The 54,223-nt window shown below is 34.7% G+C and carries 58 protein-coding genes and 3 riboswitches; of the genes, 5 read left to right on the top strand and 53 right to left on the bottom strand.

Features of this window, described 5'->3' with window-relative positions; genetic code table 11:
• Positions 1-76: 76 nt before the first annotated feature.
• The 3 genes from C7958_RS12340 to C7958_RS12330 all read right to left on the bottom strand — a co-directional run bounded on the left by C7958_RS12340 (position 77) and on the right by C7958_RS12330 (position 1,032).
• Positions 77-256: a hypothetical protein gene (locus tag C7958_RS12340; protein WP_243834342.1), complete on the bottom strand. Its 180-nt coding sequence runs from the start codon at positions 254-256 to the stop codon at positions 77-79.
• 106 nt (positions 257-362) lie between these two features.
• Positions 363-551 carry a hypothetical protein gene (locus C7958_RS16140; protein WP_347877296.1) on the bottom strand — a complete coding sequence of 63 codons (189 nt, stop codon included), beginning with the start codon at positions 549-551 and terminating at the stop codon, positions 363-365.
• Positions 552-582: 31 nt separating this feature from the next.
• Positions 583-1,032 carry a GNAT family N-acetyltransferase gene (locus tag C7958_RS12330; RefSeq protein WP_111572981.1) on the bottom strand — a complete coding sequence of 150 codons (450 nt, stop codon included), beginning with the start codon at positions 1,030-1,032 and terminating at the stop codon, positions 583-585.
• Positions 1,033-1,344: 312 nt separating this feature from the next.
• On the opposite strand from C7958_RS12330, the gene C7958_RS12325 reads away from it, so the two are divergent.
• Together C7958_RS12325 and C7958_RS12320 are read left to right on the top strand one after the other, a co-directional pair.
• On the top strand, positions 1,345-1,569 hold the full coding sequence (locus C7958_RS12325) for an AbrB/MazE/SpoVT family DNA-binding domain-containing protein (protein ID WP_111572980.1): 225 nt from the start codon (positions 1,345-1,347) through the stop codon (positions 1,567-1,569).
• Positions 1,566-1,961: a type II toxin-antitoxin system death-on-curing family toxin gene (locus C7958_RS12320; protein WP_111572979.1), complete on the top strand. Its 396-nt coding sequence runs from the start codon at positions 1,566-1,568 to the stop codon at positions 1,959-1,961. The genes C7958_RS12325 and C7958_RS12320 overlap by 4 nt, the downstream gene beginning before the upstream one ends.
• Before the next feature lie 190 nt (positions 1,962-2,151).
• Here C7958_RS12320 and C7958_RS12315 read toward each other — a convergent pair whose 3' ends face one another.
• The 13 genes from C7958_RS12315 to C7958_RS12255 all read right to left on the bottom strand — a co-directional run bounded on the left by C7958_RS12315 (position 2,152) and on the right by C7958_RS12255 (position 13,865).
• Complete coding sequence (locus tag C7958_RS12315; RefSeq protein WP_111572978.1) at positions 2,152-2,925, bottom strand: class I SAM-dependent methyltransferase; 774 nt, start codon at positions 2,923-2,925, stop codon at positions 2,152-2,154.
• 576 nt (positions 2,926-3,501) lie between these two features.
• On the bottom strand, positions 3,502-4,218 hold the full coding sequence (locus C7958_RS15685; RefSeq protein ID WP_181453826.1) for a hypothetical protein: 717 nt from the start codon (positions 4,216-4,218) through the stop codon (positions 3,502-3,504).
• A 183-nt stretch (positions 4,219-4,401) separates the two neighbouring features.
• Positions 4,402-4,908 (bottom strand): peptide deformylase, encoded by a 507-nt coding sequence (locus tag C7958_RS12305; protein WP_111572977.1) that lies wholly within the window; start codon positions 4,906-4,908, stop codon positions 4,402-4,404.
• A gap of 242 nt (positions 4,909-5,150) precedes the next feature.
• On the bottom strand, positions 5,151-5,612 hold the full coding sequence (locus C7958_RS12300; RefSeq protein ID WP_111572976.1) for a methylated-DNA--[protein]-cysteine S-methyltransferase: 462 nt from the start codon (positions 5,610-5,612) through the stop codon (positions 5,151-5,153).
• A 32-nt stretch (positions 5,613-5,644) separates the two neighbouring features.
• On the bottom strand, positions 5,645-6,364 hold the full coding sequence (locus C7958_RS12295) for an HD family phosphohydrolase (RefSeq protein ID WP_111572975.1): 720 nt from the start codon (positions 6,362-6,364) through the stop codon (positions 5,645-5,647).
• 158 nt (positions 6,365-6,522) lie between these two features.
• The gene (locus tag C7958_RS12290; RefSeq protein ID WP_111572974.1) at positions 6,523-7,623 is read right to left on the bottom strand and encodes an iron-containing alcohol dehydrogenase family protein; all 1,101 of its coding nucleotides are present in this window, start codon (positions 7,621-7,623) and stop codon (positions 6,523-6,525) included.
• 36 nt (positions 7,624-7,659) lie between these two features.
• Positions 7,660-8,832, bottom strand: coding sequence for a pyridoxal phosphate-dependent aminotransferase (locus tag C7958_RS12285; protein ID WP_111572973.1), 1,173 nt, complete (start codon positions 8,830-8,832; stop codon positions 7,660-7,662).
• 72 nt (positions 8,833-8,904) lie between these two features.
• Complete coding sequence (locus C7958_RS12280) at positions 8,905-9,720, bottom strand: MetQ/NlpA family ABC transporter substrate-binding protein (protein ID WP_111572972.1); 816 nt, start codon at positions 9,718-9,720, stop codon at positions 8,905-8,907.
• A 238-nt stretch (positions 9,721-9,958) separates the two neighbouring features.
• Positions 9,959-10,060: riboswitch (SAM riboswitch) on the bottom strand.
• A gap of 107 nt (positions 10,061-10,167) precedes the next feature.
• Complete coding sequence (locus tag C7958_RS12275; RefSeq protein WP_111572971.1) at positions 10,168-10,557, bottom strand: DUF302 domain-containing protein; 390 nt, start codon at positions 10,555-10,557, stop codon at positions 10,168-10,170.
• A 42-nt stretch (positions 10,558-10,599) separates the two neighbouring features.
• A complete protein-coding gene (locus C7958_RS12270) occupies positions 10,600-10,911 on the bottom strand; it encodes an SHOCT domain-containing protein (protein ID WP_111572970.1) in 312 nt (103 codons plus the stop codon).
• Between the two features lie 49 nt (positions 10,912-10,960).
• On the bottom strand, positions 10,961-11,521 hold the full coding sequence (locus C7958_RS12265; protein WP_111572969.1) for a DUF305 domain-containing protein: 561 nt from the start codon (positions 11,519-11,521) through the stop codon (positions 10,961-10,963).
• A 280-nt stretch (positions 11,522-11,801) separates the two neighbouring features.
• The gene (locus C7958_RS12260) at positions 11,802-12,788 is read right to left on the bottom strand and encodes a YhdH/YhfP family quinone oxidoreductase (RefSeq protein WP_111572968.1); all 987 of its coding nucleotides are present in this window, start codon (positions 12,786-12,788) and stop codon (positions 11,802-11,804) included.
• A gap of 57 nt (positions 12,789-12,845) precedes the next feature.
• Positions 12,846-13,865: a YeiH family protein gene (locus tag C7958_RS12255; RefSeq protein WP_111572967.1), complete on the bottom strand. Its 1,020-nt coding sequence runs from the start codon at positions 13,863-13,865 to the stop codon at positions 12,846-12,848.
• A 105-nt stretch (positions 13,866-13,970) separates the two neighbouring features.
• On the opposite strand from C7958_RS12255, the gene C7958_RS12250 reads away from it, so the two are divergent.
• Entirely contained in the window at positions 13,971-14,855 is an 885-nt protein-coding gene (locus C7958_RS12250; RefSeq protein WP_111572966.1) for a LysR family transcriptional regulator, read from the top strand.
• Positions 14,856-14,956: 101 nt separating this feature from the next.
• Here C7958_RS12250 and C7958_RS12245 read toward each other — a convergent pair whose 3' ends face one another.
• The 13 genes from C7958_RS12245 to C7958_RS12185 all read right to left on the bottom strand — a co-directional run bounded on the left by C7958_RS12245 (position 14,957) and on the right by C7958_RS12185 (position 27,943).
• The gene (locus C7958_RS12245; RefSeq protein ID WP_111572965.1) at positions 14,957-16,039 is read right to left on the bottom strand and encodes an ADP-ribosylglycohydrolase family protein; all 1,083 of its coding nucleotides are present in this window, start codon (positions 16,037-16,039) and stop codon (positions 14,957-14,959) included.
• 37 nt (positions 16,040-16,076) lie between these two features.
• On the bottom strand, positions 16,077-17,510 hold the full coding sequence (locus C7958_RS12240) for a nicotinate phosphoribosyltransferase (RefSeq protein ID WP_111572964.1): 1,434 nt from the start codon (positions 17,508-17,510) through the stop codon (positions 16,077-16,079).
• Positions 17,511-17,760: 250 nt separating this feature from the next.
• Entirely contained in the window at positions 17,761-18,294 is a 534-nt protein-coding gene (locus C7958_RS12235) for a hypothetical protein (RefSeq protein WP_111572963.1), read from the bottom strand.
• 201 nt (positions 18,295-18,495) lie between these two features.
• Positions 18,496-19,683 carry a glutaredoxin 3 gene (grxC, locus tag C7958_RS12230; protein WP_111572962.1) on the bottom strand — a complete coding sequence of 396 codons (1,188 nt, stop codon included), beginning with the start codon at positions 19,681-19,683 and terminating at the stop codon, positions 18,496-18,498.
• Between the two features lie 18 nt (positions 19,684-19,701).
• The gene (locus tag C7958_RS12225; protein WP_111572961.1) at positions 19,702-20,109 is read right to left on the bottom strand and encodes an RrF2 family transcriptional regulator; all 408 of its coding nucleotides are present in this window, start codon (positions 20,107-20,109) and stop codon (positions 19,702-19,704) included.
• A 32-nt stretch (positions 20,110-20,141) separates the two neighbouring features.
• On the bottom strand, positions 20,142-21,122 hold the full coding sequence (locus tag C7958_RS12220) for an ABC transporter ATP-binding protein (RefSeq protein ID WP_111572960.1): 981 nt from the start codon (positions 21,120-21,122) through the stop codon (positions 20,142-20,144).
• Between the two features lie 12 nt (positions 21,123-21,134).
• Positions 21,135-22,109 carry an ABC transporter ATP-binding protein gene (locus tag C7958_RS12215; RefSeq protein ID WP_111572959.1) on the bottom strand — a complete coding sequence of 325 codons (975 nt, stop codon included), beginning with the start codon at positions 22,107-22,109 and terminating at the stop codon, positions 21,135-21,137.
• 6 nt (positions 22,110-22,115) lie between these two features.
• Complete coding sequence (locus C7958_RS12210) at positions 22,116-22,991, bottom strand: ABC transporter permease (protein ID WP_111572958.1); 876 nt, start codon at positions 22,989-22,991, stop codon at positions 22,116-22,118.
• 17 nt (positions 22,992-23,008) lie between these two features.
• A complete protein-coding gene (locus tag C7958_RS12205; protein ID WP_111572957.1) occupies positions 23,009-23,947 on the bottom strand; it encodes an ABC transporter permease in 939 nt (312 codons plus the stop codon).
• 145 nt (positions 23,948-24,092) lie between these two features.
• Positions 24,093-25,631, bottom strand: a complete 1,539-nt coding sequence (locus C7958_RS12200) for an ABC transporter substrate-binding protein (RefSeq protein WP_111572956.1) — start codon at positions 25,629-25,631, stop codon at positions 24,093-24,095.
• Positions 25,632-25,824: 193 nt separating this feature from the next.
• Positions 25,825-26,790 (bottom strand): zinc transporter ZntB, encoded by a 966-nt coding sequence (locus C7958_RS12195; RefSeq protein ID WP_111572955.1) that lies wholly within the window; start codon positions 26,788-26,790, stop codon positions 25,825-25,827.
• A 15-nt stretch (positions 26,791-26,805) separates the two neighbouring features.
• Positions 26,806-27,144 (bottom strand): phenylpyruvate tautomerase MIF-related protein, encoded by a 339-nt coding sequence (locus C7958_RS12190; RefSeq protein WP_111572954.1) that lies wholly within the window; start codon positions 27,142-27,144, stop codon positions 26,806-26,808.
• Between the two features lie 46 nt (positions 27,145-27,190).
• On the bottom strand, positions 27,191-27,943 hold the full coding sequence (locus C7958_RS12185; RefSeq protein ID WP_111572953.1) for a hypothetical protein: 753 nt from the start codon (positions 27,941-27,943) through the stop codon (positions 27,191-27,193).
• Between the two features lie 320 nt (positions 27,944-28,263).
• Between C7958_RS12185 and C7958_RS12180 the strand changes: the two genes are divergently transcribed.
• Entirely contained in the window at positions 28,264-29,100 is an 837-nt protein-coding gene (locus C7958_RS12180; RefSeq protein WP_111572952.1) for a zinc metalloprotease HtpX, read from the top strand.
• A 77-nt stretch (positions 29,101-29,177) separates the two neighbouring features.
• Here C7958_RS12180 and C7958_RS12175 read toward each other — a convergent pair whose 3' ends face one another.
• From C7958_RS12175 to C7958_RS12115, 13 genes are all read right to left on the bottom strand, one after another.
• Entirely contained in the window at positions 29,178-30,005 is an 828-nt protein-coding gene (locus C7958_RS12175) for a universal stress protein (protein WP_111572951.1), read from the bottom strand.
• On the bottom strand, positions 30,005-30,574 hold the full coding sequence (gene kdpC / locus C7958_RS12170) for a potassium-transporting ATPase subunit KdpC (RefSeq protein ID WP_111572950.1): 570 nt from the start codon (positions 30,572-30,574) through the stop codon (positions 30,005-30,007). The genes C7958_RS12175 and kdpC overlap by 1 nt, the downstream gene beginning before the upstream one ends.
• Complete coding sequence (kdpB, locus tag C7958_RS12165; protein WP_208320760.1) at positions 30,575-32,611, bottom strand: potassium-transporting ATPase subunit KdpB; 2,037 nt, start codon at positions 32,609-32,611, stop codon at positions 30,575-30,577.
• 1 nt (position 32,612) lies between these two features.
• The gene (gene kdpA, locus C7958_RS12160; protein WP_111572948.1) at positions 32,613-34,349 is read right to left on the bottom strand and encodes a potassium-transporting ATPase subunit KdpA; all 1,737 of its coding nucleotides are present in this window, start codon (positions 34,347-34,349) and stop codon (positions 32,613-32,615) included.
• Between the two features lie 15 nt (positions 34,350-34,364).
• Positions 34,365-34,454 carry a potassium-transporting ATPase subunit F gene (locus tag C7958_RS12155; RefSeq protein ID WP_111572947.1) on the bottom strand — a complete coding sequence of 30 codons (90 nt, stop codon included), beginning with the start codon at positions 34,452-34,454 and terminating at the stop codon, positions 34,365-34,367.
• 124 nt (positions 34,455-34,578) lie between these two features.
• Positions 34,579-34,708: riboswitch (cyclic di-AMP (ydaO/yuaA leader) on the bottom strand.
• 65 nt (positions 34,709-34,773) lie between these two features.
• Positions 34,774-36,258, bottom strand: coding sequence for a TrkH family potassium uptake protein (locus tag C7958_RS12150; protein WP_111572946.1), 1,485 nt, complete (start codon positions 36,256-36,258; stop codon positions 34,774-34,776).
• Position 36,259: 1 nt separating this feature from the next.
• Entirely contained in the window at positions 36,260-36,922 is a 663-nt protein-coding gene (locus tag C7958_RS12145) for a potassium channel family protein (RefSeq protein ID WP_111572945.1), read from the bottom strand.
• 2 nt (positions 36,923-36,924) lie between these two features.
• Positions 36,925-37,338, bottom strand: a complete 414-nt coding sequence (locus tag C7958_RS12140) for a potassium channel family protein (protein ID WP_111572944.1) — start codon at positions 37,336-37,338, stop codon at positions 36,925-36,927.
• Positions 37,339-38,034 carry a response regulator gene (locus C7958_RS12135; protein WP_111572943.1) on the bottom strand — a complete coding sequence of 232 codons (696 nt, stop codon included), beginning with the start codon at positions 38,032-38,034 and terminating at the stop codon, positions 37,339-37,341.
• Positions 38,024-38,446: a response regulator transcription factor gene (locus C7958_RS12130; protein ID WP_111572942.1), complete on the bottom strand. Its 423-nt coding sequence runs from the start codon at positions 38,444-38,446 to the stop codon at positions 38,024-38,026. The genes C7958_RS12135 and C7958_RS12130 overlap by 11 nt, the downstream gene beginning before the upstream one ends.
• On the bottom strand, positions 38,439-40,280 hold the full coding sequence (locus tag C7958_RS12125) for a HAMP domain-containing sensor histidine kinase (RefSeq protein WP_111572941.1): 1,842 nt from the start codon (positions 40,278-40,280) through the stop codon (positions 38,439-38,441). The genes C7958_RS12130 and C7958_RS12125 overlap by 8 nt, the downstream gene beginning before the upstream one ends.
• 50 nt (positions 40,281-40,330) lie before the next feature.
• Positions 40,331-40,984: a potassium channel family protein gene (locus tag C7958_RS12120; RefSeq protein WP_111572940.1), complete on the bottom strand. Its 654-nt coding sequence runs from the start codon at positions 40,982-40,984 to the stop codon at positions 40,331-40,333.
• A gap of 21 nt (positions 40,985-41,005) precedes the next feature.
• Positions 41,006-42,328 (bottom strand): TrkH family potassium uptake protein, encoded by a 1,323-nt coding sequence (locus C7958_RS12115; protein WP_111572983.1) that lies wholly within the window; start codon positions 42,326-42,328, stop codon positions 41,006-41,008.
• Between the two features lie 130 nt (positions 42,329-42,458).
• Positions 42,459-42,582: riboswitch (cyclic di-AMP (ydaO/yuaA leader) on the bottom strand.
• A 244-nt stretch (positions 42,583-42,826) separates the two neighbouring features.
• Between C7958_RS12115 and C7958_RS12110 the strand changes: the two genes are divergently transcribed.
• Entirely contained in the window at positions 42,827-43,264 is a 438-nt protein-coding gene (locus C7958_RS12110) for a Dps family protein (RefSeq protein ID WP_111572939.1), read from the top strand.
• Between the two features lie 104 nt (positions 43,265-43,368).
• Here the strand turns inward: C7958_RS12110 and C7958_RS12105 are convergent, their stop codons facing one another.
• The 11 genes from C7958_RS12105 to C7958_RS12060 all read right to left on the bottom strand — a co-directional run bounded on the left by C7958_RS12105 (position 43,369) and on the right by C7958_RS12060 (position 53,673).
• The gene (locus tag C7958_RS12105; protein ID WP_111572938.1) at positions 43,369-43,644 is read right to left on the bottom strand and encodes a metal-sensitive transcriptional regulator; all 276 of its coding nucleotides are present in this window, start codon (positions 43,642-43,644) and stop codon (positions 43,369-43,371) included.
• Positions 43,645-43,720: 76 nt separating this feature from the next.
• Positions 43,721-46,207 carry a heavy metal translocating P-type ATPase gene (locus tag C7958_RS12100; protein ID WP_111572937.1) on the bottom strand — a complete coding sequence of 829 codons (2,487 nt, stop codon included), beginning with the start codon at positions 46,205-46,207 and terminating at the stop codon, positions 43,721-43,723.
• Positions 46,208-46,281: 74 nt separating this feature from the next.
• Positions 46,282-46,413, bottom strand: coding sequence for an LDCC motif putative metal-binding protein (locus tag C7958_RS15970; protein WP_258394143.1), 132 nt, complete (start codon positions 46,411-46,413; stop codon positions 46,282-46,284).
• A 107-nt stretch (positions 46,414-46,520) separates the two neighbouring features.
• Complete coding sequence (locus C7958_RS12095) at positions 46,521-46,961, bottom strand: SoxR reducing system RseC family protein (RefSeq protein WP_111572936.1); 441 nt, start codon at positions 46,959-46,961, stop codon at positions 46,521-46,523.
• A gap of 71 nt (positions 46,962-47,032) precedes the next feature.
• Positions 47,033-47,242: a heavy-metal-associated domain-containing protein gene (locus C7958_RS12090; protein ID WP_111572935.1), complete on the bottom strand. Its 210-nt coding sequence runs from the start codon at positions 47,240-47,242 to the stop codon at positions 47,033-47,035.
• Positions 47,243-47,325: 83 nt separating this feature from the next.
• Entirely contained in the window at positions 47,326-47,958 is a 633-nt protein-coding gene (locus C7958_RS12085) for a class I SAM-dependent methyltransferase (RefSeq protein ID WP_111572934.1), read from the bottom strand.
• A gap of 133 nt (positions 47,959-48,091) precedes the next feature.
• Entirely contained in the window at positions 48,092-48,760 is a 669-nt protein-coding gene (locus tag C7958_RS12080; protein WP_111572933.1) for a Crp/Fnr family transcriptional regulator, read from the bottom strand.
• 102 nt (positions 48,761-48,862) lie between these two features.
• Positions 48,863-49,078, bottom strand: a complete 216-nt coding sequence (locus tag C7958_RS12075; RefSeq protein ID WP_111572932.1) for a heavy-metal-associated domain-containing protein — start codon at positions 49,076-49,078, stop codon at positions 48,863-48,865.
• Between the two features lie 70 nt (positions 49,079-49,148).
• Positions 49,149-50,990 carry a heavy metal translocating P-type ATPase gene (locus tag C7958_RS12070; protein ID WP_111572931.1) on the bottom strand — a complete coding sequence of 614 codons (1,842 nt, stop codon included), beginning with the start codon at positions 50,988-50,990 and terminating at the stop codon, positions 49,149-49,151.
• A 214-nt stretch (positions 50,991-51,204) separates the two neighbouring features.
• Positions 51,205-53,139 carry a copper-translocating P-type ATPase gene (locus tag C7958_RS12065; protein WP_111572930.1) on the bottom strand — a complete coding sequence of 645 codons (1,935 nt, stop codon included), beginning with the start codon at positions 53,137-53,139 and terminating at the stop codon, positions 51,205-51,207.
• An 84-nt stretch (positions 53,140-53,223) separates the two neighbouring features.
• Positions 53,224-53,673: a hypothetical protein gene (locus C7958_RS12060; RefSeq protein WP_111572929.1), complete on the bottom strand. Its 450-nt coding sequence runs from the start codon at positions 53,671-53,673 to the stop codon at positions 53,224-53,226.
• Positions 53,674-54,223: the final 550 nt, after the last annotated feature.

Raw genomic sequence — 54,223 nt, 5'->3', positions numbered from 1 at the left:
TGAAAGGAGCCCAAAATTCACTTTAATTTTTCCCTATTGGGTGGCTGTGAAAAAAACTTTGCAAAAACCGGGAATTTTAACTTGCAAAAAACACTGCTCCACAACCGACATCTAACATTGATTTATTTTTATCAAAATATTTATTGATTACATATTTCTCGGATTCCCACAACCCAATATTTTCAATCGCATTACTATAGTTTTCTGTAGCTTTTTCAAAAGATTTTTTTACAAAGTTTTTAGTTATTTTCTGCATATTATCCCCCAAATTTAGTTAATGTTAATGTAAAAGAAGCTCTTGCTGTGCTATTCTTTAGCCGTCACGGAGATGCTATGTTATAAAAAGTAGCACGGTCTCCAACTTAAATATACCGTCTAACTTTTTTCTTGTACTTTTTGTATTCCTCTCCAAACTCTTTAATACACCATCTTTCTTCTGATAATATAAGATAATGAACTAAAATTTGAAATATAAGTAATATTATAAAATAAAAAAGTGAATTTATTAAAAAACTACAACCTAAAAAATATAAAAAGAAAGCTAGGTACATAGGATTACGCGAATATTTATAAAGTCCATTATTATTTACATGACTTTTCCATTCTTTGATGGGGTATTTTTGTTTTAAAAGAAGGAAAGACTTCGCCTACTGTTTTAAAATCAAATTTTCTATAAAAATCAATAGCATTTAATCTAGCATTTAAATAAATCTTTTCGCTGTTCTTTTGTATTGCTTTATCAATAATTTTTTTCATAATTTCAGTTCCTATCCCATTACCTCTTACAGAAGAATTAACAACCATCTGAGATATTTGACTAATTTCTTGACTTATTGTTAGTCTCCCATAACCAAGCAACCTCTTTCCATTAACACAAACTAAATGAATACTATTCTCTTCATTTTGATCAAACATAATATCCATAGGTAATTCTAAAGGTTTAAAAAAACTTTCATATCTAAGTTTCACTACTTGGCTATACCATTTAGAATCTGATGAAATAAATTCAAACTGATTATTCTCAAAGTTCATTAATAAGATTCCTCCTAAACATATAAGACTACCTATCAATATTATATATATATATTTAATTTGATAAATGTCATATAACGTTCCTGGGATTTGCGCTCGCACCTGGTTAAGTAGGAACTGGCGTAAAGCTTGCCTTAATATTTCTTGCTGCTTAATATTTCAAGTTTTATGACAGAAGGCATGACACCAATCCCATGTTATCTGATTGTTTGCTTCTTTTGACCTTCTCTTTATATAATTACTTATTTTTTTTCTTTTACCTGCTTTCTTTTCAGTAATACAAATGTTATAATATATTTGAGGTGATAAACTATGAAAACTATAAAATTAAGAAAAGTTGGTAACAGCTATGGCTTTACTATTCCTAAAGAGCTTAAAGAAAAATATAATCTTAAAGAAGGGGAAGAACTTCATATCATTGAAAATGAAGATGGTTTTACAGTAACCCCTTTTAATCCAGAATTTGAAGATTGGGCTAAAGCTTTTGATAAGACTAACCAAAAATACAAAAATACTCTTAAGGAATTAGCTAAATGAATGATATTAAATTTATACCTAAAGACATAATTCTTTTTTTCCATGAACAACTTGTTAAAATTTATGGTGGTAGTTTTGGTATTAGAGATAAAAATTTATTAGATTCAGCTCTTGAACAGCCTAAAGCAACTTACCAGGGGGAATATTTACACGATTCATTGTTAAAAATGGCAGCAGCTTATGGCTATCATCTCTGTAATAACCATCCATTTATTGATGGAAATAAAAGAATAGCTTTTGTAGCTATGGATACTTTTTTACAAAAAAATGGTCTAGAAATTACAGCTTCTGAGAAAGATGCCTATAAAATGATGATTAAGGTAGCTTCTGGCCAGTTATCGAAAAAAGAACTAACGTTATGTCTTAAAAATAATACAAATTCAATAGAATGATAAACCTTTTGAGTTCATTAATCAGAAGGTTTTTTGTTTCGCAATCTACTAATCGGCAAATGTCACCCAACGTAACCGTATTTCCGAAGTCCAGCAACCCTTAGTCTTGGTTTGATGGATTTGGACGAAATGACGCCAGGAATAGAGTCGGCAATATATTGTTATCCGAAGTGGCGGCGTACTTCATTTTTTATATTTTTTTACCAATATAAAAAACATATCCATAATACTTTTTGTATTTTGAATATAACTTCGCTTCATACTTCATATATTCAACAAAAGCCTCTGCGGCTTTATTTCCAGCATTTTTTTCCAAAAATGTTTCTTGTATTGATTTTTGTGGAATAAAATAATTATCCGTCCAACATTTTTCAGGCAATGTAAATGCGGCAACAAGACTATAACCGGCTTTTTGCATTATTGAAATATTATGCCCTATTGTACCTATTTCAGGAACAGCATCAACCCAAAAATTTTCAATTTCAGTAGGTCGTTCATCGGTAAACCATGACTCATATGTTACAGCAATATAGCCGTCTTTTTTTAGAAAGCCTTTCCAATAATTCAAGCCTTTTTTAAAACCTATATTGGCAATAGCACCTTCAGACCATATAACATCAAATTCTTCATTTTGAAACGGTAAATTATCCATTGAACCGACAATGCCTTTTACCTTATTCTGCAAATCGATCTTTTCAGCGTTTGTATTAAATTTTCCAATAAAATCGGGAAAAATATCAAGCCCAGTAATGGTTCCTTTTGTATTTTGTGCAAGAGTCATTGTTTGACCGCCTGTTCCACAACCAAAATCCGCAATTTTTAGTTCATTTGAAAAATTGTCAATAAAACTTAATGCCCTAATGGTAGATTCAGTGCTACCAGGTCCCTGCCGTTCCAATCTTCCAAAATAATCACAAATCAAGTTTGAATCAAAATCGTGAATTAATGTTTCTTCGTTTTCCATATGTAAACACTCCTTAATCCAATGTAGTATCAATTATTCTTTTTCAATACATTTTTCCACCAATTTAGCTTCCATTTCGTAGTCACGGTAGGATTAGCAGTTACCTGCTCACCCCCGCACAGATCTTAGCATGCAGAATTACCGCACTGAGCTCTTCAGTAATATTCACATCCGTTATCTGGCAAAGTTAAACCTTAACTGTCTATTTATCCTCTCAACTATTCTCGGTCTACAGATATTATACCATCCTATAACTTCTTCAAATTTATCCCAGTTCATACTTTTTCGCTGGCTTCTTCTATTTAACCATTTATATAATATTTTGAGTGATATATTAAAGAATTCTTCCAAACTTTCATAATTACCTATCAATCCATAATAATTATAATAACCATTGTTTTGATTTAAATCACCTTCTTAGCCTTTCGCATAACGTTACTGGGATTTGCGCTCGTGCCTGATTCCATAGGAACTGGCGTAAAGCTTGCTTTTTCATACCCGTGATTGGTTAGATTGCAAGCTTTATGACAGAAGGCATGACGCCAATTCCATGTTATGCGATCGTAGCACAGATTTTTATTTTAATAAATTAATTTTTTTATTTAAAATTTCAGTTGCTTTTTTAATGAGTTTTTCATCTAGATTTCTTCCCTTAAATTCTTTTAAAATACCCATAATATAAATTTCACTAGTGAAATAATTTTTCTCTTTTATTGATAGAAATCCAAAAGGTATGTTTCCAATATAAGAAGCAATAAAATATTTATCTTTAATTTCATTAATATATTTTTTTATTTTTCCTGATTTATCAGAGCATTTAAACATATCTTTTAATATTAACTTAGAAATACTTATCTTTTCTTGAATATCTGATATGTGTTTTATCATAATAAATTGATCTAAATTGGTCTTAAGATTTTTATTCATTTGTTTACATTTCTCTAACCATAATTTTTGATAGTTTGAATCAGATATGATTCTATTATTAAGATCTTGAATTTGTTTAATATCTTCTTTATCACACCAGTTTAAACAAATAAAATATTCTATCCAGTCAAGATCATCTTCATCCCAATAAACTTTAATTTTCTTTTTTCTTCTTTTAGATAACACAAAAGCCCTAGTGTGACCATCAGTAAAAAAGATTCTTTTACCAATTTTTTTAATGGGTAAAGGTTCAAGATCATTTAAAGATATTGAATTTAAGTATTTTTCAACTGCAAATAATTTTTCTCTGTTTATATAAAGTTGACTTGGCTGTATATCATTAATATTTTTGATGAATGAGTTCATTATTTCCTCCTCATCATGAACATTTTGTGCTATGTCGCATAACTCGTTTTTCAATAAATGTTCATAGCTTTTTGAAGAAACTTAAATCATAATGCAATTAACCTTATCGAATATTTTTCATTAAGTAAATCTAAACTTTTTTCCAATATTAACTGATTTATAATATCAGGCAGATTTTCATATTTATTTATATCTTTTTTCCCATTCGCTTCTCATTATAATATTTTCACTATCAATTAAATAATCAGTTGCTAGTTTACCATAAAGATGATCGATTTCGTGTTGAAATAGTTCTGACAAATCATCATCAAATTGCTGAACTACTTCTTTTCCATCTTCATTTTGATATCTTACTTTTATTTTCTTATACCTCTTAATTTTAACAAAAAAGGCAACCTCAAAACTAAAGCAGCTATCCCAGACATCAAACATTTCTTCACTCTTCCAGATAATTTTTGGATTAACCATAACTATCTCTTCCCCATTTGAATTATAGTAAATTGCTTTTTTTAGATAACTTATTTGGGGAGCAGCTAGAGCTCTGCCAATATTTTTTTCTTTTTGAAGATAAGATAATGTATCCTTCAAATCTTGCACAACTTCTTTTAACAGGTTATCAAAATTAGTTATATTAGCTGATTCTTCCCGTAATTTAGGATTACCAATCATTAACACTTCTCTTCTGGCCATTATTAATCTCTCCTAACATAAATAACTTAATTTATATATTCAACAAACATTAGTCTTATCCTTCAAATTTTACCAATATTAATAAATTGCTGGATTCTTTTTACTTTCACAACAATAATTAAAATAATTTTCTGAATTCAATTCTCAAATTAAAATCTCAGCTTCACAATTAATACATAAGTTTAACTGCCCCGGCTGAGATTTTTAGTAAATTATTAAACCGATTAAACTCTACTTAAAATTTATAAATTATCTTTTTCATGCTGCAGCAGCCATTTTTTACGCCAGATTCCTCCACCATAGCCGCCAAGTTTTCCATTACTTGCTGTCACCCTGTGGCAGGGAATAATTATTGGGATTCTATTTTTATTATTCGCATTTCCAACTGCTCTATAGGCTTTATTATTGCCAATTGCTTCTGCAACTTCTTTATAAGAAAAGGTATTACCATAAGGAATTTCTAATAATTGCTGCCAGACACTTTCCTGAAACTCTGTGCCTTCAATTTCCAGTGGCAGCTCAAATATTTTTCGCTCTCCTTTAAAGTATTCATCCAGTTGTTTTTTTGCGGTCAATAGAACTGGATTAGCAACCTCCTGGTAGCGCTTCTCTTCTTTAAAATCTAAGCTAACTATTTTTTCCTTATCAGCCTGAATCTCAACTAAACCAATCGGGGAATCATAATATGCAAAATTATTCTTCATCTGTTTTAGCTCCTTAGTTCGTCTACTAAAAACTAATCATTATTTAAAGACTCTTCAATATCTTCTTTTTTAGTGGCTATAGAATCAGCCAGATGCAGCAGTCTTACATCAGGGTATAGTTCTTCTGCTTTAGAGCGTTTACGTTCATCAAAAGGGCCATAAGGTCCCATATGATAGGTAATCGCAAGTATATCTCTCTCTTCCAGTTCAATAAACCTGGTTGCCTCCAGAATTGAACGCATCGAATGATTTAAAGGCAAATTATTTTCATTATAGTTCCAATCACTATTCACATCCGGAGGAGCTATATTTCTGCCATCTTTAAACCACTTGATTAAGTCGCTGGCATACTCTTTAGAAATAATAAATTCCTTATCTTCTACATATTTATCCAGTCCATAAGTATTGTAAAGATCCATATTATCTCTGACCAGGCTTCTCAAAAAGTTGTTCTGACCTGGAGTTATGGTATGCTGCATCTCTGAGGTATAGGCAAAACATTTTTCCAGATCATGGAGTGAGGCCTGTAGAATAATATTATGCCGGGGAATACCTGCATTAATTTCCTGATTAAGTTTTAAATACTCTCTTTTAACATTTTCTGTGTGTTCTAACAGACCACCGGTAACATTTAAATGGTGCCTGATGCTGGCCGGCTTTTTATAAAAATCAATTTCTTCTAAATATATTAACAGTTCTTCTATTCCTTTTTTACCTGTCTTTTTTAAATCACTAATAAACTTATCCTTCATTTTTGCACCTTCCTGTATCTAAAAATTTAATTATTTATTTCTTTTTCTCATCTATCAAATTTTAACATTTTAGCTGTAATAAAACAAGCAATTCAATAAAGAATATTAATTAAACCATCAATTTAGAGCAGGAAGGTTATCATTTTTAACAAAAAGTTTTATCCTAATTGACTGAGATATTCTTTAGCCTTAGAATCAACATTTTTAATAGCTTCTAAAACAGCCGCTTCTGTTATTTTAAAAGGTAGATTATGAATAGATTCTTCCGAGCTACAGCTTTTAGCAGCCACTCTGGCTAAGTCACTATCTGTTACCCTATCTAAACCAAGTTGAGCCAGGGTTACTGGTTGGTCCAATTTATTCAGCAAAGACAATAGTTCATCAAACTCAGCCTCATTTTTTTCCAGTTCCAGCTGAACCAGATTCCCGAAGGCTACTTTTTCTCCGTGTAAAAGATCATGTGTTTCTGGAAGAACTGTTAAACCATTGTGCACAGCATGAGCTCCAGCAATCCGGCAGTTATCACCACCAATTCCACCTACCATTCCTCCCAGAGCAATTATACTATCAACAGTTTTTTCGACTGCTTTAGTAGCTTTTTTGTTTTCCAGATCAGCTGCTGCCTGAACTCCAAATTCAAACAAAACATCCTTACATTCTTCAGCAACTTTTAAAGCGGCTCTGGTAGGAGCATTTTTCTCTTTATTGGCAGCAGAAGCTCGCGCTTCATAAAACTTAACCACTGTATCTGCAATTCCGGCTTTAAAATAATTTAAGGGGGAATCAGCAATAATTTCAGTATCTACCAGTACTAAAACAGGACTATATTGAAAAATAATATATTCCTCAAAAGTTCCCTGCTGGTCATAAAAAACAGACAGCGGAGTCCAGGCAGCACAGTTTGAGGCAATGGTTGGAATAGTTATTAGTTTGCGATCAGAATAAGCTGCCGCTGCTTTTGCCGTATCAATTGCTTTCCCACCACCGATACCTATAATTAAATCAAAATTATCCTTTTCAAGTAAAGCAGCTATTCTGTGAGCTTCCTTTTTTGTCACCTCACCTCCAAAAATTTCTTCTCTAAATTCAATCTCACTTTCCTTTAAACTCTTATTCATCTTTTCTCTAACCACCTCTAATGTGGTCTCATCTCCTACAAGTAAAGCTTTTTTACCCAGAGGCGCAATATGTTGACCTGCTTCTGCTAAAATATTTTTTTCCTGCATGTATCTATTTGGAGAACCCATTACTAAATGCATATCTCTCAAACACTTCCTTTTCTTTTTAATTTTAAATTAAATTTTTCTCATTTTTGCCTTTTCCGGCAGTTTTTCCAGCCGCTTTAAAGCTTCTTTTAAAGTTTCTTCTTTTTTGGCAAAATGAAAACGTATTAAATGATTAATATCTTTTTTAAAAAAACTGGAGCCCGGTACTGCTGCAACTCCGATTTCTTTGATCATCCACTCACAGAATTCAAGATCATCTTCAAAATTGAATTCACTGATATCTACCATGATATAATATGCTCCCTGAGGCTTAGTATATTTAAGACCTATCTCATCCAAACCTGCCAGGAAAAGATCTCTTTTTTCTTCATATCTCTTTTCCAATTTCTGATAATACTGATCCTCAAAATTAAGTGCCGTGACAGCTGCTTCTTGGAGTGGGGCTGCAGCGCCAACGGTTAAAAAGTCATGAATCTGTCTGGCACCATTAATTATTTCTGCTGGAGCTATTAAATAACCAAGTCTCCAGCCGGTTATGGAATAAGTCTTAGATAGTGAGCTGCAGGAAATTGTTCTTTTAAACATTCCCGGCAGTGAAGCAAAATATGTGTGCTGATGGGGTGAATAGACAATATGTTCATACACCTCATCAGTGATCACAAAAGCATCATATTTTTCTACCAATTTAGCAATTGTTTCTAACTCGGAGCGGCTGAAGACCTTTCCACTTGGATTAGAAGGATTACAGAGAATTAGAGCTTTAACTCCCTCTTTTAAAGCCTGCTCTAATTCTGCTGGATCAAAATTAAACTCAGGTGGCTGTAAATTGACATAAATAGGTTCAGCGCCTGAAAGGATAGCATCTGCAGCATAATTTTCATAAAAAGGAGAAAAAACAACTACTTTATCTCCAGGGCTGCAGACTGTCATCATTGCTACCATCATCGCTTCTGTACTGCCACAGGTTACAACTACTTCTTGTTCGGGATCAATCTCTAAGCCCATAAATTTAGACTGCTTTCTGGCCAGGGCTTCTCTAAAATTTGCTGCGCCCCAGGTAACCGCATACTGATGAATACTTCCTGCTGCGACTTCTTTTAATGACTCTTTTAATTCAGCTGGCGGGTCAAAATCAGGAAAGCCCTGGGACAAGTTTATTGCATTATATTTATTGGCTATTCGGGTCATTCTTCTAATAACTGAATCACTAAAGCTATTTATCTTTGAATTTAATTCTGGCATAATTGCAGCTCCTTAATTATAGTTCATTTTGATTTGAGTTGTTCACTTAATTTGTTGTTTATAATTTCAAGCCTAAAAGGCAGGTATCACAGAACCATTAAATTTTTCGTTAATGAAATTCCTTACTGTTTCAGACTGATAGGCAGCTATGAATTTTTCAATTAAGGGATCATTTTTATCCTCAGGTCTTACTGCCACTATGCAGACATAAGGTGAATCTTCATCTTCAATATAGATCGAATCTTCTCTGGGGTTCATGCCTAATTCCAGTGCATAATTGGAGTTAACTGCCGCTGCTGCTACATCTGGGATGACTCTCGCTGTTTGTGCAGCCTCAACCTCATGGAATTCCAGATTTTTAGGATTAGAAGTAATATCCATAATAGTAGCTGATATTCCTGCTGACTCATCTAATTCGATTAGTCCTGCTTTTTCAAATAATAGTAAGGCTCTGCCGCCATTTGTTGGATCATTGGGAATTGCTATTGTAGAACCAGCCGGTAACTCACTCAATGATTCGTATTTATCAGAATAAATTGCAATTGGGATAATAATAGTTTTGGCGACTGAAACTAAATCTAAATCACGATCTGATGTAAAGCGTTCAAAATAAGGAATATGCTGAAATGTATTTGCATCTAAACTACCATCTTCAAGTGCTAAATTGGGAGTTACATAATCACTAAATTCAATAATTTCCAGTTCGACACCATCTTCTGCTAAAACGGGTTTTACAGCCTCCAGAATCTGAGCAAACGGGCCAGCAGTTGCCCCAACTTTTAAAACTGGATCTGCCGCCACTGCTGTATTTGCTGCTAAAAACAAGTATAAAGTCACTGCTAAAACTACTCCACTGCTAATAAAAATTGATTTTATTGTTTTTTTCATAATTAAATTCTCCTCTACTTTTTTAAAATATTTTAAATTTATTTTTTAATTCTCAATCAATAATCTTCAGTCTGATCCACCGCTTAAACTTATCACCTCCCCTTATAGAATTAGTTTGCGCAAATATTAGTGCCAACAAAAATCAATTATAATCTACTTGAAAACAAAAAACCACTTCTACATTAATAACTGCAAAAGTGGTAAAAAAATAAACCCTCGTGAGAGGGCTTTTAAATTCCTCTCATCTATCATTTCTTTGAAATGCAGGATTTAGCACCTTACCTTATAGGTAGGTTGCCGGGTTTCAAAGGGCCAGTCCCTCCACCACTCTTGATGAATTATTAAATTTTAATTGAATTTCAATTTTACTATTATTTGATTATATAGATTATCACTTAATTTTCACTTTGTCAAATTTTTGAAGCATAATTATTGAATTTATAATATTTAAACATTCTCTATAACTCGTTCTAACCGTGCTTTAATTTCCTGTGCAATTTCATTTACTCTTTTGTTTGCTGACATTCCAAGTGCTTTTTCGGGGTCAACCGCTGCTACTTTAACTTCCTGATTCTCAGTTTCATAAACTATCACATTACAGGGAAGTAAAAGACCGAGCCCAGGCTCTTCTGCTATTCCTTCAAAGGCAAAAGCAGGATTACAGGCTTCAAGTATTATATAATTATTCATCTCTTTATCCAGCTTTTCTTTAAATATTTTTTTCATGTCAAGCTCAGTTAGAACCCCAAAACCTTCCTTTTTTAGTTCTTCTTTTGCCTTATCAATGGTTTCCTGATAAGAAAGTTTAACTGTTCTTTGGATTCCATATTCACTCATGATTTTCCCCCTTTAAATTTTTTAATATCATTTATCTTAGAGTTAGTTGTTTAAATTATCCAGAATTTCTCTTAATTCTTCTTTTGAAATTTCACCTTTTGCATAGCGCTGTCTTGCTATTTCCTCAGCACTTTTTCCATTCTGTTGATGTTCAATTATTTTCCCATTATCAAATCGGCTTCGATCTTTATAACCCGGGCCACCCGATCTGTGATCACCGTGTCTACGATTGTCCTTTCTGTGGTGGTTATTTCTATTATATTCTTTAAAAAAGTAGTAAACAACTCCAATAATTACTATCCAGAAAATAAACGAAAATCCTCCACCCATCATTCCAGGGCCAAAACCCATCATAATAATTCCCCCTCTTTTAAAAAATTTTATTTAGTAATATCAATATTTACTAATACCAGTTATTTAACCAGTCTCTCATCATAAAGATTTCTTCGCGCTGACTATCTCTAATACTTTGAGCAAGTAAATATACTTCGCGATGTTCATCCAGTCCCTGAACAATTAACTGCTGTGACATCATTACTGCTCCCATGTGATGAAAAATCATATCTTCTAAAAAAGCGCGATCAAGTTCTTCTCCAGCTAAACCTTCGTAATTCCCCATCATTGGTTGATACTGATAATTATTGCTTCTATCTGGATACCATTCAGCCAGATATTTTTCCATCTCTTCAATTTCCTGAGTCTGGACTTCTATAATATCTTCAGCAAATTTCCTCATTCTATCTCTATTAGTATTTTCTCTTAAAATTTCTGCATTAGCAACTGCTTCCTCATGGTGAGGTATCATTTTAACTAAAAATTCATATTCACTGTCAACTGATTCCATCATTCCAGGACCCATCATCCCGGGTCCCATCATTCCTGGACCGGGTTGAGCAAAAGTTAAATTAGCTCCTGCAGCAATAATTGTTAAAATAATTAAAGTAATAATTAAATATTTTTTCATTAAATTGGCCTCCTTTGAAACTCAAATTCATCCCCAAATATACCCCTATTAGGTATCTTAAACATAGTATAACACTCAGGATTGTTCCTGTCAATAACAATATCGTAATTGTTAGATATTAAACAATTGCTGTCTTCTCAATTCTAATCTAAGTTTATTATAGAATATAAATATGAAGAGAATATGAATTTTTTAAAATGATTATATAATTATTTCAATAAAAAAGAGCAGCTGTTGATGCAGCCACTCTTTTAAAATTGATTATTAAGTTTATCTTAATTTATAATTTAACAAGAATTCTTCCTTTAGAATTTCCTGCCAGCATTGTTTCAATCTGTTCATCTAAGCCGTCTAAACCAATTTCTTTTGAAAATTCATCAATTTGATCAAGCTTCCAGTCAGAAGCAATTTTTTGCCAGACTTCTTCCCTTAAATTTCTCTTACACTGAACTGAATCTATACCGATCAGGCTGACACCTCTCAAGATAAAGGGATAAACATTTAGATTCAATTTTGCAGAGGCTATATTTCCACAGCAGGTTACAGCTCCATCATAGCTGGTTGATTTAATAGCAGTAGACAGCATATTTCCACCTACAGTATCAATTACTCCATCCCATTTTTCTTTTAAGAGCATTTTTCCAGAATCATCATCAACTTCTTTCCTGTCAATAATATTATGAACTCCCAAATTATTAAAATAAGCCTTTGCTTCAGTTTTACCAGTAGCAGCTGTAACATTATAATCTAACTTTGCTAAAATAGCAGAGGCAAAGCTGCCAACCCCTCCCGAAGCACCAGTAACTAAAATATTACCTTGATCAATATCTGCCTCTCTGAGTTTATAAACTGAAAGAGCAGCTGTAAAACCAGCTGTACCATAAATCATACTTTCTCTTAAAGATAAATTCTCCGGTAATTTCACAGCCCATTCTGCCGGTATTCGAATATATTCTTCTAATCCACCATCAGTATTCATTCCTAAATCATAACCAGTAACTATGACCTCATCACCTTTGCTATAAGTCCCACTCTGATCTTCCACAACTATGCCTGCCGCATCAACACCTGGAGTATGGGGATATTCTCTGGTAACCCCTTTATTACCATTTGAAGAAAGAGCATCCTTGTAATTTAAAGAAGAGTATTTAACGTTGATTATCAGATCACCTTCGGGTAAATCACTAATTTCTTTTTCTATAATTTTTCTTTTAAATTCGCCTTCAACTTCGCTGACTTCGAGTGCTTTAAATTTTATGTTTTCCATATTAATAATCACTTCCTTTAGCTTAAGCTTAACATATAAACTGCTAAAATTAAATGCTTAAAACTGACCGATAAAAAGCTGGACCGTAAAGGAAACTATTACTACCAGTGTTGAAATTATAAGACCGTGTAATAATGGTTTGATACCAGAATCAGAAATTTCCTTAAAATTTGTTTTTAAGCCAATTGCACCTAGAGCCATTACCATCATAAATTTTGAAACAGCAGCAATATTACTGCTTAAATCAGATGAAACAATACCTGTGCTTTTAACCGCAACCATCATTAAAAAAAGCAGAATAAAATAGGGAAAAATGTTTTTAATCTTAATCACTTTAGCTGATTTGTTAGATTTTTTACCCAGCCTCTTATTTTCTCTAGCATTTATATAAGAAAAAATCATTACTATCGGAACAATTGATAAAGTTCTTGTCAGTTTTACAATTACTGCAAAGGCACCTGCTGCATCAGAAAATGTATAAGCTGCAGCAACTACAGAGGATGTATCGTTAACTGCTGTACCTGCCCAGAGTCCGAAACCTAGATCACTCATCCCAAAATATCTACCAGCTATCGGAAAAAGAATAACCATTAATATATCAAAAATAAAAGTCGCAGAAATCGCATATGCAATATCACTATTATGAGCTTCAATTGTTGGTGCCACTGCAGCTATTGCTGAACCTCCACAGACACCAGTACCTGCAGAAATCAAACTGGAAAGTTTCCAGTTCATCTTAAACAGACGCCCAAATATATAACCTCCCCCAAAGGCAGTCAGTAAGGTAAAAGTCATCACAATTAAAGAATAACCTCCAACTGATAAAACCTGAGAAAAACTTAATGTAAGCCCCATCAGTACAATTGCTGTTTTTAGAATTTTTTTAGAAACAAATTTAATTCCGCTGTTGAAAAAAGTTAGTTCTTTAATAATCGGATTTAATAACATCCCCAGTAACAGCGCAAAAACACTGGCACTAATCAAATGCATTGGTATATACGTACTTACTGCTTTAGCAGTTAAAGCTAATAAAATTGTAAGGATAATTCCAGCTATATAATTTTTAGACTCTGTCATTTTATCTCCTCCTTATTGATTTCATTCTTGATTTTATAATAAATTAACGATAAAATGAAATTATAATATTTTATAAATCAATAAATTAAAATTATAGGTGATAAAATGATAGATTTCAGACATCAGACTTTTCTGCAGCTCTGCAGAATTAAAAATTATACTAAGACTGCATCTAAGCTTCATATTACTCAACCCACTGTAACTCAACACATTCAACATCTAGAAAAACATTATGGTGTTAAGTTATTTAATTACAGCGGCAAAAGTTTAGAGATCACTGAAGCTGGAAAGAAATTATATAAATATACCGAAAGAATGACCGCAGACAGTAAGGAAATAGAAAAAACTATCAAAAAAAAATCAAATACTCAAACCATTAAATTTGGAGCTACTCTCACAATCGGTGAGTTTGTAATGCCGAATGTTTTAAATCAGGTTATGAAAAAAAATCCAGAGCTTAACTTTGATATGCTGGTTGAAAATACAGAAACTCTGCTCAATAAATTAAAAGCAGGTGAAATAAATTTTGCTCTTTTAGAAGGTTTTTTTGATAAGTCTAAATTTGATTATCAGCTTTTCAGTAATGAGAAGTTTATTGGAATCTGTTCCCCTCTCTCAAAATACAGCCAGCAGAAAATTAGACTGGAAGATTTGTTGGATTCACGTCTGATTTTACGAGAAAACGGATCAGGAACCCGTGAAATATTAGAGCAGATTCTTTATACCAATAATTTAAGCCAAAAAAGTTTTGCTAACAAATTAGAAATTGGTAATCTTAATGCCATCAAAGAACTGGTTGCAAAGAATAGAGGAATTTCTTTTATCTATCAGGCAGCAGCAAAAAAAGAATTAGCTAATAATCTCATCTCAGATTTGAAGATTATCGATTTTAATATCAAAAGAGAATTCAATTTTGTTTACTTAAAAAATAGTATTTTTGAAGATCAATATCACAAATACTTTAAGTTATTTAGCAGCTATAGAAAATAATTAAAGCTGTTCTGTTAAGATCTTAATTAAACAGAACAGCTCTTTAAAAAACAATTGTATAATCCATTTTGTGTAATCTGTTAAAATTGATAATCTATCTCCTATACTTTTTTGGCCAGCTTATCACTCAGAGCAAGTAGTTCGTCTTTTTGCTGCAGTCCCTTTATAAATCTTCTGGGAATTTTAGAAAATCCAACTTGAGCTCCAATCAAAGCACCTGTCAGCATAGTTCTTACCTGATTCTGACCTCCACCATTTAAAGCATGCAGAACTCCAGCTTCAAAATCATCTTTAAATCTTGCAGATAAATAATAAACGGCAGGCAGCATATGGTAAATAGCACAGGGCATACCATAAACTATAGAGGCTTTCCAGGCTGGTTCAATTACTATTTCTTTATCCTGAGCTGCTCGAGCCATGTAAGACGGAGAAAGCAAAGCATCAGGAGATGCAAACATTCCTTCACCATAAAGATCTGACTCCTTAACCATGTTATTTTTGGGAGGTTGATTTAAATCACCCGAAGTTACCTTATGAAAAGGCAGCTTTCCCTGGTCAACAGCCTGCATTAATTTAGTGGAAATTTCTGGATCAAGGCTTTCCCCCTGGATCAAAAATGCCAGCACTGAACTGAAGGCCACAGTTAAAGATCCAATTAAATTGTCAGATTGAATAAGAGCAGTATTTGCCGTTATATTTAAACTTAATGACTCAAGATCATCAGCATAGAAAATAGCCTGAGCAATATTTCTTTCAATTGATTCAGTTGTATCTGCATTACCTGCTACCTGATCCCAGGGCAGTTCTTTTTCAACTCTGGCCCGCCAGAGATGCCGCATTGACTGACTTGTATAACCTCCAGGACCAGCCATCGCCTTTCCGGAAATTTCAGGCAAAAAATCTTGATCCATCATTTTACAGAAAGCATCCTGATCATAACCGTCATTTTCAATTAAATGTTCAGCCATCATCTTTAATATAATTCCCGGCTGTGATATTTCTCCTGCTTCCAGTTCTCCATGATATCTATCAGATTTTGGTTCTGTATAATCATCTATCCATTCACCATATTCTGCGCGCATTTCTTCTAAATCATAATACCAGTGAGGGCCAACACCCAGAGCTTCTCCGATAAACGCACCCATCAAAGCACCTTTTGCTCTTTCCTTTTTACTAATCGTCATAATTTACCCCCTAACATTTTATTTTACCAGGTAAAATCTACTTATCCATTTTATTTTTTTCTATTAGTTTTGATTTTAAGTTAAATAATTGATCTGATAAATCTACTTTCATAATATGAGGATTTGTTAATCTCTTATATTCCTCTCCCAGACTATCCTTTTCTTGCTCTACATACTCTTTAATTTCAGCTACGGAGGGAGAATCATAGACCAGTTTTCCATTTTTAAAAATTGGTTTCATCATTTCTCTAAGTCGATAATTACCTTTTTTTAAAGTGGTAGTTTTCCAGGTATCTCTGGCATCAAAAAGAGTTAAATCCTGATTTTCACTAATTTCTTCCTGCTGCAGACTAATTAAATCAGCTCTAATTTCGCCAGAATCTTTATCGTAAATTCTTAATAATTTTTTATTACCGGGATTAGTCATCTTTTTAATATTATCAGAAAGTTTTATTTTAGGCTGACCGTTATATTCGCTCATCTTATATACTGCACCAAAGGCCGGACAATCATAAGATGTAATAAGTTTAGTTCCGACACCATAGAGATCAATCTGAGCTCCCTGTAAATTTAGTGATGTAATAATATTTTCATCAAGATTATTAGAAGCAACTATCACAGCCTCTTCCAGACCTGCCTGATCAAGCATTTTTCTGGCTTCTTTAGAAAGATAGGCTAAATCTCCACTATCAAGTCTAATTCCAAAAAGATCTGATTCGATTCCTTTCTCTTTCATCTTCTTAAAAACTTTAATCGCATTGGGAACACCTGATTTTAAAGTATCATAAGTATCTACTAAGAGTATAGCACTATTTGGAAAATTATCAGCATAGGTCCGAAAAGCTTCTAATTCACTTTCAAAACTCATTACCCAGCTGTGAGCATGAGTACCACTTACTTTAACTCCAAATTTCTTACCGGTTAAAACATTGGAAGTTCCAGCACAGCCACCAATTACTGCAGCCCGGGCTCCATAGATTCCTGCATCAGGTCCATGTGCCCGACGCAGACCAAACTCCAGCACATCTTTCCCCTGAGCTGCCTCAGTTATTCTGGCTGCTTTAGTAGCAATTAATGCCTGATGGTTAATAAAATTCAAAAGGGGAGTTTCTAATAACTGGGCCTGTAAAATTGGGGCTTCTACTTTAAGCAGTGGTTCATTCGGAAAAACAACACTACCTTCTGGCACTGAATAAATATCCCCTGTAAATTCAAAATTTCTCAAATAATCTAAAAAAGTTTCATTAAATCCCTGACTTCTTAAATATTGAATATCATCTTCTTTAAATTTTAAATCCTGCACAAATTCAACAAACTGTTCTAAACCTGCATAAACAGCATATCCATTATTACAGGGATTTTCCCGGTAAAAAAGGTCAAAAATTGCTTTTTCTGTTTTGCCCTTTTTACAGTATCCCTGGGCCATAGTTAATTGATAAAAATCAGTTAAAAGACTTAAATCTCTACTCATTGTAAGCACCAACCTTATTTTCTATTTTATCTATTGTTATTTATAAAAATTTTAACATTTCAGATTTATTAAAACAAGTAATTTTGCACTATGTATTTCTAAACTAATTGCCTATGGATAAATTTGCAGCAAAGAAGAGCACCCATAGATTAAATTTCCTTTTTAAATACTCAAACTCCGCTTATAAATTATGCTTTTACAAATGCGGAGTTTGAGTAGTGATATTTAAATCAGATTAATTTTTAACTTATTACTGAACTTCCATCTCACCTGTAACTTCACTATCTTCAGCGATCTCTGCAGATTCCTGAAATTCTTCACTGGCAAAATAGATGTTTCCTTCAACTGTTGCATCATAGAGTGTAAATCCATTAGCTTCTACAACTATATCTCCTTCAAAAACACCGCCCTGAAATCGTGTATTAGGACTGTTAATAGTCATCTGAGGAGCTGTAATTGTATACCTGTCTGTTACATTGCGTTCATCATCCTGAGCATAAGCTGCTATTTTACGATAAATATCATTTTCCGAGTCACCACCATTATAGAAAGTTCCCTCAACAACAAGTTCCTCATCAAAATTCAAATCATTTAGAGTGGCAATTATCCAGGTTCCATCCTCACTAATAGCCTGTCTGAACTCCTCTGCTTCACTTACTATTGAAGCCGTTGTAACCGTATCAGCTGCTTCTTCCTGATTTTGATCTGCCCCATTACCTCCACATGCTGCTAGTAAAAAAAGTCCCAGAACAATAACTGCTGCTAAACCTAATTTTCTTTTCATTTTATTTTTTCCTCCTTTTTTGCTCAAAGATAATTATCGCCTTTCCAAATTTGAAAATACAAATCCACCTTAAGTTTAGTAAAATATACTGTTTTCGTAAGTTAAATCAAATACATCTATATCATTTATCTTTAATCCGGAATTTAAATATCCGAGTATTTAGTAAAAAGAAATACAACCTTTTAAAACAAATTTTTAATTTTAACTCAAATACTCATTAGCTCTCAGAGCCGCCTTTGCTCCCTCAGCAGCAGAAATTACAATCTGTTTATCTTTAATAACTGTCACATCACCGGCAGCAAAAATTCCTTCTATACTTGTCTGATTATTTTTATCAATAATAATCTCGTTTTTCTGATTTGTCTCCAGCCGCTCACAGACAAAACCTGTATTTGGTATTAAACCAATCTCAATAAAAATTGCTTTAACAGCAAGATCAAGTTCTTTACCTGTATTTGTATTTTTAATTTTAACAGATTCAACCTCGTGATCGCCATTTATTTCAGTCGTCTCATAGGATTTGCAAATTTCTATTTTATCTGAGTTATCCACCTTATCCTGCAGACTTTTATCGCCAGATGGCTGCTCTCCTCTAATGATTAAATAAACTTCAGCTGCAATTTTGGCCATATCAAGAGCAGATTCCAGGCCAGAATTACCCCCACCAACAACAGCAACCGGCTGATCTTCATATAAAAAGCCGTCACAGGTAGCACAGTAACTTACGCCCTTATCTTTTAACTGATGTTCTCCCGGCACTCCAAGATGTCTCTTTTTGGTTCCAGCAGCAATAATAACAGCTTTAGTCTCGATTTCTTTTTCACTTTTGGTAACTAGAGTATGTCCTTTTTCTTCGTGTTTGATGTCCAGTATTTCTTCTCCAAAAAGGGTATCTATATTATAATTACGAAGATGAGTTAAAAAGTCCTGCACCAGATCCGGTCCAGTGGTTCCATATTCAGGCAGATAGTTATCGATGGTATCAGTTTCTAAAACCTGACCTCCGATATCTCTGGCTACCAGAAGAACCTTCAAACCTTTTCGAGCTGCATAAACCGCTGCCGTCATACCAGCCGGTCCAGCCCCAATCACGGCCACATCCCAGTCTTTTTCACTGCAGTTTGGCCTTTCAAATTCAATCATCTCATCCAGCTGACCTGTACTTACCTTTTCAATTAGACTATCATAACCGCCAATTTTTTGATCATTAATAAATATTTGCGGAATAGTTTCTTTGCCACTACGCTCTACCATTTCCTGCTGGAGTTCCTCGTTATCAGTTATGTCATAGTCAGTAAATTCAAGCCCCAGACTTTTCAGCATTGACTTTGCACGTCTACAGTATGGACACCATTCTTTTGTATAAATTTCGATCTTCGGAGTTTCCATCATATCAAATCCTTTCTTTTAAATAATTTCAGGATTAATAATGTCTTTAATAGTTGTCTGTTCAAGTTCAGCCAGCATTTTTTGATAGGCCTTCCCAAACACACGATTGATCTTACATCTATCTGTAATTTTACAGCCACGGATTTCATCTACACATTCAAAAACATTTTCTTTTGCTTCAAAAAGCTCCACTATCTGAGCCAGGTTAATCTCTTCAGCAGCTCTATTTAAAGTATAGCCACCTTTTTTCCCTTCAGCTGAACTTACAATTCCAGCTGCCGATAAGCTCTGCATTACTTTAGCCAGATAAGATGAAGATACATTTCCTATCTCTGCCAGTTCTTTAACAGATAGTTCTTCCTTTTTATTTCTTGCTAATATCATCAATGCATGAACTGCATAATCTGTTTTTCTTGAAGTTTTCATATACCTAAAATATCTCCTTTTCAACTTTAATTCTAATTATATAAATGACAGGAAGCTAAATGACCTGCCTCAACTGCTTCGAGTTCTGGTTCAATCTTTTTACATTTATCAAAACTATATTTACACCGGGGATGAAAACTGCAGCCAGAAGGTGGATTAATCGGACTTGGTACTTCTCCCTCTATAATCTCGCGCTCTTTATAATTCCAGTCATCATTAACTCCTCTTAAGGAAGAAAACAGGGCCTCTGTATAAGGATGGACTGAATTATTGAAAATTGTGTCAGTATCTGTAATCTCAACTATTTTACCCAGATACATTACTGCCACTTTATTGCTGATATATCTTACCTCATGTAAATTATGAGAAATCCAGAGATAGGTCAGCTGATATTCCTGCTGCAATTTTTTCATCAGGTTTAAAATAGCAGACATTATTGAAATGTCAAGACCAGAAGTTGGTTCATCACAGACTATAAACTCCGGCTGTAAAGCAAGGGCCCTTGCTATTCCTACTCTTCTTGCCTGACCACCACTTAATTCGTGGGGGAAAAGTTCCGAATATCGTTTAGCAAGTCCCACCATATCAAGCAGCTCCCAGACTCGGTCCAGTAAATTATAATCATCATCAATTTGATCATGAATATATAATGGTTCCGAAACAATCTCTTCGACAATAAAACGAGGATTTAAGGAAGACCTGGGATCCTGTAGAATCATCTGGGCATCTGACCTAAAATTTTTTAGTTCCTTTTTATTAAAATCATTAATTGATTTTCCCTTATACAGAATCTCTCCTGCAGTTGGTTCGATTAGTCTCAAAACAGATCGAGCCACAGTTGTCTTTCCACAGCCGCTTTCCCCAACTACAGCCAGAGTATCTTCTTTTTCAATCTTAAAACTTACATCATCAACTGCTTTGACATTAATCGGACCCTTATTGGCCAGTTTATAAAGCAGGCCATCATTATTAACAAAATATTTTTTTAAATTTTTAACTTCAACTAAAGCCATTTTTTTATCTCCTTAACGGTCATTTAAAAAACAGGCTGAAAAATGATTTGGTTCAATTTCTTTAAGCAGGGGCACTTCCTGACGACAGCGATCAAAACTATAGCTGCAGCGGGGATGAAATTTACAGCCTTCCGGATAATTGCCGGGATCAGGAACCTCTCCCGGAATAGTCTGCAGCTCCTCTGTTTGCTGATAATCCGGCAGACACTTTAAAAGTGCCTCTGTATAAGGATGATTGGGTTGATCAAATAATTCTCTGGTCTGAGCAACCTCTACTATACCACCAGCATACATCACAGCAATTCTGTCACTTAAACCGGCAACAACTCCCAAATCATGACTGATATATAGTATAGATGTTTTGTATTCATCTACCAGATTAGATAATAAGTTTAAAATTTGGGCCTCTACTGTCAAATCCAGAGCTGTTGTTGGCTCGTCTGCAATCAAAAGAGATGGATTTGAGATAAATGCCATAGCCAGCATTACCCGCTGTTTCATGCCGCCACTAAATTGATGGGGGTATTCGTTGAATCGATATTCTGGATCTGAAATACCAACTTTTTTTAAAATTTGAACGGCTTCTTTTTTTAACTCTTTCCGACTCTTTTGTTTTTTAGACTTAAAATATAGAACATCAAGGATTTGAGTTCCTATTTTAAAGACTGGATTAAGAGCATTCTGTGGATTTTGAATTACCATTGCCATTTCCTGGCCCCGAATCTGATCATTGAAATCTTTTTCGGATAAATTGCAGATATCTTTACCTTTAAAAAATATACTACCTTTTTTTATCCTGGCTGAATCCGGCAGTAATCTTAAGATTGTTTTCCCTAAAGTCGACTTTCCGGAACCACTTTCTCCGACCAGAGCCAGAATCTCACCACTGTCAAGTTCCAGATTTATATCTTCCAGCACCCTTAAATAGCTGCCCTTATTTTTATATTCAACTGCTAAATTATTTATTTTTAAGATTTTATCCGGCATCAGACTTTATACCTCCTGATTCAATTTTGGATTTAAAGCTACCCGCAGGCTCTCTGCAAAAGTCGAAAAACCAAGCATAGTTAACATTATTGCCAGAGCAGGCCAGACTATCATTAAGGGGGCAGTCTGAATATACTGATATGACTCCTGCAGCATTACTCCCCAGCTGCTCAAAGGAGGCTGTAATCCCAGTCCTAAAAAGGAAAGTCCTGCCTCCCACATAATCATTGAAGCCATATCCATTCCACTCAAGACAAGGACTGAGGCAAAAATGTTGGGCAGAATATGCTTGAAAATTATGCGTGAATTACCAGCTCCCAGTGATCTGGCTGCCTCAACAAAATCCTCTTCTTTTTCAGACAGAGTATCTGCTCTGACTACCCTTCCGTAGCGGGGCATAATAGTGACTCCCAGGATAACTACAACACTCAACAGTGAAGGACCCACTATAGAAAGCAAAACTAAAATTAAAATTATTGGAGGAAACGCACGAATTACATCAAAAATAAATAAAATTAAATTTTCCAGTATACCACCTACATAGGCTGCTAATAGTCCCAGAATTATGCCAATAATTAATGAAAGAATTATGCCCCCAAAAGAAACCAGAACTGCAGGGCGAGCTGCATAAATTAGACGGCTTAAAATGTCTCTACCCAGGCTGTCAGTCCCCAATAAATTTTCCAGACTGGGACCTTCCAGCCTTTTAGCCACATTAGTTTCATAAGGATCAGCAGGAGCAATCAGGGGAGCAAAAATAGCCGAAATTAAAATCAGCATAATAATTGAACCACCCAGATAGGCTTTATAATCTTTTTTCATTATTTTAATCACTCTGATCGTCTTTTTTTTGAAGCGAAAAAACTTCTGGCTTTTAAACATCTTCAACCTCCAGCTGATTATTTTTGTTTGATTCTGGGATCAAAATAGGCATATGAGATATCTGCAATTAAATTAGCAATTACAAATAAAAGGGCAGCAACTAAAACTCCTCCTCTAACTAAAGGAAGATCACGCTCATTAACTGAATCAACAATCAATCTACCTAAACCCGGACGATTAAAAATCACTTCCACAAACACAGCTCCTCCGAGCAGCCTTCCGATTCCAAGTCCAATTACTGCAATAATTGGCTTGATTGCTTTTTTTAAAGCATATTTATAAAGTATATAATAGCGAGGTATACCAAAAGATTTTTCAGTCTGGATAAATTCCTGATCCAGGGTTTCGAGCATTGAACTTCTGGTTAAGCGAGCAATATAACCTGTCCAGCCAACTGAAAGCGCCAGAGCCGGTCCAATTAAGTGATGCAGACTGCTTAAAGTCCCACCCTCACCAATCCCAATTGAAGGTATTAGATTAAAATTAACTGAAAAAATAACAATCAATAAGACTCCGGCAATATAGGTCGGAGTTGAAGCTGTAATAAATGAAAAGAGGGTTAAAAATTTTTCTAAATAACTATTATTATAATTAGCAGCCAGCAGCCCAATAGAAATTCCGTTAAAAACAGCAAGTCCCATCCCCGCAAGAGTTAAAACAATGGTATAAGGTAGAACTTCTGCAATTACTCCTAAAACAGAGCGGTCTCTAAAAATTGAAGTTCCAAGATCTCCCTTAATTATATTCTGCAGATAAAGCAGATAACTCTGATACCAGGGTTTATCAAGTCCAAGCCGGCTCTCAAGTTCCTCTGCCATTTCTGGAGTGGCTCTGGGGCCAAGTATAATGTCCGCTGGATCTCCCGGCAGTAAATAACTGAGGCTGAATAAAATTAATAAAACTGTTAAAATAGTTGGAATCACCCATAAGAGGCGTTTTGTGATATAGATAAACATATAATAATCCTCCAGCTTTTAAATTTAAAAGAATAAAGCTTTTTGGTTTAATTAAAACTATGGGTCTCTAAAATAATTGTTTAGATAAAACCTGAATCTGAATATTTAAATCCAGATTCAGGTGCTGCAGCTTTTTAATAACTTCTTATTCTTCACTACTGGTAATTAACCAGGGGAGAACTACTCCATCTGGAGAAAAGACCGGATCAACTTCAGTAGTCCAGGCAGGTGTTTTAACTCCATGAGTAACCCAGATTCCAATCGAATCATTATGCATCAACTTCTGCATTTCCTCGTAATTTTCAGCCCGCAAATCAGTATCCAGAGTAGTCTCAGCTTCCTGCCAGAGTCTATCATATTCTTCATTTGACCAGTGGAATAAATTCCATTTACCTATCTGATCAGTTAAATTCCACTGGAAATTATAACCTGGATCAACTGTATTAGTAAACCTGGCATAGGTTATATCATAACTACCTTCCTGCCAGCGGTCTATTTTTGGACCAACTTCCAATGCCTCAACATTTAACTCAATATTAAAGCGAGATAATTGATCCTGAATCAAAGCCCCAATCAATCTTCTTTCTTCAGTAGCATCAGTAACATATTCAAGCTCAAGCCCTTCTCCTTCAGGATAACCGGCTTCTGCCAGCAGTTCCCAGACACGCTCTTCTCCAGCCTCATCTAAATCAAATGAGGGTGCCTTCCAGTAACCGGTCATATCTTCAAGTAAAATAGAATATGCTCTTTCCGCTTTGCCAGCAAAAGCTCCAACCAGAATTTCCTCTGGATTAATTATATATCTTAAAGCTTCTCGTAATTTCTCATTATTTAGTGGTTCTTTACTGGTATTAAATGCAACATATTGGATTGCCAGATCTGGATAAATTTCAGCTTCAAATTCTTCCATCTGACTTATCTGATCAAAATTATCGAGAGTTAATTGGCCAATATCAATCTCCCCTGACTGTAAAGCCAGTTCCTGAGATGTAGGGTCAGACATTGGCATAAAAACAATCTCTCCATAGTCCGCTTCTCTTTCAAAATAATTTTCATTTTTCTGCAGAGTTATATTATTGTTGACATCCCATTCTTCAAATACATAGGGCCCTGTACCTATAGGATTACTGGCAAATTCTTCTCTGCCCATCTCTTCAACTGCCTCTTTGCTGACAATTAAACCAGCATTAAAAGGAAGAGTTGAAGTGAAAAGTCGACCCATAGGTTCACTTAAAATTAATTTAACTGTATACTGATCAACGATTTCAACTCGTTCTAAATTGCTAAAGGACTGTGCTTCTGGTGAATTTGCATCTTCTGCAATTATTCTTTCAAAAGAAAATTTAACGTCCTCAGCTGTGAATTCTCCATAATCTTTATGGAACTCTATCCCCTCTTTTAACTGAAAGGTAATTTCAGTATCATCTTCCGAGACTTCCCATTCTTCAGCTAAATCTGGTACTACCTCAAAAGTTCCTGGTTCATATTTAACCAAGCCATTAAAAACTGAATTCATTACCGGCCAGTCAGATAAAACCCGCTGCAGATAAGCCGGATCAAGAGTCTGAGCTCTACCGGGAATAGCGATATTAAGGCTGTCATCCTGAGCAGCTGCCGGATTAGTTAAGAGACTAAACAACAAAGCAGCAGTTATGAAAATAAATATATATTTATTTTTTAACATTTTGGCCTCCTTTAAAGACTTAATCAACAGTTATCTATATTCGGGATTGGGATGATCAAAACTACCATCTTTTTAACTCGGATTTAAATTATCCGCGTTTATGTTTAACTAATTATAGTACATTGATAATCATTTTACAAGAAAAATTCTGAATTATACAGCAATTATTCTGCTAGAAATATATAAATACAAGTTAAATCCAGTCATTTCTTTTAAACAGCCAATACTCAACCCCGATGATCAAAACCATTATTATTGAAAAAATAGCAAAAGCTGTATTACTTTCAGTACCAGGCATTCCCCCAATATTTATTCCAAATAAACCGGTCAGAAATCCCAGCGGCAAAAAGATACTACCGACAATAGAGAGAATATACATAGTTCGGTTCATCTGATCATTTATCTTATTATTTAATTCTTCCTGGACCAGTGCTGCTCGATCACGGATAGTATCTAGTTCCTCTATCTGACGAATTGCACGGTTGGAAAACTCATAAATGTGTTCTTTATCATCCTCATCCAGCCAGCCTATTTTTTCTCTATAAAGCCGGGCCATCGACTCCCGCTGAGGTACTATATAGCGGCGAATAATAACTGCTTCTCTTCTTTTTTCTGAAATCAGCGAGCGCAGTTTAGATCTTTCTGCAGTTAAAACTTCTTCTTCCATCTCATCAATCTGTTCTTCAATATCATAAATATAATCACTAATTCTATTGCTTATCCCATCAATCACTTGAATCAGAAAATCAGCAGTTGTTCTGGGACCTTTACCCTTCTGATAGCTTTGATTGATATCATCAATTGTAAATATACGCTCACTGCGGGTGGTAATTATTCTTCCTGGCTCAATCCACATATGCAGTGAGACCATATCTTCTTCGTCTGAATCTGGATTTAAATTTAGCCCTCTCAAATTAAGAAGTATCCCGGCTTCATCTTTTAAAATACGGGGCCTGGTTTCTTCTGAAATTAATTCTTTAATCACAATATCAGATAAGCCGCTCTCCTCTTTTAACCAGTTTTTCGCCTCCTCCTCCAGAACATTGAGGTGATACCAGCTAAAAGAATCTTCACTTTTTTTAGAAACTTCTTCTGTTAAATTTTCTAATTTTTTAATATAATTTTTTTCTACATAATAGCCTGTAATCAGTGCTGCCATTAGCTACCCCCTCAACTAAAATGTACCGCCATCCCAGCCCCACATTGCACCTGGAGCATCTGCGAATTCAATATATATTCTGTCCTGCTCAATTTCTAATTCTGTTTCAAGAAATTGACAGAGGAATTGAGATAGTTCTTCGGTCATTGATTCTTTTAAACCAATGCTTTTTACCTGAATAAAGGCTGTCTTTTCTGTGCTGCCGCCAAAAGTCATTCTAGTTTCAGCTTCCAGTGCTGTCATAATATATGATTCTGGTTTTCCCAGCTGTTCTGCCATTTCAGCAGATAACTTCTTTAATAGTCCTTTTTCCTTTTCCACTTTTTGATTAGTCTGTACTTTAATATAAGGCATCAAAACCACTCCTTCTTTATATTGTTAAAAATAATTTATTCAAATTTTATTTACTTAAGTTGCGAACTATCCCATATTTTCTGAGGACAATCAAATCAGCATCGATTTTACCAATTTCCTCAGTCCCATAATCCACATCTATAAGTTCAATAAATTCTGCCGTATAATCTTTTAAAACTCCATTATATTTAACCCAGTCATTACCCTGCTTTAATTCCAAAATTACTCGTTCACCTATATAATCTTCAAGCAGCGGCTCATAAGAAGTTTCAACTAAACTATAAACCTCATTTTTCATTTTATTAACCTGGCTGTCATTGCTGCTGATAGCTGCTCCAACGGGTGTTGTTTTGGAAAGGTGACTGGTCATCATATTTATTATTTCAATAACAGCATCTTTGATAATTTTTAAGAAATTCAAGACTGATCTCCTGAACTTTCTCCAACGAGAGGGCTGAAATGTTTTTTTGAAATCTTTTTCTCTCAACTTCTTACCTTCTTCAGTTAAATCCTTATGATAACGCACTACTGCCTGAATATCAGGATATTCATTTTTATAAAGCAAAAAACTGAGAAATTTAAGTTTTTGTTCATCTTCAATTAACTCTGGATAATTAAATTTTAAACCCGAGCTTTTAAGTTTTAATTGACCTCTATACTGCTGCCCATTTAAAAGTTCTAAAGTTACTATATCATCTCTAAAATCTTTTAAACATTTATCTTTCTTTATTTTTCTAATGACAACCGCTATCAGCGCCGAAAGAACAATAAATATAATTGTTATAGCTGCAGCATCCAAAATTTAACCCCCCTTTCTAGGTAGGTAGGATTATTAATATTAAAAATTTAAGTAACTTTTCTTACTCATTATCAATTTCTTTAATTAACCTGGCCAGATTTCCCACTACAGGAAGATCTGCTTCTTCTTTTTAGCCACCTTCAAATAATATTTTATCGTTATATCCATATTTAAACAAAGATAAATAAATTCCTCTATTTTAAGGCTTATTTTCTCATCAAATTTTAATTTGTATAGCAGGTAAATTTACTGTAAAATTATATTAGATCGAATTTAATTATAGTCTTTAATTAAAATTGAAAATTGGAGGAAATACTAATATGCACCGCACAAAAACATTTTTATTGATGTTTGCTTTAATAATTGTATTTATGTTTTTTGGAGGAATGATTGCCGGTGAAGATGGAATTGTAATGGCCTTTATTTTTGCCCTGGCAATTAACTTTATCAGCTACTGGAATAGTGATAAGATTGCAATCAAAATGACAAAATCCAAGCCCTTAAGTGAAAGTGAAGCTCCTGAAATTTATAGGATAGTTAAAAAACTTACTCAGAATGCTGAAATGCCGATGCCAGATATTTATTTAACACCATCAAATCAGCCAAATGCTTTTGCAACCGGAAGAAATCCTGAACATGCTGCTGTTGCAGTCACTCAGGGCTTAATTAGATTGTTAAATGAAAATGAGTTGGAAGGAGTAATCGCCCACGAACTGGCTCATGTTAAAAATCGAGATACTCTAATTAGTACTATGGCAGCTGTAATGGCTGGTGCCCTGGCCTTTTTGTCCAGAATAGGAAGATTTAGAATGATCTTTGGTGGCCGTCGTCGTAATAATGGAGCTGGAGCTTTATTACAGTTAGCTGCGATTATTTTTGCACCTCTGGCAGCTATTTTAATTAAAATGGCAATTTCCCGCTCCAGAGAATATATTGCTGATGAAACTGGTGGCAAAATATCCGGCAATCCTGAAGGTCTGGCCAGCGCTCTGGAGAAAATGGAACGCTACAGTCAGGGTGGTCAGCAGATGCAGATCAATGAAGCAGCAGCCCATATGTTTATTTTAAATCCACTATCGCGTGAGGGAATGGCCAAATTATTTAGTTCCCATCCACCAACTGCAGAAAGAATAAAAAGACTGCGTCAGGCAAAATAAGCCTTTACAGTCTTTAATAGAATATTTTATATACAGTCAGTATTTTTCTGTGAAATCAGAAAGACGCTGGCTGTTTTTTATTCATCTTCACTTTTATACTTATGCAGTAATACAGAACACTGAGCAGCCTCGGCAATCTTATCAGTTGTGCGACCAAATACTGTCTGATAAACCCACCAGTCTCCAGAAGGCCCGATAACCAGCAGTTCGAAATCTTCTGTAGCTTTTTTTATACTTGCTGCTAGAGAATCCCCCTCCAACATCATTGTCTCAACATCAATATTAAATTCAAGAGCTTTTTCTTTTGCTGATGCCAGTACTTCTTTTCCTTTCTGACGGCTTCCATCTCTTTTATCTACATAATGGGCCAAAGTTAGAGTAGCCCCTGTTTCCTGTACTATATGTTTAATTAAATTCAGTCTGCTTGTAGAAGGTTCTTTGGCTACTGGATACATTACTCTTTTGGTCTGATCAATATCAACTCTATTTTTATAGATGATCACATCCCCGTGAAAATTATCCATTATATTTGAAGCCATTTTGGAAATTTTAGTTCCAGGCTTGGGTCCCCAGCCTAAAATTATAGCTTCTGCCTCCATATCAAAAGCAGTCTCTAAAATCCCTCTTTTTATAGTTTTAGAAGTTACAATCTCTCGATCACTGTGAATCCCATAAGTCATCATTTTATGGTGACTTTCTGTAACTCTCTTTGCTCCTTCTCTCCATTCACGCGGTAAATCTATATAACTTCCTTCACGTATAACATGAATAAATTTGACCTCTCCCTTTTTTCGATCAATAATATAAGAAGCTAGATCAGTTAAATTGTTGATATCAGCTTTATGACCTAAAGGAAGCAGGATTTTATTATATCCGGGCCAGTTTTCTTTTAATTTATCATTCATTAATCTAATACCTCCTCTAGAGCAAGATTCAATTCCAGCACATTAACTCTGCTTTCTCCAAATAAGCCTAATAATGCTCCCTCAGTATGTTCACTGATCAAAGAATTTAGCTCCGATTCTGCAAGACCAGTATTCTGACTGAGATAGTCAACCTGAAAATAGGCTGCCTCTGGAGAAATATGTGGATCCAGTGCCGAAGCTGATTCAGTAATTAGATCAACAGGTACTGCAGTATTCTCAGGATCATATTTTGCTTCAATTTCCTCTAAGTCAACTGCCAATCTCTGCTGTAATTTCGGATTTGAAACAGCAAGATTATCACTACCAGAAATAGAGGCATCATAATTAATTGAAGAAGGTCTGGAGATAAAATAACTGTCACTTTCAAAATTTTGACCAATTAAACGTGATCCTACAGCTTCTCCATTCCGATAAATTATACTTCCTTCTGCTTTATCAGCAAAAAGCTGTCCAACTCCCCCAAGCAGCAGAGGATAAATTATTGAAAAAAGCAGTAATGACACTAAAATAAACTTAATAGCTGTTAATAAATTTTTCTTAACACTCATTTAAAACACCCCCAGCATTACTAATAGCATATCAATTAATTTAATAGAAATAAATGGTGCAATTAAACCGGCTCCACCGTAAAGAAATAGATTTTTACGCAGTAATTTAGAAGAACTCTCCGCTTTATAATCCACACCCTTCATGGCCAGTGGAATTAAGAAAGGGATAATCAGTGAATTATAAATTAAAGAAGCAATTACTACACTCTGTGGTGAATATAAATTCATAAAGTTAATCTGCTGTAAAGCAGGTATTCCGGCACTGAAAATTGCAGGAACCAGAGCAAAATATCTGGAAATATCATTGGCAATACTGAAGGTTGTTAGAGAACCTCTGGTCATTAAAAGCTGCTTACCAATAGCAACTACCTCAATTAACTTGGTCGGATCAGAATCAAGGTCAACCATATTACCAGCTTCCTTAGCAGCATTGGTTCCAGCCTGCATAGCAAGTCCTACATCAGCTTTAGCTAAAGCAGGAGCATCATTTGTTCCATCACCAGTCATACCAATTAATTTTCCTGTTTCCTGTATTTTTTCAACCAGTTCAATTTTTTCTTCTGGCTTAAACTCCGAATAATATTCATCTATACCAGCCTGCTCAGCTACATAACGGGCAGTTCTCTCATTATCACCGGTTGCCATAATACATTTGACACCCATTTCTTGCAGTTCCTGAATTCTGGCTTTAATTCCAATTTTCAATTCGTCCTGGAGCTCAATCAAACCAAGAATTCTTTTATCAACTGCTACAGCCAGAGGAGTTCCACCACTATCTGCTATCTCATGTGCTTTATCTGTTAAACCATCTGGAATCTCATCTGCATATTCCTCAACCGCTTCTACGGAACCTTTTCTAACTTCAGTACCATCAGGCAGATCAATACCACTCATTCTGGTTTTAGCAGAAAACTCCACAAAATTTTCCTTTTTCAGCTCGCTTTCATCCACATCAACATCCAGATCATGAGCTAAGTTAACTACTGAACGGCCTTCTGGAGTTTCGTCAAAATATGAAGACTGGAGACAGGCTTTATATAATTCATTATCTTCACTGCCAACAGCAATAAATTCTTCCGCAATCCTTTCTCCAGTTGTAATTGTTCCAGTTTTATCTAAAATCAAAGCATCAAGATCTCCTGCTGATTCAACTGCCTTACCTGATTTAGCAATAATATTTTCTCTGGTTACTCTGGTCATCCCGGCTATTCTAATCGAGGCCAGTAAGGCTCCAATGGTTGTCGGCATTAAACCAATTAAAAGAGCGATTAAATTTGCCACATCAACATTCATATCAACATACATACCAAAGAAACGCATAGTAACAACAGCTGCCAGATAAACGAAAGTAAAACTGGCCAGAAGCAACGTCATAGAGATTTCATTAGGAGTTTTCTGTCTGGATGCTGTTTCTACCAAACCAATCATTCTATCTAAAAATGACTCTCCTACAGCAGCAGTAACTTCAATTTTAAGTACATCACTTAAAACTTCAGTCCCCTCTGTGACCGAGTTTCTATCTCCACCGCTTTCTCTAATTACAGGTTCAGATTCTCCTGTAATTGCTGATTCATCAATAGAAGCACTACCTTCAACAACCTCTCCATCACGGGGTATAATATCTCCTTTTTCTACAAAAACATAATCCCCTTTTTCTATATCTTCACCAGCTACAACTTCATAATCAGCTTCAGTTATCTCATCTAATTCAATATCCTTATTTTTTAGTCTCTTCCCCTCACTTTCTACCTGTAATGCCTTGAGACTATCTGCATGAGCCTCACCCTGGAGTTCTGCCAGAGATTCGGCATAATTTGCAAATAAAAGAGTAAAGACCAGAATTAATGTAATTGTAAGATAATACCAGGTAGGTTCCTGACCATTGAATAAAGGTGGATAAATAGTTAATATTATTGTCAGGATTGTACAGAGTTCTACTACAAACAAAACCGGGTTTTTAATTAAATATCCGGGATCCAATTTGATAAATGACTGTTTGATTGCTGTCCACTGCTGTTCCCAATCTATATCGAACATCTTACATCCCTCCATTTAGCATTTCTGCAATTGGACCTACTGCTAATGCAGGCATAAAGATTAAGCCACCAATAATAATCATTACACCAACAAATAGAATCAGAAATGATAGATTTTCTACTTTAAGTGTTCCTTCAGTTTCAGGACGAATTTTCTTGTTAGACAAATAACCTGCTATTAAAAGCTGACCAAAAATAGGAAGATATCTTCCCATTAAAATTGCACCACCATTGAGCAGATTATAAAACATTGTATTATCAATTAATCCTTCCATACCACTGCCATTATTGGCTCCTGCAGAAAACATTTCATACAGCACTTCTGAAAAACCTGTAAAACCAGGATTATGAATGGCTTCTTTTCCAGCTTCAGTAATAACTGCAATAGAAGTTGGGAATAAAACTAATACAGGCAGTAAAAGAATAATTAAAGCTGCGATTTTTACTTCCCGCCATTCAATCCGTTTACCTAAGTACTGAGGAGCCCGACCGATCATCAGACCTGCTATAAAAACGCAGATAAAGATATAGGTCATTAAATTAAGTAATCCAACTCCAAGTCCATTATAGAGGCAGTTCATAGCCATTGCCAGGAATGGCCCTACACTACCCTGAGGATTATAACTATTATGCATACTATTAACTGCACCATTGGTAGTTGAAGTTGTAGAAATCGCCCAGAGTGAACTCAAAAGGCTGCCAAAACGAGTTTCTTTTCCTTCCATATTACCCAAACTCTGATTTATATGCAAATTTTCTTCTGCCATTGTTACTGCTCTATTAGGCTGCATTTCTCCTGCTGCAGTAACCCAGAAAAGACCAAGAAAAATAACAAATAAAGCACCAATCAAAATAACTCCATGTCTTCTTTTCCCCATCCAGATTCCAAAAGCATAAATAATTGCCATTGGACTGGCCAGCATAATTAAATTAAGGAGCATGTTGGAAAATATAGTTGGGTTTTCAAATGGATGAGCAGCATTAGCTGCAAAAAAACCTCCACCATTTGTTCCAAGAGTTTTAATTGCTTCTATCCCGGCTACAGGGCCAACTCGAATTGCCTGTTTAACTCCTTCAATTGTATTAACTACTATCTCTCCACCAAACCACTGGGGTGAACCCTGAGAAATTAAAATCACTCCGATTACAAAAGAAACTGGAAGTAAAAATCTAATTAAGCCTTTAATTAAATTAACATAAAAATTTCCTAACTTACTATTTTCTTGATTCTGAATTCCTCGAGTAAAAGCCGGAGCAAGTGCCAGACCAGTACCGGCAGATAAAAACATTGCCAGACCAACAGCAAATAGCTGTGAGAAATAAGATAGAGTTTCGCCTGCATAATGCTGCTGATTTGTATTGCTGACAAAAGTACTTGCAGTATGGAAAGCCTGATGCCAGCTCATACCTTCCAGGTTAAGAGGATTTAGAGGAAGAATGTTCTGGAATCTAAAAACTAGAAACAGAAAGATAAATAAGACACCATTAAAGATCAGTAAAGAAAATAAGTACTGCTTCCAGTTCATTTCCTGATCTGAATCAATATTGAGAACCAAAAATATTTTAGCTTCCAGAAACTTAAATGGTCTATCCAATTTTTTAATAAATTTCAACTTTCCCGGCAAATTACTCTTGCTTTTCGTTTGATCTTTATAAATCCAGGCTATATACTCTCCAAATAAATATATTAAAGCAAATAATAGAACAAAAAAAACAATTAAAGCTAATATATTTAACATTATATCACCTTCCTTTTAGAACTTTGTTGGAAAAAATAGAACATACGAAAGATAAATAAATACAAAAATTGTTACAACTCCTAAAATAATATTTCCTAAATCCATTTAACACCACTCCTGTCTTATTATATTATATAGAAAAAAGCCACAACAGGATTAACTGAAGTGACTTATAAATAAGAAATTTAATTTAGATCAACTACTTTCATTTTACTCAGGTGATCCAAATTACTTCCCTTTTATAAGCTGATGAGGTTAGCTGACGGGCTAAGAGTAAAAGGTCTCTCTCCTGAACTAGGATTAGCCACAAAATTGGGTCCCCCACTTTCAGTTAAACTGAAATTAAGCGGTTTAAAATATTCAATTTTATTCTTGAAAATTTAATTAGCGACTAAACCATTTTTCCTACCAAATTAAAATCTTATTAATCATGTTTCGAAATATAAATTCCATCTTTAACTAATTTAATCCCGGCATATAGAATAATGAAAAACTCTAATCTTCCTAAAAACATACCAATAGTTTGAGTCCAGATAATACCGGCTGGTGCTTCAGGAGAAATTAAACCAATCGAAAGTCCTACAGTTCCTAAGGCAGAACCAAACTCAAACATACTGTCTAAAAGAGAGTATCCATAAGCAGTATGAATCGCCACTCCAACAAAAAAAGTAAATAAATATAAAATTATATAATTGGCTACCTCCTTAACATGCTGATCTTTGACATAAAATTTATTTTCTCCCCGCCAGAGATAATTACTGCTTACAGTTCTGCGGGGTAAAAATTGTTCTTTAATTTCCCAGTAGATTGATTTAAAGATCAAATAGATCCTATACTGCTTAATACCACCGGCAGTTGAACCTGTTCCTCCACCAACCAGCATAATTAAAATGATAATAAAATTAGCAAATAGAGGCCAGCCGGCAAAAGCTATGGTAGAAAATCCGGTTGTTGATAAAGCCGTAATGATCTGAAAAAAAGTGATCCTAAAATTTTCACTTAATCTGGGATATAAGCTATTTAAAGAGAAAAACATTAAAATTGGTGTTAAAAGCATAAATAAAGTAATCATTAAGCGAATCTCTGCATTTTTAAAAAATACTCTAATTTTTCCTTTAATCAAAGTATAATGAGTTGCAAAATTAATTGTGCCTAAAAACATTAAAACAATGGTTACTACTTCAATAGAAAGACTATTATAATGACCTATACTATCCGGTTGTGTAGAAAACCCGCCTGTAGAAATTGCTGCCATCGAATGATTAATTGAATCAAACATCGGCATTCCAGAAATATAATATAAAAATATTCCGGCTGCTGTATAAAAAGTATAAATCTTCATAATCATCATCGTTGATCTTTTGACATGAGGTAATAGTTTGTCACTTCTGGCTTCAGCCATATAAAGCCCCATCCCGTGCACGGGCAGCAGTGATGATAAAGCAATTACCGCCAGACCTGCACCACCGAAAAACTGCATAATACTGCGCCAGATTAATATTAATTTGGGAGCAGTTGTCACATCTACCAGAGATAAACCTGTAGTTGTCCAGCCACTTACAACCTCAAAAATAGAATTTGTCCAGCTCATATCAAGAATTGTAATAAAGGGAATTGCCGAAAAGAAAATTGCTCCCAACCAGGAAAAAATAACTATGATACTTCCTTCATTTAATGATAATTCGACATCTTTTTCCTGATGTTTACTACCATAAATATAGAGTCCCAGACCGACCAGAACTGAGAACCCTGCTGCCAGCAAAAAATGTGGCGCTAGAGCAGCCTCTTCTGGATATGCAATCAAAAATAAAAGCGGTGAAGCAATAGCTGCCCCGGCAAACATAATTATGATTCCAGTATATTTTGAAATCAGGAAATAGCGAGAAATAAGTAAATTTTTATATTTCATTTTATTCTTCACCACCAAAAACTTTAATAGCTTCTGCCTGTTCTTCGGGCAGCGAAATAATCACTATTTTGTCTCCAGACTTAATTTGAGAACCACCACGCGGAATTGTAATTTCACCATTACGAATTATTCCACCTAATACGATAGTCATCGGTAAATCTATATCTTTTATTTCTTTGCCAACAGCTTCTGAGTTAGGAGATACCTCCACCTGAAAAATACTTAATTTTCCTTCTTCAATCATTGTTAAATTACTTACATCATCTGCAGACACACTCTGTTCAATTATTGAACTGATTAGATCAGTAATATTGAAGATGCCAGTAATCCCCAAAGTATTAAATAACTCTTCATTTTCTGGGTTGTTGACCAGAGCTGTTGTTCTTTCGACACCAAAATATTCCATTGCCATTTTGCAGATAAAAAGATTATTGTGGTCCTTTTGAGTTAAAGAAACTAAATTATCTGCTTTATAAGCCCCTGCATCTTCTAATACAGTCTTATTAGTAGCATCTCCCAACACAACTGTCGCATTAATTTCTCTGGCTAAATCTTCAGCCAGTTTCCTATCTTTATTTATTATCGTTAAAAAGTGGCCTTTAGATATTAATTTCTTTGCAAGATGATAAATCAACTTACCTCCACCAACTAATATAATATCCACATTTATCTCATCCCTTCTCGCTCAATTTTATTGATCATATTTTCAGCTAAAAGAGAAATTTGCGAAAAGACCTCTACTCTTTCTACTTTTTCGTACATTTTCTCTACTGCAGGGTCAATTATTCTGACCATTATCCTTGGTACATCAAAGTTAACTTTTGCCATCTGTGAAACCAGATAATTTATCTGATCATTTCCAGTACTTACTATCACCAGGTCAGCAGACTCAATTCTTCCCTCTTTTAAAATATCATTTTCTGCTGCATCTCCTTCAATCTGAAAACCGGAAAAATCTACTGGCAGCAGAGCAAATGACTCTGGATCATGCTCAATCACAACTACTTCGTGACCGGAGCGGGAAAGGTTCCCTGCCAGCAGAGAACCGGTCCTTCCACAGCCAATAATCACTATAAACATTTATTTTTCCTCCTCATCATCCCCGAAATTAACATTATCCAGATCAATTGAACCCATACTCTCACCGGCCCGCTCAATATTGTCATTGGCCGGCTTATATCCAGGCTCTAAGGCTAGAGCTGCTCTATACATTTTCATTGCTTCACCCTGTTTGTGCTGCATCTCATAGATAATTCCTAAAAGATTAAAAGGCTCCGGTTTTTCAGAATCTAAAGAGGTAGCTTTCTGCAGCATTTCCTTTGCTTTAGAAAAATTCCTCTTATTAATTGCATTTTTCGCCAGCATAATATATTCATCAAATGTTTCTACTTCTTTTTCACTATTTTCTACTTGATAACGCTCAAAAACGTCTTCTACAATTTCAATAATTTCTTCTGGTTTAAATGGTTTGCGCAGATAATCAACTGCACCCAGTTTTAAAGTCTCCACAGCAGTTTCTACACTTCCATAACCAGTAATCATAATTACCTTAGTTTCAATTTCATCATCTGTAATTCTTTTCAAAAATTGAATCCCATCCATCCCCGGCATTTTCATATCCAATAGCACAATTGGAAATTTTTCTTCCTGTAGTTTACTTAAGCCGTCTTCACCATTAACAGCAGTTTCTACCTCATAACCAGCTTTTGATAAAGCAGTTTTTAAAGTCAAACGAATATTTTTTTCATCATCAACAATTAATATTTTATTCTTCATTATTTTCTTCCTCCTCATTTTCCTCTTCTTTAGTATTTTTACTTTCTTCCGTCCTAATATTTGCTTCTACCGCAGCCAGCAGATCACTCTGACTTATTGGTTTAACTAAAAAGTCTTCAGCTCCCAGGGAAATCGCTCGCTGAACATCGTCCTCATCTGATAATGCAGAAAGAATGATTACCGGAATATCTTCAGTCGGAGTATCACCTTTAAGAGCTTCCAGTACTAAAAAACCATTCATTTTGGGCAATCTCAGATCCAGCAGCACCAGATCAGGATTACACTTATTTGCCTGATCAACTGCTTCTACTCCATCAACTGCATAATGAACATCAAAACCTGATTTTTCCAGACTTTTGCCAACTACAAGTCTGATGTTTTTTTCATCATCTACTACTAATATTCTACTCATTATCTTCCTCCTGATAGCCAAATCTCGGAATATAGAAAGAAAAGGTTGAACCTTCTCCTTCTTCACTGTCAACCCAGATTCTACCATTATGGGCAGTAATAATCTCCTTTGAGATAGCCAGACCAAGTCCGGTACCACTTTTTTCATCTTTATCGTTTCCGGCACGTACAAACTTATCAAAAATCTTGGATTGATATTCTTTTGGTATTCCAGGACCATTATCAGCAACTGAGACCAGGACCCTTCTACCTTTTACTTCTGCAGAAACCCCAATTTTCCCTTCATCTGCATAACGAAGTGCGTTTCCGACTAGGTTAGAAATAACCCAGCTGATTTTGGAAGGATCTGCCCAGGCAAATATATTATCTTCTGACTGCTTAAATTCAAGCTCAATTTCTTTTTCTTCCGCCTGTTTATAAAATGGATTAAGTGTTTTTTCTATAATGTCATTAATATCAACTTTATCAAATTCCATTTCAATTTTACCAGACTCAATCTTAGAAAGATCAAGCAAATCATTAACCAGCTCTGTTAACCTTTCTACATCTTCATAAGCAGCTTCCAACAGTTCTCGCTGCTCTTCATTTAGCTCTCCTGTATCTTCATTAATTACCATACTTAAACCCATATTCATTGAAGTTAGAGGTGTTCTAAATTCGTGAGAGACAGTGGAAACAAATTCCGATTTCATATTATCTATTTCTTTTAACCTGGTAATATCTTCTAAAAGAGTAACTGTAAATTGATATTCTTCCGCATCATCAATTACCTGATTGGTTGAAATACGATAATGTCTTTTCTTATCATTTGTTTTAAGTTTAAAAGTATTTTTTTCTTTTGCATTAGGATTCTTAATATATTCAAAAATTTCTTCTGCCTGAATAACCTCTAGAAAATGAGTATCTATTACATCCTGTTTTATAGAAAATAATTCTTTTGCTGCCTCATTAATCAGCACAATTTTATGATCCTGATCAGTTACAATTAAAGGGCTGCTTAAATTATTAACTACAGCTTCGGATTTTTCCTTTTCCATCAACAATTTTTTAACATTAAGTTTCTCATATTCCTGGAGCTTTGAAATCATTTCGTTAAATTCATCGGCTAAAACACCAATTTCATCTTCAGAAGCAACTTCAACTTTTTGCTGAAAGTTTCGGTCAGCTACTTTTTTGATCCCTTTTTCCAGTTCTTTAATCGGCCGCAGAATCTGTTTTGTAAGATAAATAGCAAAAATTAGAGAAAATATAATTACCATTAATGCCAGAACAATCGTATAAATTATTGCCTGATTAGCTCTGCTGTCAGCATTCTGTTGAGCATTAACCATTTCCTGTCTGTTAATTTCTCTTAATTCTCTAATATCATTTTTGATTTCTGTAAAAGTAGGTAATAATTCTTCATTATAAATTTCCCAGCGCTCACCAGTTTCATTGGTTCCAGCTGGTGCATTATAGAAGTTATCAAAACTGGAAACAAAGTTAAGATAATTATCATTAATGCGAGAAAGAATCTCACCTTCACCTTCAATTGTAATATTATCTTCTGCCCGGGCCAGCCAGGTATAGAATTCTTTTTCATTACGACGAAAAATCTCCTGGCCTCTATCTTCGGGTGCTCTAATTAAAAGAAGTAAAGCACTATCCTGTCTCTCAATTGCCTCAACCATACTGTCGCTGGCAGTAATACTTCGATAATTTTCTACCATAATATCATTGATAGCACTGGAAAGTATTTCGAAGTTATAAATGCTCCAGCCAACAACTCCTGCAATTATAATAATCATTACTGCAAAACCAAGGAGCATTTTGCCTTTCAATGTTTTTATTTTCATCTTTTTACACTCCTTAACAAAAGATTATCTTTAAAATAACCAGGTAATATTTAGTTACCAAAATCTCTCATTTTATCTAAGTTTTCATTTTTACCCATTAAAACCAGCTTATCGCCTTCCATAATTTTATCATCTGCTCCGGGAGAAATATATAGCTGTTCTCCCCTTTTAATTGCCATTACATTAACATCAAAATTAGCTCTCAATTCAAGTTCTTTTAAAGTTTTACCAGTCATTTTCTCGCTGGCTAAAATTTCAATTACACCATATTCCGGGGCAAACTCAATATAATCTAAAACATTGGAAGAAATTAGATTTTGAGCAATTCTGGCTCCCATGTCCCGTTCTGGATAAACAACTCTATCTGCCCCCACTTTAGTTAAGACCTTACCATGTAAAGTATCAGGAGCTTTTACAATCACATATGGTAAATTTAATTCTTTTAAGATTAAAGTACATAAGATATTTGCCGAAACATTATCCCCAATGCTGACTACTGCTACATCAAAGTTTCTGACTCCCAGAGTTTTCAATGCTTCCTCATCAGTAGCATCAGCCTCTACAGCATGAGTTACATCTCCACTAATCGCCTGCACTTTTTCTGGATCACGATCAATAGCTAAAACATCATGTCCATTTTCTGCCAGAGTTGTGGCAACACTGGCACCAAACCTTCCCAAACCTACAACAACAAACTGTTTCATCTAATCTTCCCCCTATCGAAATTAACCAACCATTACTTTCTCAGTTGGATAGTGATATTTACCTTTTCTTACTCTTTCTCCAAATGCCAGGGCTAAAGTCAATGGTCCAACTCTGCCGGCAAACATAGTTACTGTGATCAAGACTCTACTGATATCAGATAATTGACCGGTAATCCCGGTTGAAAGTCCAACAGTACCAAATGCTGACACTGTCTCAAATAAAACATCTATAAACTGGAATTCTTCGATTACTAAAAGCAATGTCGTCACTAAAACAACCAGTCCAACAGCCAGCATCGTAATAGTAAAAGCCTCATAAACAATTTTCTTTTCAAATCTACGATTATATATTTCCATATCTTCTTTACCTATAATCATATTTTTTAGAGTAACTAACATGACTCCAAAAGTCGTTGTCTTGATTCCTCCACCTGTGGACCCCGGAGAAGCACCAATAAACATTAAGATAATAATTATAAATAAAGAGGATTGTTTTAAAGCTCCAGTAGCAACTGTATTAAATCCAGCAGTTCTTGGAGTAACTGATAAAAACATCGCCCCCAGAGTTTTATCAAGTAAGGGCAGGTCTGCCAGTGTATTATTATATTCTAGAGCAAAAAAGACAATAAAACCAAATACCAGCAGAGCTAAAGTCATTATAATTACAATTTTGGTCTGCAGAGTTGACTTTTTAAATTTAACCCGATTATAAGCTTCTACCATGACTCCAAAACCTATACCTCCCAGAATAATTAAAGCCATAATAACAAAATTAATGGTTACATCACCAGTAAAACTTTCTAAACTATTACCAAAAAGATCAAAACCGGCATTATTAAAAGCAGAGACCGAATGAAAAATTGCTAAATAGACTGCTCTACCAGCAGGATAATCCTGAACCAGTCTTGCAAATAAAATTACAGCTGCAGTTCCTTCTATAGCAAAAGTAAATCCTAATAAATACTGAACCAGCCTTACCATCCCCGAAATTTGATACTGACTTAAATCTTCCTGGATGATTAATCTTTCTTTAAGACTAATTTTTTTACCAATAATAAAAGCAAATAGGGTTGACATAGACATAATACCCAGTCCACCAATTTGAATCAAAAGCATAATCACTGTTGAACCAAAAATTGTAAAAGCTTCTTTGGTATTAACTACAATTAAACCTGTAACACAGGTAGCAGAAGTAGCAGTAAAAACTGCATCAACTGCATTCAACCCCTGACCATCAGTTGTGGCAACAGGCAGCATTAAAAGCAGTGCACCCAGCATAATTATTATAAAATAACCGCTAACTAAATATTGAGCTGGAGTTAAATTTTTCTTACTTATCTTCATTTCTGACTCTCCCATTCCAATTTCTTCAATTACATACATCTTTAAATTATTAATAAAAAGTCTAATAAATGCAAAAAACACTACAGATAGACTGTAGTGTCAATAGTTAAAATAAAGCCATGACAGGCAGTCTGTCCCTTAATAAGGTCTACGGAGTTAGCTGTCGGGCTAGAAGTAAAGGTCTTCTTCTAAAATAGATTCGCCCCAAAAAAGTGGGTCCCCCGCTCTCGAATGAGATTAGACAACAGATATATATTTTCTTTTTTTTATTAAATCACAGTTTTTATGATTTGTCAATTATTGATCACTAAAAATTATTATATTTATTATTATACTCTTAGAATTTTAAAATATCAAATTTATAAGTAGTGTAATGTATCTCATTTTACAATTTTAACAATTCCTTGACATATTAAATTTATTAAGTTATTATATAAATAGTTAATAAGAATGATTACTAATAAGAATAAATAAAATTCACAACAGGAGGAATTCAAAATGAAAAATTACGAAAAAATGAACACTTATTTAGCGAACTTAGCGGTATTAAACACAAAACTACACAACTTACACTGGAATGTAGAGGGTAAGCAGTTTATGCAGGTTCATAACTTTACTGAAGATCTTTACAATGATTTCTTTGAAAAGTATGATGAAGTAGCTGAAATTATGAAAATGAAAGGTGAATTCCCTTTAGTAAAGTTGAATGAATATCAGGGAGCTGCTACTATTGAAGAATTAGATTCTAAAAAGTACAGTGTAGATGAAGTATTAAATGAAGTATTTGCTGATCTAAAAGAAATGAAAAAATTAGCAACAGAAATTAGAAATGATGCTGATGATGCTGGTGACTTCGAAGTTGTTGGGGCCTTCGAAGATCATGTAGCTGGTTACAGTCAAAATATCTGGTTCTTAAAAGCCATTTTAGCTAAATAAAAAATAATTTTAAATGTAAAAACCAGGGTGTAAAAACCCTGGTTTTTTTATGCTATTAGGATTTAAGTTTGTTTAATAATCATCTTAATGACAATAATTAAAATTTAATCAGTAAATTTTGCCAGTACCTCCATCAATTCATTAATGACATCATCGCCTTCTTCATCTTTAACAGCTCTCTGAACACAGCCGTGGACATGTTTATCCAAAATTTTAAGGCCAACTTTTTTAAGGCCTCCCTGAACCGCATTAATTTGATGCAGGATATCGACACAGTATTTATCTTCTTCAACCATCCGCTGCAGACCACGTACCTGTCCTTCTATTCTTCTTAAACGAGTTGTTAACTCTTTTTTATCTAAATCACATAAGGAATTCATCAAACCCCCCCATTCTTCTTTTCCCTAGATTATATTTTGCAATTATAATTCATAATTTATATTTTATTTATAGTTCTTATTTGTAATCTGCCTGTACATTTTCGCGCCGCAAGAGATTAGCATTTGTGACAACACTAATTGAACTTGTAGCCATTGCCATCTCAGCAATTACTGGATGCAGGAGACCTAAAATTGCAACCGGAATAGCGATTAAGTTGTAGAAAAAAGCCCAGAATAAATTCTGTTTAATTTTTCTAAATGTTGCCCGGGAAAGTTTAACTGCTGTAATTACAGAAGACAAATCTCCACGAACTAGAGTAATATCTGATGACTCAATTGCAATATCTGTCCCTGTACCAATTGCTATTCCAACATTTGCCTGAGTTAAAGCTGGTGCATCATTGATTCCATCACCAACCATAGCAATCACACCAAATTCAGACTGCAGTTCTTTTACCTTATCTACTTTCCCATCCGGCATTACTTCGGCAACTACATGATCAATTCCAACCTCTTTTGCTATTGCTTCTGCTGTACGCTGATTATCACCAGTGATCATTGCAGTTTCTAAGCCTAATTTTTTAAGTTCAGCAATTGCCTGAACTGAATCTTCTTTTAAAGCATCTGCTACAGCGACTATTCCCAGCATTTTACCATCAGCTGCAGCCAGCATTGCGGTTTTCGCTTCATTTTCTAGTCTCTGCAGTTCATCTTCAAAATCAGAAGTATCTATTTCAGCTGATTCCATTAATTTTCTACTTCCAACAAGTACCTCTTTACCTTCAACTTCTGCTTTAACTCCTTTACCGGTTACAGAGTTGAAGTTTTTAATTTCTTTTATTTCAATTTCTCTGTCCTTGGCTCCTCGAACTATTGCCTCTCCCAGTGGATGTTCAGAACCTGCTTCTACACTTGCAGCCAGCTGCAGTAATTCCTGTTCACTGCTGTCGGGTGCTGCAGTTATATCTGTTACCTCAGGTTTTCCCTTGGTAATGGTTCCAGTTTTATCAAAAACAATTGTGTGTACATCCTTCATTGTCTGAATTGCCTCACCTTTACGGATTAGAACTCCATTTTCAGCTCCAATTCCACTTCCAACCATCAGAGCAGTTGGAGTTGCCAGTCCCAAAGCACAGGGGCACGCGATTACTAAAACGGCAATTGTTGCGAAAATAGCCAGAGTAAATGTTCCCAGTGTTGGGTCAACCCAGGGCAGAAAAGATTGGGCCCAGAAGCCCACTTCTCTTAATCCATCAGGAAAGATTAACCATAATACAAAAGTCGAGGCCGCTATAACCAAAACAGTGGGGACAAATATTCCTGTTATTTTATCAGCAAATTCCTGAATCGGAACTTTAGTTCCCTGAGCTTCCTCTACCATTTTTACTACCTGAGAAAGGAAAGTATCCTTACCAACTTTGGTGGCCTTTACCTTAATCAAGCCATTCTGATTAACTGTAGCACCAATTACCTCATCTCCCTCAGTTCTCTTAACAGGCATTGACTCTCCAGTTGCCATAGACTCATCAACTGTGGTCTCGCCTTCTACAATTTCTCCATCAGTTGGTATTTTCTCTCCTGGCTTAATCAGCATGATATCTTCAGGCTGTACATCTTCGATTGCAACTTCTTTTTCATTTCCATTCTCAATAATTGTGGCAGTTTTAGCGCCCAGTTCCAGTAGTTTACGAATTGCCTGAGAAGCCCTACCTTTTGCAGTTTCTTCTATATAACGTCCGGTTAAATGAAAAGCCATAATCATTGCTGAAACTCCTGCATAATTGGCAATCGGAGTAAAGAAAACTGCTGGCCCAGTAATAAATGCTGCACCAGTACCCATTGCTATCAGTACATCCATATTTGCACTGCCGTGGCTTACTGCTCTATAGGCAGTAATAAAAGTTTTGCGTCCAAAGACAAAAAGTGGTGGGATTGCTAAGACAATCATTCCCAGATTAAAGATCTGCATATTGGGCCAGGCTATCCCAAAGAACATCTCCGGAATCATCCAGAGCATAATTGGAATTGTAAAGGCCCAGGTACCCCACATCTTCTTCTTTGCTTCTTTAACTTTTTTCATATCATCACTGAGTTCATCCTCAGCACTCTCACTACTTTTATCTGTTTCTTCATCTTCAAAACTGAGCAGCTCATAACCAGCATTCTTAACAATTTCTCGAAAATCATTTTTGCTCAAGACTTCTGGATTATATTCTACATGACCTTTTTCAGTTGCAATATTAACATTGGCCTCATAAACACCTTCACTTTTACTTAAAGCCTTCTCTACCGCTGATGAACAGCTGGCACAGGTCATTCCACCTACCTTAAAAGAAGTCTTTGCCTTTTCTTCTTTAACACCATAGCCGCTGTTTTTAACAACTTCAATTAATTTATCTCTGCTGCTTTGCTGCGGATCAAAAGTAATATATGCTTTTTCAGCCGCAAAATTTACCTGTGCCTCACTTACTCCTTCAGCTTTGTTTAAAGATTTTTCTACTGTCTGAGAACAGCTGGCACAGCTCATATCTGTTATTTTTAAAGTTATTTTCTTACTTGCCATTATTCTGCACCTCCATTAAATTTATAAAAATTTATTATTTAAAACATTATTAAATTCATTTAATAATACCAGACTTACTTCCCATTTTCATTTTTTGTTTTTCCATCTCCACAGCAGTCCGGAACATCATCTCCATACTGCTTTTCATTGGCCGAAGCCAGTTTATCAACAAATTTATCCCACCAGCTTTTTTTGTCTTTAGACATCTTATTATCCTCCTCAGAGTATATACTAGTGATTCTATGGGTAGAATTTATTCTTTACTTAGACTTCTAAAAGCAATCTCGTGGGCTCTTTATATATAGTTAATTATTTAGCTTCTATTAATTATTCGTCTGATTTTAGGCTGAAAAGAAGATATTTCTTTCAGACGAGAGTTAAATAATTTATTTATCAAAAATGAAAGAATTAAAAAAGCAAAAGTACCAGCAATACCTGCCAGTTCTGCTGCTTGTGTATTCAACAAAGATGCTATCCAGACTCCAAAAAAATATCCAGCAATCATTAAAAATATTGGAATTACATAGACAACCACAGTAGCAAATAAAAGATTACCTTTTTCCATTTCTACTAAAACCTGATCTCCTGTCTTAACACCAATCTCATCTTCAACTTCCAGCACAATTTCTTCCTGATCATGGCTGTCTCCAGCAAGACTGCAGCTTTTATCACATTTACTGCAGGCAGAATGTCTGATTATTTTTACTTCTGCCTTATTCTTTTTTCTTTTAACTACAGTAGCTAATTCTTCCATTGGAGTTTACCTCCTATTTGCTTAAAAAAATGTACCCCTACCATGTATATTTAGATTAAAATTTTTTAAATTTATACAGTTCTTATATAGTTATAGCCAGCTTCTTCAACAGCGGCCTTTAACTTGTCTTCTGTTACCTCTTTTTCCATTTCTACTACAGCCTGACCCTGATCAGAATCAGCTTCTGCAGAAACAACACCATCAATTTTTTCTAATTCCTCTTTAGTATGCATTTCACAGTGTCCACAGGACATACCTTCTATAATAATTGTTTTTTTCATTTTATTAACATCTCCTTTATACATTATACATGTAAGGGGTATAAATAATAATAACATCACTTAGTGTTTCTGTCAAGATTAAATTACTTCTTAAGCTCAATTTCTTTAACAATATCAGACATCAAATCATTAACCTCAACCAGTTCAAGTCCAGCTTTTTCTATATTCTGCATTGTTTTGCGATTAATATTCGCTCCCCAGGTGTAGAGACTAACCCAGTTAAACAAATCCATCATCTTACCAACAAATTCATTCTGGCTGCGCATATGCTCCAGCATTATTATCCTGCCATCTTGTTTAAGTACTCTTTTTAATTCTTTTAGACCTTTAACCGGATCAGGTACCGAGCAGAATACACAGCTGTTGATAATCAGATCAAAATAATTATCTTCAAAATCCAGATCCTGAATATCCATTTCCAACAAATTAACTTCTTTATTATATTTTTGTGCCTTTTTCTCTGCCTCTTTAAGCATTTTAGGACTAAAATCTATGGCAAAAATTTCAAGATCATCCGGATAATATTCAATATTTTTACCGCTTCCGACTCCAGCTTCCAGAAGCTTCATTCCAGCTTTGTCAATTTTATTTTGAACTTTCTGCCAGAGATTCTGACGCCAGCCCCCCATTTTTCCTTTTTCCATAAGCAGTTCTAATGAATCATAGATTGGAGCAATTCGATTATATCGCTTTTTAATTGTGTCATTTTTACTCATAATTAAAACCCCTTGATTTGATTCTATATACCCCTATACGGTATCTTTAAACATAGTATAACACTCAGGATTAATAAAGTCAAAAAAATACTGCCCCAAATCTAGAGCAGTATCTTATCAACAACCTATTATTTTAATTATTTTTAATTAAAATCTTTTTCTGTCCCTGCATTGAAATAATTTCTTCCTGCTGCAGCTCTGATAATTTGCGGCTTAGTGTTTCCTGAGTTGTTCCGATCAAATTTGCCAGACCATCCCGGCTCAGCGGTAAATTTATTAAAATACCATTCTCTTTTTTTATGCCACTTTCCTTAGCCAGCTCCAATAATAAACGCATTGTTTTTTCTTTTGCATCCTCCAGAGCCAGAGACTGCAGTTTATTTTCTGTTTTATTTAAACGGCTGGTAATTGCTGATAGAAGTTTATAGGAAAGTTCTGATGATGACTTAATTAATTTCTCCAGTGCATTTTTTGGAAGCAGACAGATACTGCAGTCCCCTACAGCTTCTGCACTGCTGTTCAACTGCTCTTCTTTAAATAATACCAGTTCACCAAAGAAATTACCTTCTTTTAATAATCTTAAGATATACTGATTTCCCTCTTCATTACTTCTATATAATTTGACCAGTCCCGATTCAATAATATAGATATTTTTTCCTATCTCTCCTTCCAGATAGATTAATTCACCATTTTTGAATTCTCTCTGTTTGACCAGACTATTCAATTTATTTATTTTTTCATTATCCAGATCAGAAAAAATTGGTACTTTTCTCACACAAGCATCATGATTACAGGAGTCCATATTATCCACCCTTAGTTATAAAATTTGGGGGCATCTGTTTTCTCCAGCTAATATGATTTTGAGTAATCAGACTTAAAGAGAAAAGCAAATGCCCTTTATTATTTATTTAGTCTTTTCCACTTGATATCCTGTTTTTGCCACTGCTTTTTTTAGCCCATCCGGATTAATTTTGGCCGGATCATACTTTACATTAGCCTTACTGGTTGTATAATGAACATCAGCCTCAGTTACTCCCTCTGTTTTACTCAAAACCTTTTCTACCTTATTTGCACAATCAGGACAGCTCAGCTCTTCTAAATAAAGTTTAATTTTTTTCATTTGTTTCTACCTCCAGATTATATTATTTAAATTCTTCTAAAAAATATTCTATAAACCAAAATTATCTTTTTTAAGCTATATCATATCTCAATAGACGCATAGCATTAAAGATTACTATTAAAACACTTAACTCATGAACCAGCATTCCAGAAGCCAGAAATACTTTCTGACCTAAAACGCCTGCCAGCAGAGCGAAAACAATCAGAACAGCAAAAACTACATTTTGTTTTATATTTCTATTAGCTGCTTTGCTAAGTCCAATTGCATATGGTAATTTATTTAAGTTATCTGCCATCAAAGTAATATCTGCTGTATCAATTGCAGCATCTGTACCGGCTGCTCCCATTGCGATCCCAATATCTGCTGTTACCAGAGAAGGAGTGTCATTTATTCCATCTCCTACCATAGCAACTTTATAGCCTTCTTCTTGATATTCTTCCACTGCCTTTACCTTATCTTCTGGCAGCAATTCTGCTTTATAACCATCAAGTTTTAGCTCACTGGCAACCGATTCTGCAATCTTCTTATTATCTCCGGTTAACATTACTACTTTTTTGATGCCTACCTGCTTTAATTTTTCTACAATCTGATAGGCATTTTCTCTTGGCCTATCCGCAATTGAAATCAGCGCTATAATCTGTTTGTTTTCTGCCACTATTACAACTGTTTTGCCCTGCTCTTCCAGAATGTTTTTTTGTTCTTCAATTTCTGGCTTAATTTCAATTCCCTGCTCATTAAATAACCTGCTGTTTCCAATCATAATTTCTTTACCATCAATTTGAGCAGTTATTCCTTTTCCGGTCTGAGATTCAAAATTAATTGGAGAATTGAATTCAGTTTCCAGCATCTTCTCTGCTTTCTTTTTGATGGCCCGGGCCAGATGATGTTCAGAATTAAATTCGGCAGCGGCCGCCAGCCTTAAAACTTCAGCTTTATCTTTATTATAAGTTATTATCTGATCAACTTCTGCTTCTCCTTTACTTAAAGTTCCAGTTTTATCAAAGGCAACCATATCGATTTCACCTGATTTTTCTAAATATTCACCTCCCTTGATCAAAATTCCATTTTTGGCACCATTACCAATTCCGGCTACAATAGATATTGGAGTTGAAATAACCAACGCTCCCGGACAGCCAATAACCAGTAGGGTTAAAGAAAGTCTGACACTGCCGCTGATAAAATAAGAAATAAGGGCAAGCAGAATAATTCCCGGAGTATAATATTTTGAAAAACGCTCCATCAGTTTTTGAGTTGGAGCTTTTTCTTCCTGAGCTTCTTCTACCAGCTCTATTATTTTACCAAAAGTAGTATCATCTCCAACCCTTTCTGTTTTAATTTCCAGATAGCCATTTTTATTTATAGTACCGCTGAAGACTTCATCTCCGGTTTCTTTGCTAACCGGTATTGATTCTCCGGTAATAGCTGCCTGATTAACCTCACTTTTTCCTTTAATTACAGTACCATCAACCGGAATTTTTTCTCCCGGCCTGACGATTACTACCTCCTCGATCTCTACTTCTTCTGCAGCTATCTCTTTTTCTTCTCCATCTCTGATAACTGCAGCCAGATTGGGAGCCAGATCCATCAGATCCCTTATTGCATCTCTGGCTTTGCCTACTGTTCTGCTTTCTAAATAGGAGCCAAAGGCAAACAAAAATGTCACAGCGGCAGCCTCCCAGTATTCTCCAATAATAACTGCCCCTACAGCAGCTATTGTTACCAGCAAATTAATACTGATTACTTTCATCTTTAAAGTGTTATAGGCGCTGATAGCTACCTGATATCCTGCAACAATAGCAGCTGCTACCATTGCTGTATTGAAAATTAGTGGATCAAAATTCAATAAATTACTTAACCACCCTATTGCAATTAAAATTCCTGATATCATTACTATTTTTAATTTCTTTTTCATCTTAAACAACCTCCCTGATTACTTTGTATCACCAGTATAACTATTTTTCGGGAAGGCAGCTATGATATAAATCATTTTTTACAAAAAAAGACCTCAGCCAGCTTCAAAAAATTTAATTCTGAAGTTAGCTGAGGTTATAATCAATAAATATTTAATTTTTCATTAACTGCGTCTGAAAACAACTAATGAAATTATTATTATATTTAAATCAAATTTAAAACTTTAACATTTTGGCATTGATTGCTACAATCACTGTACTCATTGACATCAGTACTGCACCCACTGCAGGCGAAATCATAATTCCAAAACCTGCCAGCACACCAGCAGCCAGTGGAATCGCAAAGGCATTATAACCTGTAGCCCAGAATAAATTCTGAATCATCTTTTTAAATGTCAGGCTGCCAAATTCAATCAGCTTTAAAACATCAAGTGGATCACTTTCAACCAGAATAATATCTGCCGTTTCTGCAGCTACATCTGTACCAGAACCGATTGCAATCCCGATATCTGCTTTTGCCAGGGCTGGAGCATCATTAACACCATCACCGGTCATCGCCACAAAAGCACCTTGAGCCTGAAGTTCTTCTACTTTTTTCTGTTTCTCGTCAGGTAATATTTCAGCAAAATAATCAGTTAAACCAAGCTCATTACTTACATATTCAGCAGTTTTCTGATTATCTCCTGTCAGCATCTTAACTTTAATCCCTCTATCCTTAAGTTTCTGTACAGCCTGATAAGAACTTTCTCTAATCTGATCAGCAAGTCTAATCATTCCGATTAAATTTCCCGCTTCCAGAATAAAGACTTCAGTAAAGGGACCTTCTTTTAAAGCAGACTGTGGTACTTCGATATTATTTTCTTCCAGAAAACCTGGAGAAACTGCTTTAAAATCAGTACCATTTATCTTTCCAATTACTCCTTTACCTTTAATTATCTCAAAATCATCAACTTTCAGCAGCTCAACTTCGTCAGTTTCAGCCCTTTTTACTATTCCATTTGCAATTGGATGTTCTGATTCCTGTTCCAGGGAAGCTGCTTTCTGTAAAATATCTTCTTTATTATACTCATATGCAAAACTTTCTACTGCTTCGACTCCAAATTCTCCTTCAGTTAAGGTTCCAGTTTTATCAAATAAAACAGTATCTATTTTGCGTGAATTTTCAAAAGCAGTCCGGTTGCGGATCAGCAGTCCATTTTTAGCAGATAGGGTGGTAGAAACTGCTACTACCAGTGGAATCGCAAGTCCTAATGCATGGGGACAGGTGATAACCATCACTGTTGCCATCCGTTCTATGGCAAAGGCCAAATCTCCTGTTATATAAAACCAGCTGCCAAAAGTTAGGGTACCAGCTGTAATTGCAATAATAGTTAGCCACAATGCTGCTCTATCAGCAAAATTTTGAGTTTTAGATTTAGCAGCCTGAGATTCTTTAACCATTTCTATAACCTGAGACAGATAACTCTCATCCCCCGCTTTTTCTATTCTAATTTTAATTGAACTATCACCATTAACTGAACCACCTATTACTTCTTCCTCTTCTCCTCTTTCTACAGGTTCTGATTCTCCTGTTAACATGGACTCATCTATATAGGAGCTGCCTTCGTAAATTATACCATCCGCAGGAATTTTTTCTCCTGGTTTAACTAAAACCTGATCTCCTTTTTCCAATTCTTTAATTTTAATTTCTTTAACTTCTCCATCAACAATTTTATGAGCCTGATCTGGCATTAATTTGGCCAGTTCTTCTAAAGCCTGAGAGGCACCCATAACAGACCGCATCTCAATCCAGTGTCCCAGGAGCATAATGACAATTAGTGTTGCCAGCTCCCAGAAGAAAAATCTACCTTCCAGACCAAAGACAACTGCTGAACTGTAAAAATAGGCAACAGAAATTGCCAGAGCAATTAAGGTCATCATTCCTGGCTGTTTATCACTCAGTTCATCTTTTAAACCTGTTAAAAATGGCCAGCCTCCATAAAAGAAAATAACTGTAGAAAGCAAAAACAAAAGATATTGACTGCCTACAAACTCAAAACTGTAGCCAAAAAAGCTCTGAATCATTGGTGAAAGCAATAAAATTGGAACTGTAATCACTAAAGAAATTTTAAACCGCTTTTTAAAATCCTCTAACATTTTCTGATGATCCATTTTTAATACCTCCCATTTTAATCTTCATTATATAAAATCTAATTGTTTTTTAAATTATATATATTTAAGATATTTGTACGCTCCCTATTTATCATATCTAAATTTATAAATCTTTTCTGTTATATAAAAAATAAGTGGAATTAAAATAATAAGAAATAAAACTGGAACTAAACCAATAGATGTACCTTTTACTAGAGGCATTGATTCACTATATCCCCAGCGCCCGGTATAAAGTGCATGGGCTTCAAAATAAAACGCCAGCAGCGTGGAATAAAGAAGATGAATCACAATATCCTTGCGTTCCCACTTATCTAAAAACCAGTCACTTCTTCTATTTACAAAAGCCAACAGTAAAAGTAATCCCAGTGCAATAAATACATCACCCATAATAGCAGAAAACATTAGAAGCTGATGTTCAATAAAAGCCTGTCCTTCCATAGAATAAAATATTCCACAAATAATATATTCACCTGCTGCAAAAATAATTAAAGCAGTAAGTGTAAAAATAGCAATTAACCTTAATGTTTTTTTCAAAATCATCCCCCCAAGAAATTTACTCCCCTGTTGCATTATTAGTTTTATTTAATATACCCCATATACCCCACCTGTGTATTTAAACATAGTATAGCACTCAGAATTATAGTAGTCAAATTAATGATAACAGATAAATTAATAACTTTTATTAATTCTTCTGGCTGTAGTAAATCAACTTTATTAAATTTATTATCCTTCAAATTTTAACTGTCACTCATTATACAAGTTTACAGCAGCTATGCAAAATCCTAATTAAAATGAAAGTCCTATATAACATAAAGTTATCCAGCATAAGATATTATTATTTTAGTATCATCAATAAATAGTATATAATTATTGTAGAAACTTGTGAATTATATTATAAACAACTTTTGTCTCAATTTGACATTAATATCTTTAATTTTTTTTATTATGTTTTGCGAATTTTAGAACAAAGTTATTTAATATTCAAAAATTAGGTGTTTGCAAAATAGGCAAAGAAAATAGTAAAAAACTGTAAATAAGTAGATTGGATTCAATTTTAAGAATTTAAAAATTGAATGAGAAAATG

Source organism: Halanaerobium saccharolyticum (genome assembly GCF_003259895.1).
Taxonomy (GTDB): Bacteria; Bacillota; Halanaerobiia; order Halanaerobiales; family Halanaerobiaceae; genus Halanaerobium; species Halanaerobium saccharolyticum_A.
The sequence above is the reverse complement of the archived record's forward strand: the minus strand, read 5'-3'. Positions and strand labels throughout refer to the sequence as shown.

Bases quoted from the DNA above. Each gene is read 5' to 3' on its own strand.
- C7958_RS12340 (WP_243834342.1), bottom strand. From the start codon at position 256: ATGCAGAAAATAACTAAAAACTTTGTAAAAAAATCTTTTGAAAAAGCT.
- C7958_RS16140 (WP_347877296.1), bottom strand. From the start codon at position 551: ATGTACCTAGCTTTCTTTTTATATTTTTTAGGTTGTAGTTTTTTAATA.
- C7958_RS12330 (WP_111572981.1), bottom strand. From the start codon at position 1,032: ATGAACTTTGAGAATAATCAGTTTGAATTTATTTCATCAGATTCTAAA.
- C7958_RS12325 (WP_111572980.1), top strand. From the start codon at position 1,345: ATGAAAACTATAAAATTAAGAAAAGTTGGTAACAGCTATGGCTTTACT.
- C7958_RS12320 (WP_111572979.1), top strand. From the start codon at position 1,566: ATGAATGATATTAAATTTATACCTAAAGACATAATTCTTTTTTTCCAT.
- C7958_RS12315 (WP_111572978.1), bottom strand. From the start codon at position 2,925: ATGGAAAACGAAGAAACATTAATTCACGATTTTGATTCAAACTTGATT.
- C7958_RS15685 (WP_181453826.1), bottom strand. From the start codon at position 4,218: ATGAACTCATTCATCAAAAATATTAATGATATACAGCCAAGTCAACTT.
- C7958_RS12305 (WP_111572977.1), bottom strand. From the start codon at position 4,908: ATGGCCAGAAGAGAAGTGTTAATGATTGGTAATCCTAAATTACGGGAA.
- C7958_RS12300 (WP_111572976.1), bottom strand. From the start codon at position 5,612: ATGAAGAATAATTTTGCATATTATGATTCCCCGATTGGTTTAGTTGAG.
- C7958_RS12295 (WP_111572975.1), bottom strand. From the start codon at position 6,364: ATGAAGGATAAGTTTATTAGTGATTTAAAAAAGACAGGTAAAAAAGGA.
- C7958_RS12290 (WP_111572974.1), bottom strand. From the start codon at position 7,623: ATGCATTTAGTAATGGGTTCTCCAAATAGATACATGCAGGAAAAAAAT.
- C7958_RS12285 (WP_111572973.1), bottom strand. From the start codon at position 8,832: ATGCCAGAATTAAATTCAAAGATAAATAGCTTTAGTGATTCAGTTATT.
- C7958_RS12280 (WP_111572972.1), bottom strand. From the start codon at position 9,720: ATGAAAAAAACAATAAAATCAATTTTTATTAGCAGTGGAGTAGTTTTA.
- C7958_RS12275 (WP_111572971.1), bottom strand. From the start codon at position 10,557: ATGAGTGAATATGGAATCCAAAGAACAGTTAAACTTTCTTATCAGGAA.
- C7958_RS12270 (WP_111572970.1), bottom strand. From the start codon at position 10,911: ATGATGGGTTTTGGCCCTGGAATGATGGGTGGAGGATTTTCGTTTATT.
- C7958_RS12265 (WP_111572969.1), bottom strand. From the start codon at position 11,521: ATGAAAAAATATTTAATTATTACTTTAATTATTTTAACAATTATTGCT.
- C7958_RS12260 (WP_111572968.1), bottom strand. From the start codon at position 12,788: ATGGAAAACATAAAATTTAAAGCACTCGAAGTCAGCGAAGTTGAAGGC.
- C7958_RS12255 (WP_111572967.1), bottom strand. From the start codon at position 13,865: ATGACAGAGTCTAAAAATTATATAGCTGGAATTATCCTTACAATTTTA.
- C7958_RS12250 (WP_111572966.1), top strand. From the start codon at position 13,971: ATGATAGATTTCAGACATCAGACTTTTCTGCAGCTCTGCAGAATTAAA.
- C7958_RS12245 (WP_111572965.1), bottom strand. From the start codon at position 16,039: ATGACGATTAGTAAAAAGGAAAGAGCAAAAGGTGCTTTGATGGGTGCG.
- C7958_RS12240 (WP_111572964.1), bottom strand. From the start codon at position 17,510: ATGAGTAGAGATTTAAGTCTTTTAACTGATTTTTATCAATTAACTATG.
- C7958_RS12235 (WP_111572963.1), bottom strand. From the start codon at position 18,294: ATGAAAAGAAAATTAGGTTTAGCAGCAGTTATTGTTCTGGGACTTTTT.
- grxC (WP_111572962.1), bottom strand. From the start codon at position 19,683: ATGGAAACTCCGAAGATCGAAATTTATACAAAAGAATGGTGTCCATAC.
- C7958_RS12225 (WP_111572961.1), bottom strand. From the start codon at position 20,109: ATGAAAACTTCAAGAAAAACAGATTATGCAGTTCATGCATTGATGATA.
- C7958_RS12220 (WP_111572960.1), bottom strand. From the start codon at position 21,122: ATGGCTTTAGTTGAAGTTAAAAATTTAAAAAAATATTTTGTTAATAAT.
- C7958_RS12215 (WP_111572959.1), bottom strand. From the start codon at position 22,109: ATGCCGGATAAAATCTTAAAAATAAATAATTTAGCAGTTGAATATAAA.
- C7958_RS12210 (WP_111572958.1), bottom strand. From the start codon at position 22,991: ATGTTTAAAAGCCAGAAGTTTTTTCGCTTCAAAAAAAAGACGATCAGA.
- C7958_RS12205 (WP_111572957.1), bottom strand. From the start codon at position 23,947: ATGTTTATCTATATCACAAAACGCCTCTTATGGGTGATTCCAACTATT.
- C7958_RS12200 (WP_111572956.1), bottom strand. From the start codon at position 25,631: ATGTTAAAAAATAAATATATATTTATTTTCATAACTGCTGCTTTGTTG.
- C7958_RS12195 (WP_111572955.1), bottom strand. From the start codon at position 26,790: ATGGCAGCACTGATTACAGGCTATTATGTAGAAAAAAATTATATTAAA.
- C7958_RS12190 (WP_111572954.1), bottom strand. From the start codon at position 27,144: ATGCCTTATATTAAAGTACAGACTAATCAAAAAGTGGAAAAGGAAAAA.
- C7958_RS12180 (WP_111572952.1), top strand. From the start codon at position 28,264: ATGCACCGCACAAAAACATTTTTATTGATGTTTGCTTTAATAATTGTA.
- C7958_RS12175 (WP_111572951.1), bottom strand. From the start codon at position 30,005: ATGAATGATAAATTAAAAGAAAACTGGCCCGGATATAATAAAATCCTG.
- kdpC (WP_111572950.1), bottom strand. From the start codon at position 30,574: ATGAGTGTTAAGAAAAATTTATTAACAGCTATTAAGTTTATTTTAGTG.
- kdpB (WP_208320760.1), bottom strand. From the start codon at position 32,611: ATGTTCGATATAGATTGGGAACAGCAGTGGACAGCAATCAAACAGTCA.
- kdpA (WP_111572948.1), bottom strand. From the start codon at position 34,349: ATGTTAAATATATTAGCTTTAATTGTTTTTTTTGTTCTATTATTTGCT.
- C7958_RS12155 (WP_111572947.1), bottom strand. From the start codon at position 34,454: ATGGATTTAGGAAATATTATTTTAGGAGTTGTAACAATTTTTGTATTT.
- C7958_RS12150 (WP_111572946.1), bottom strand. From the start codon at position 36,258: ATGAAATATAAAAATTTACTTATTTCTCGCTATTTCCTGATTTCAAAA.
- C7958_RS12140 (WP_111572944.1), bottom strand. From the start codon at position 37,338: ATGTTTATAGTGATTATTGGCTGTGGAAGGACCGGTTCTCTGCTGGCA.
- C7958_RS12135 (WP_111572943.1), bottom strand. From the start codon at position 38,034: ATGAAGAATAAAATATTAATTGTTGATGATGAAAAAAATATTCGTTTG.
- C7958_RS12130 (WP_111572942.1), bottom strand. From the start codon at position 38,446: ATGAGTAGAATATTAGTAGTAGATGATGAAAAAAACATCAGACTTGTA.
- C7958_RS12125 (WP_111572941.1), bottom strand. From the start codon at position 40,280: ATGAAAATAAAAACATTGAAAGGCAAAATGCTCCTTGGTTTTGCAGTA.
- C7958_RS12120 (WP_111572940.1), bottom strand. From the start codon at position 40,984: ATGAAACAGTTTGTTGTTGTAGGTTTGGGAAGGTTTGGTGCCAGTGTT.
- C7958_RS12115 (WP_111572983.1), bottom strand. From the start codon at position 42,328: ATGAAGATAAGTAAGAAAAATTTAACTCCAGCTCAATATTTAGTTAGC.
- C7958_RS12110 (WP_111572939.1), top strand. From the start codon at position 42,827: ATGAAAAATTACGAAAAAATGAACACTTATTTAGCGAACTTAGCGGTA.
- C7958_RS12105 (WP_111572938.1), bottom strand. From the start codon at position 43,644: ATGAATTCCTTATGTGATTTAGATAAAAAAGAGTTAACAACTCGTTTA.
- C7958_RS12100 (WP_111572937.1), bottom strand. From the start codon at position 46,207: ATGGCAAGTAAGAAAATAACTTTAAAAATAACAGATATGAGCTGTGCC.
- C7958_RS15970 (WP_258394143.1), bottom strand. From the start codon at position 46,413: ATGTCTAAAGACAAAAAAAGCTGGTGGGATAAATTTGTTGATAAACTG.
- C7958_RS12095 (WP_111572936.1), bottom strand. From the start codon at position 46,961: ATGGAAGAATTAGCTACTGTAGTTAAAAGAAAAAAGAATAAGGCAGAA.
- C7958_RS12090 (WP_111572935.1), bottom strand. From the start codon at position 47,242: ATGAAAAAAACAATTATTATAGAAGGTATGTCCTGTGGACACTGTGAA.
- C7958_RS12085 (WP_111572934.1), bottom strand. From the start codon at position 47,958: ATGAGTAAAAATGACACAATTAAAAAGCGATATAATCGAATTGCTCCA.
- C7958_RS12080 (WP_111572933.1), bottom strand. From the start codon at position 48,760: ATGGACTCCTGTAATCATGATGCTTGTGTGAGAAAAGTACCAATTTTT.
- C7958_RS12075 (WP_111572932.1), bottom strand. From the start codon at position 49,078: ATGAAAAAAATTAAACTTTATTTAGAAGAGCTGAGCTGTCCTGATTGT.
- C7958_RS12070 (WP_111572931.1), bottom strand. From the start codon at position 50,990: ATGAAAAAGAAATTAAAAATAGTAATGATATCAGGAATTTTAATTGCA.
- C7958_RS12065 (WP_111572930.1), bottom strand. From the start codon at position 53,139: ATGGATCATCAGAAAATGTTAGAGGATTTTAAAAAGCGGTTTAAAATT.